Source organism: Acinetobacter sp. YH01007, assembly GCF_013420425.1.
GTDB classification, from domain to species: Bacteria; Pseudomonadota; Gammaproteobacteria; order Pseudomonadales; family Moraxellaceae; genus Acinetobacter; species Acinetobacter towneri.
Window position 1 is genome coordinate 57,672 of the sequence record NZ_VOYC01000006.1, and the last position, 57,671, is coordinate 115,342.

Below are 57,671 nucleotides of genomic sequence, written 5' to 3' on the forward strand. Positions count from 1 at the left end.
GGTGCGACAATATCGGGCTGATAGGAATAACGTCCCGTATGTAAAATCTGTAAAGCAATTTTGCCGCCTGCATCATGCACAGCCTGAGTCACCACTTTATGTTTTTCTGCTTCTTGACGAGTATCAAGTTTATTGCCGCCCGCAAAGGTTAAGCCTGCATCATTCGGTGAAATACCACCTGTTACAATCAGCCCAACGCCACCTTTGGCACGCTCTGCATAAAAAGCCGCCATACGTTCGTATCCACCCGGTGCTTCTTCTAGTCCAACGTGCATTGAACCCATTAAGACACGATTTTTTAAAGTGGTAAAGCCTAAATCTAAAGGCGCAAGTAAATGTGGATAGTCAGACATAGAATCTCCCTGCTGGCAAAAATGCTGGCTGTTTTATGCTTAATGCAACTTGTTGCATACTTTTATATTCTAGATTTAATTTTTATGCAACATGTTGCATAATTAAAGCTGAAAAAAATAAAGTTGCTCTGTTTATGTCGCTCGCTCACGTTTTATTGACCAGTTTAATTGAAAAACCCAGTAACGGTATTGAATTGGCACGCCGTTTTGACCGCTCTATGGGGTTTTTCTGGAATGCGACCCATCAACAAATTTATCGCGAACTAAATACCATGCTGAAAAAAGGTTGGATTTCAACCTTAGAAGATGAAGATTCTAGCAGTCGTAGCAAAACCTATCAGGTAGAAGCTTTGGGGCGGCATGAACTGGCAAACTGGATGGTCGAGCAAAGCCCGCCTGCACAATTACGCGAAGAACTTATGGTACGTTTACGTGCCGAAGCCCAACTTGGCGGCAACAGCGTCTTACCCGAACTAGAACGACATTTGCTGCTTCACAAAGCCAAGTTGCACACCTATCAACAGATTTTTGCCAAAGACTTTAGCCAAGCACCTGCGAACAACCGTACCCTGTATATTCATAAAATGATTTTGCAGCTAGGGATAGATCAGGAAATTGGCTGGATTGAATGGCTAGAAAATGTGATTCCTGAACTGAAAAAGTTTGATGCCGAAGCCTCATCTTAAAAGTATATTTTTAAGTAATAGCAACCACATCAATGTGAAATCAGGGTTGCTCACCATACAGAAATGATCAGGCTATGCTATAAAGAATAACGCATCTTTAATTACAACCATGCAAGGAAATGCTGATGCCTTTTTACCGCATGCCCGATGGCGAAGCTCTATTTGTACGTGAATTTGGTCAAGGTGAGCCTGTGGTTGTGCTTTCAGGTTTAGGCATGCACAGTTGGCAATGGTTGCCATTTCTGTATCAACATAAAAAGCAGTATCGTTTTATTATTCCAGACTGGCGTGGTTTTGGGGGTTCAAACCTGTGTGCCGTTCCAGAACTGGATGCTATTTCGAGCCATTGGCAAGATTTAAACAGTCTGCTTCAACAACAGAACCTGCAACAATTTAAACTGATTGGCTATTCCATGGGGGCAACCACTGCCATGCATGGCATGCAATATGGACAATTGGCTGCGCATTTAAGCAGTTATTTACAAATTGACCAAGCACCAAAAATTGGGGTAGATGAAAACTGGCCTTATGGCTTATTTGGCAATCAACATCAACAATTTAAACAGTTATTGATTCATCTGTCCGAGTTTTTACATGATCACGCGCAATATACTGATATTCAACAAATGGATGTGTTGCAGCGTAAAAACTTAGTCGAACTTTGGCTAGAATTTATAGAATTACAAGCCAGCAATAAAATCAGTCCGTTTTTATTTAAACTGGCCGTCAAACGTCCTGTTTTACAACGCTATATTTTACCTACACAGCGTTTAGATTATTTACGCTGGTATATCGACAATTATTTACACCATCAGGAAGATTATCGTGAGGCTTTAACTCAACTGGGTTGTCCGACAGTCTTTTTTACAGGCGCACAATCGACCTTGTATGCGGCAGAAGGACAACGTCAAGTGGTAGAAGCTATGCCGAATGCGAAACAAGTCATATTTCACCAATCTGGGCATACCCCTTTACTGACCGAACCGTTGAAATTTAATCAGGAAATTAGCCAATTTTTAAAACTAAACAGCTAAAGTAAAACGGTGGAAAATGTGGTTTGCAATATTTTCCACCGTAGCATCATTAGACCTAGATTTAGTTTAGATCTAGATTTAATTGGCAAAAGCCGCGATACCCGTTTGCGCACGACCTAAAATTAGCGCATGCACATCGTGCGTCCCTTCATAGGTATTCACGACTTCCAAATTGACCAAATGCCGCGCCACGCCATATTCATCACTGATACCATTCCCACCAAGCATATCGCGCGCCATACGAGCAATCTCTAAGGCCTTGCCACAGTTGTTGCGTTTAATCAGCGAAGTACCTTCGAGTGAAGCAATACCCTCATCTTTCATACGACCAAAACGTAAAGCAATTTGTAAACCCAGCGCGATTTCGGTTTGCATATCGGCAAGTTTCTTTTGAATGAGCTGATTGGCCGCCAAAGGACGTCCGAACTGAATCCGATCCATCGTATATTGATGCGCAGTATGCCAACAAAACTCAGCCGCACCCATAGCACCCCAAGCAATGCCATAACGTGCACTATTTAAACAAGTGAACGGCCCTTTTAAACCACGCACTTCAGGTAACATATTTTCTTCAGGCACAAAAACATTGTCCATGACAATTTCACCTGTGATTGAAGCGCGTAAACCAACCTTGCCTTGAATGATTGGTGCAGAAAGTCCATCCCAACCTTTTTCTAAAATAAAACCGCGAATATCACCCACTTGCCCATCTGCTGAAACTTCTTTTGCCCACACCACAAATACATCGGCAATTGGACTATTGGTAATCCACATTTTCGCACCGTGTAAACGATAACCGCCTGCAACTTTATGTGCTCTGCTGTTCATACTGCCAGGGTCGGAGCCAAAATCAGGTTCAGTCAGACCAAAACATCCGATCCATTCACCCGAAGCGAGTTTGGGTAAATATTTTTGTTTTTGTGCTTCACTGCCAAACTCATAAATTGGCACCATCACCAATGAACTTTGCACACTTGCCATTGAACGATAACCTGAATCGACCCGTTCAATTTCACGTGAAATTAGCCCATAACTCACATAATTTAAACCTGCACCGCCATATTGTTCAGGTATGGTTGAGCCTAACAAACCAAGCTCACCCATTTCACGGAAGATGCTGCGATCTACCGTTTCATGTCTAAACTGATCACGTACCCGCGGCAGTAATTTTTCCTGACAATAAGCATAGGCACTATCACGAATCATACGTTCGGTTTCAGTCAATTGCTGTTCAAGCAAAAAAGGATCTTTCCAATCAAATTTCACTTTTTCACTGTGAGTTGCAGGCGTGTGATTTGGCGATGGATTGTGTTGTGACATGGCATCCTCTGCACATTATTATAGGTTCTGGTTCATCAATATTTGATTTTGTAGCGTCATACTACTTTACTTTATGTTCTATCATTAAAATGAAATAACAAGCAATAAAAAGTGAACTTTGATTCAATTATTCAGCAAAGTTATAGACAGCACTAAACTTTCACATATTTAGATACTTAAAATTCTGAAAAAATGAGCTGTAGATTTGTGTTTCTATTTTCGGCACTTATACTCAAATCTAACCATCCATCAAGAGAATAAAACATGCGTAAATTAGTAGTTTTTTCGGGTGCAGGTATGAGCGCAGAAAGTGGAATCAACACCTTTAGAGATGGTGATGGCTTATGGGAAAAACATCGCGTGGAGGATGTCGCAAGTCCTGAAGCATGGGCAAGGAATCCTGAATTAGTCCAACGCTTTTATAATGAACGTCGTAAAAACATTCTTAATGCGCAGCCTAACTTGGCGCATCGCTTAATTGCTGAACTTGAAGATGATTTTGATGTACAAGTGATCACCCAAAATATTGATGATTTGCATGAACGTGCAGGCAGTTCAGAAGTTTTGCATTTACACGGCAATATTCGTTTAGCCAAAAGCTCAGGGCCTCATGCACAATACACGACAGAATTTTTTCCAATTGAAGGTGACTCGCTGAACTTGCAACAGGATCTTTGCCCACAAGGCTATCCTTTACGTCCGCATGTGGTCTGGTTTGGCGAAGCAGTTCCTGCCTATGAAGAAGCACTGGATTTGATTCAAGATGCCGATATTTTTATTGTGATTGGTACAAGTTTGGTGGTGTACCCTGTTGCTGGATTAGTACACGAAATTCCTGCAAATTGTCAGGCTTATTATATTGACCCAAAAGCCATGCAAGCCCAACTTCCTGCTCAATTTCAACGGATTTCCAAAACTGCCACTGAGGGCATGCAGCAATTGTTCGATCAATTACATCAAGTTTAAAGTAATTACAGTATCTAAATTTTTCCACTTGTAAGATGTCATCAACATGCTTAGGCTATTTTGACATCTTGCAGGATTGCATCATTTTCATAATAGTTTTAGGTATCTCTTTAAAACTTTGTTACCATCGCTCTTTCTCTGTGTTTGTGATGTTTACTGCATATGACCTCATCTTATCAGCAACAACTTGATGCAAAAGTTGCCCGTATTTCTGCCCAATTTGCCGAATATAACCCGCCTGCCTTGCAAGTATTTGCCTCACCAGAACACAACTACCGTATGCGGGCAGAGTTCCGAATTTGGCATATTGAAGATGATCTGTTTTATGCCATGTTTGAACGCAGTGAAGATAAGCAGAAAAAAGTTATTCGTGTAGATGAGTTTCCGATTGCAGACCGCAGCATTAACTTATTAATGCCAAAGCTGTTAGCCGCCCTGAAAGCCGATCCCGTATTATCGGCTCGTTTATTTGAAGTGCATTTTTTAGCGACTTTAAGTGGCGAAATGTTGGTTTCACTGCTTTATCACCGCAAACTTGAATCTGATTGGGAGCCTGCAGCCCAAGCTTTGAGCAAAGCATTAAACATTAAACTGATTGGACGCAGCCGTGGGCAAAAATTCGTGCTATCCGATGAGTATGTAGTTGAACAATTACAGGTTTTTGAGCGCACTTATACCTATAAGCAAATTGAAAGCAGCTTTACCCAGCCAAACGCGCAAGTTTGCCAAAAAATGCTGGAATGGGCATGTACGGTTGCCGAACATTCTGAGCAAGATTTATTAGAACTTTATTGTGGTAATGGTAACTTTACCCTGCCGCTATCGACTCGTTTCCGTCGTGTACTTGCCACAGAACTGGCTAAATCTTCGGTATATGCAGCGCAGTGGAATATTGAACAAAACCAGATTGAGAATATTCAGGTGGCACGTTTATCTGCAGAGGAATTTACCCAAGCCTATAACGGTGAGCGTGAATTCCGCCGCTTGCAAGAAGCGAACATTGATCTTGCAAGTTATGATTTTGATACGGTCTTTGTCGATCCGCCACGCGCAGGAATTGATGATGCAACCTTAAAACTCCTACAGCGTTTTAAGCGTATTATTTATATTTCGTGCAACCCAGACACATTGCATGACAATTTAAAAACCTTGTGTCAAAACCATAAAGTGACGCAATTTGCACTGTTTGATCAATTCCCATACACCCATCATGTTGAGTCGGGTGTTTTACTGGAAAAGATTTAAACAATTTGTTGCATTATTCTTCAATATTTACAAGTTCTCCTTTTTAGCACTTGTAAATATTATGATGTAAATGAATCAGTTAAAGCATTACAAGCCCTTTAACTGTCATAATTTCGTTAAAAAAATGCAATATCATCGAAAATTCTGCAACTCGATTGCTGCTTTTATCACTTAGGTCGACTTGATTTATTTTTTATATTGGCTATATTTCGATCTATGTTAGGTTGTGAATGAAGGCTCTATGAGTTTTTGGCAAAAGTTGTTCTCTGCAGAACAGCAAAACGAGCATAAAAATCAAATTGCTTGTGTTGAAAATGATTGCTCTTGCAAGACGAATGAACAACTTCTCGACGCTTTAACCAAAGCGACCGATGAAGATGTTATTATCGGAATTAAGAAGGTTCTCGCATCGCGAGGTTTTAGCCGCAAAGAGTTGAATGAACTCCAGCATCTACCATTCCAGTAATGGAATATGACAAAAAGGCATTTAGTTTAACTAAGTGCCTTTTTTAATACCAAAACCTCAATACTAAAAATCAATCTGCCTAATAGATTTTGTAGCGCAAGCGATGCGCTAGCTTGCATTAAAATTCCATTCAGCTTAATTCTAGCCAATCTTATTTCCACAATCCTGCGGTAGTATTTCTAAAAACAAACAACACACTGCCATTCATCAATAATTCTAATTCAGAGCATCACCATGAAAAAAACCAAACTTGCCTGTCTTGTACTCATATCGCTCAGTTTTAGCGCATGCAGTCCAATGCCTAAAGAATGTGCTGAGACTTGGGAAAAAATGGAAAATTTTGCTAAAAAAATGGGGATTTCAGATGAACAACTCAAACACCAGAAAAAGCAATTTGAAGATGAAGTCAAAAATATGAAGGCTGATGAGGCTGCCAAAATTTGTAGCATGCAGAACACTGCTTTAAGCTTCATTCCTCAATAGCATGAGAGCGTTAAAGCGCTCGTTCTAAACATCATGCCCCACAAGCGGTTGAATCGATATAGGCAAATATAGGCCCCAAGTCACGGTGTATAGCAACCTGACGCTGTAATTGTGGAATGTATGCTGTAGAAATAGAACCATCTAAATACAAAGCATTTGGAGTTTTCAGTTGGTCTTTAAAAAATCTAGCAAATTGATAAAAAGTCACAGGTGTATTGCTTATGACAAAATACAAACGCTGGTTTTTAAGACCTACCCCATTTCTAATTTTGTACGACTGACTGTCTGCAAGAAAAAGTGAATTTAACTGATTGTTGATAACCAACATAGGCCCCGATTGGGTAGCATAACTTGCTGCAAAGTTTTGATCTGCATATTGCTGGGTCGTACCCAAGAAAATTTGCTGCCGATTCCAAGCCAATACACCATTTGGCTGAATCAAAAAATTCCCCCAACCTTGCTGCTGCCTGTTTAATTTCTGAATTTGTTGCCCTTGCTCAATATACAGCCCCACAGGGCGATAATTATGATGAAACATACCTGCATTCATCGCAAATTGTAATTTCTCACAAGATGCTAAAGCCTGTTGCAGCTGTGAGATTTGCTTAAACGGTTTTACATTTAGATCATTCAGATATAAGCGCAAATGCTGCAAACGACTAATCTCAACGACATCTACATCAATATGCGCATCTTTTACAGTCCATGCACGTATCCCTGCTTGCACCACAGTACTAAGCAGCAGACTACTCAGTATCATGCAGTAAAATATATTTTTCATTCTACTAGCTCCTGCCATCGCTATGTTACAAATTGTGCATATATCTGAATGGGTTATCGCATATTTACCTCAGACCCAGTACACTATAAACCCTCTTCTTATTTCTTTACTCATGTTACTTTATTGGTCAAACGTACAATGCTCAAGCAGAAAACACGATTTCCTTTAGGGGCACATTTAATTGTGAAACACTTCGGCTATAGCCATCATGGTATCTATGCTGGACGTGGGCGCGTGATTCACTATTCGGGTTTTGCACATCTTTTCAAAAAGCACCCGATTGAAATGACCAGTATTGAAAAGTTTAGTCACGGCAAAGAAATTAAAGTACAAAGCTACCATGCAGCCAAATATAAAGGGCGTAAAGTGGTACGTCGTATGCGTTCCAGAATGCATGAAAATAACTATCATCTAATTATCAATAACTGCGAACACTTATGTACCTGGGCCATTACAGGTGTAGAAAGCAGCCCTCAAGTGTTTAAGATGATGGATCGTTTAACCACGATTGGTTATGTCAGTTCACTGATGAGCTACATGAACAGTATGATGCTGACCCTGACCACCACTTGCTTTGCTTTAGTGCTCTATATTAAGAAAAAACTGCGTGATAAAGCTAAAATGCAGTTACCACAAATACTGATGAAGCAGGAACAGCATAAAAACCGCTAAGTGCTTATCTTTCCAAATCGCTATTTTATGATGCTTAACACAAGTCCCAAATCTATTCGATTTCCTGCTATAAAAAAGCCCAACTTGGATTAACAAAGTTGGGCTTTTACAACATTTACTAAAATTAGAAATGTAGCTTATTTTCCAGGTTTAAAGCTGTCTTTTAAGTCTAAAATACGGTTAAACACTGGTTTTTCAGCACTGTGATCATACTGATCTGCAACGAAGTAACCTTCGCGTTCAAACTGGAAACGATCTTCAGGTTGTGCTGTTGCCAAAGCAGGTTCAACAATGGCTTGAACCACGGTTAATGATTCAGGGTTTAAATTCGCCAAGAAATCATCGCCCACTTCTGGGTCAGATTCGGTAAATAAGCGATCATATAAACGGACTTCTGCTGCTACACCTTTCGTTGCAGATACCCAGTGAATCACGCCTTTCACTTTACGCCCCTCTGGGTTTTTACCCAAAGTTTCTGGGTCAATTGAACATTTCAGTTCAATCACTTCACCGCTGGCATCTTTAATCACTTCATCACATTTAATCACATAGGCGTGACGTAAACGTACTTCACCTTCTGGCACTAAACGCTTAAAACCTTTAGGTGGCACTTCTTCAAAGTCTTTACGATCAATGTAAATTTCTGATGTTAAAGGAATCGTACGCTCGCCCATATCTACATTTGGATGACGAGCATGGACTAAATCCAGTGCTTCAGGCAAGTTGGTCAAAGTCACTTTAAGCGGATTTAGCACCACCATGCCACGTGCTGCGGTATTTTCCAAAGACTGACGGATACAGTATTCAAGCATTGCTACATCCACGATACCATCCGACTTAGATACACCCACACGCTTACAGAAATCACGCAAACCTTCTGGAGTAAAACCACGACGACGCATACCCACCACAGTTGGCATACGTGGGTCATCCCAACCATTTACAAAACCACCTTCAACCAATTTACGCAATTTACGCTTTGAGGTGATGGTGTAATCGATGTTCAAACGGCTAGATTCATACTGATGCGGTACAGCCTCAGATTTCACTTTTTCCACCACCCAATCATAGAATGGACGATGGTCTTGGAACTCTAAAGTACACAATGAATGGGTAATGCCTTCAATAGCATCGGATAATGGATGCGCATAGTCATACATTGGGTACATTTTCCATTTATCGCCCGTTTGGTGATGCGATGAATGTAAAACACGATACAAAATCGGGTCACGCATGTGTACGTTTGGAGAGGCCATATCAATTTTGGCACGGAGTACTGCCTGACCTTCACCCAATTCGCCATTGCGCATTTTTTCAAATAAAGCCAAGTTCTCTACCACAGAGGTATCACGGTATGGCGAGTTCTTGCCTGACTCTACAAAAGAACCACGGTTTAGCTTAATTTCATCTGGAGTTTGCAAATCGACATAGGCATCGCCTTGTTCAATCAACTGAACAGCCCAAGCATATAATTGATCAAAATAGCTTGAGGCGTAGCGTGGCTCGCCATTCCATTCAAAACCAAGCCATTTCACATCATTGGCAATACCATCTACATATTCTTGTTCTTCTGCATCTGGGTTGGTGTCGTCAAAACGTAAGTTACACACCCCTTGATATTCTTCTGCGATACCAAAGTTCAAGCAAATAGCTTTCACGTGACCAATATGCAAATAACCATTCGGCTCAGGCGGAAAACGTGTCACAACCTGTTGAGTGCGACCAGCCGCAATATCATCGGTAATGACTTGACGTATAAAGTCCAAGCCCGGCTGTTGTTCTTGCTGCACAGCATCGACAGAGGCATTTGAACTTGGTGTCGGGGTGTTTGGCAGAGATGCAACAACATCATTTGGCTTCATAGCAATAAAATCACTTCTAAAATAAAATTGAATTAACTGGGTTGCAAAAACTTCATCAGTGAAGCATTCATCACCCATTGGAACGCTTTTCCTTGTTTTTAACAAAGAAAATAACGTTTTTACTTGCCTTGTAGTTTACAGTTTGCTTATGCTTCTCTCAACCAAAAAACCCATGGCATTCGTGTCCATGTTTAGGAGATTACACAATGAGTTTTCCTCAAGTCGAATTAAACACCAATAAAGGTCGTATTGTTTTAGAATTGAACGCTGAAAAAGCACCAATTACAGTTGCTAACTTCTTAGAATACGTTCGTGATGGTTTTTATGACGGCGTAATTTTCCACCGTGTTATTGATGGTTTCATGATCCAAGGCGGTGGCATGGATGAAAACTTCAAAGAAAAAGCAACACGTGATGCGATTGAAAACGAAGCAGACAACGGCTTAAGCAACGATGTTGGTACAATTGCAATGGCACGTACCCAAGCACCTCACTCTGCTTCTGCACAGTTCTTCATTAACGTAAAAAATAACTCTTTCTTAAACCACACAGGCAAAACTGCACAAGGTTGGGGTTATGCCGTGTTTGGTAAAGTTGTTGAAGGTATGGACGTTGTAGATGCAATTAAAGGCGTGCGTACTGGCAACCGTGGTTATCACGCAGATGTTCCACTAGAAAATGTGGTGATTGAATCTGCAAAAATCATTGCTGAATAAGAATCTTACCCGACCTCGCTTACGCACATCATTTTAAAGTACTGCTTTAAAATTCGTTTAGGGAGGAGAAATCCCTCTTTTAAAAGAGGGATTTCGGGAGATTCCAAGGAATAATTCGTGACCTATCTGTTTATCGCAGATTTACACTTGTCACCAAATCACCCTCGACTTGTTCGGGGGTTTTTAGATTTGCTAGACGCTTATCAAAATAAAAACACCCAACTGTATATTTTAGGCGACTGGTTTAATGCATGGATTGGCGATGATTACACCGCAGCGTGGCTCGATGAAGTTGTTGCACGTTTAAAGCAATTTAGCCAAGCAGGTAATCAAATTTACTTTATTGTCGGCAATCGTGATTTCGCTTTGGGTCAGAAATTTTTAGATCAGTTTTCAGGACAACTCCTGCCCGATGTGTACACGCTGCATATTGGTTCTCAACAGGTACGTTTAGAACATGGCGATGCACTGTGTACCGATGATGTGTCCTATCAAAAATTCCGTAAAATCATTCGCAATCCCATCATTTTAGGGATTTTAAAGAAAACACCTTTGGCTTTTCGGCAAAAACTTGCACAAGGTTTCCGCAAAAAAAGTCAGCAAGCCAATCAAGTCAAAAGTTATGACGTCATGGACGTAAATGCAGATGCTGTGTCACAAGCCTTGCAGCATGCAGATGTGTTAATTCATGGGCATACGCATCGTCCAAATATTCACAATGAACACGGCAAACCTAGAATTGTATTAGGCGATTGGCGCACAGATGCTGCACAAATTTTAGTAGTTGAACCAAATCAAGCCTTAGCAACTTGGCAACTGAGTCATTGGAACTATTAAGCGCAACATCTTTACATAAAAATAATAGATACAACACTAAAGGTACTTCGTCAGGTACACCAAACTAAAATCTACTTAGTTAGCAGATTAATACCCACCTTCCGTTTTAATCACTTCGGCATCAGCTTTATATTTAGCCAACAACTCACGCAGCGAAGTCATCAACACACTGGTATCTACCCCAACTGCCACAAATTCTGTGCCTAAATCCAAATACTTTTGTGTCACTTCATGTTGGGTCGATAAAATCCCTGCTGCTTTGCCTGCTGCACGAATCCGTTGAATCGCATCGACCACAGCGGCTTGTACTTCTGGATGGTTCGGATTGCCTTCATAACCCATCGTGGCAGATAAATCCACCGCACCAATAAACACCCCATCAATCCCATCGACTTGTAAAATAGCATCCAGATTTTCTAAACCTGTGACCGATTCAATTTGAATGAGCAAACAAATATTTTCATGCGCTGTCGCGTAATAATTTGGAATACTGTTCCAGCGAGTTGCACGTGCTAAAGCTGCGCCTACGCCGCGAATACCTTCAGGTGGATAACGTACCGCTTTGACCATCAACTCAGCGTGTTCAACGCTTTCAACCATAGGAATCAGCAAAGTTTGTACGCCAATATCCAACAGTTGTTTAATGAGTTGCACACTGCCAATCGGCGGGCGCACCACCGCTTGAGAGGGATAAGCCGCAATACTTTGTAATTGTGACAAAGTGGTTCTTAAATCACTCGGTGCATGTTCCCCATCAATTAAAAGCCAGTCATAGCCTGCATTGGCAGCAATTTCAGTACCATACGCATCTGCTAAACCTACCCATAAGCCAATTTGCTGCTGAGTTTTTAATTTACGCTTAAAATAATTGATATATTCCATCCATACACCTTTGGGATGCACCATGCTCAAGTTTATATTTAACGCCTATTTGCTATAAACAACCAATAGTGAAAACGTCTTGCATGATTGAATTTAACACTAAGTTTAAAGATGTTTATGTCGTGCTCATCTCATCTTAACCGCATAAATAGCACATGGATTCATTCCGTTAGCATAGCGAGGCATGTTAAGCTTTTGGCGCACACCTGCCCCAAATATAGTCTTTAAATGGAGATGATTCATGGATTTGCTCAACGTTGCACAAACTCGTTATACGACCAAAGCCTATGATGCGAGTCGCACTATTCCTGCAGAACAATTTGAGCGTTTATTAGAAATTCTGCGTTTAGCACCATCTTCCATTAATATTCAGCCGTGGCATTTTTTTATTGCAGATCGCCCTGAAGCCAAACAACGTATTGCTAAAGCTTTAGTTGGAAAGTACGCCTATAACGCCCCTAAAGTTTTAGATGCTTCGCATACCATTTTATTTTGCACCAAAGCTGACATTAGCGAATTACATTTAGAAAACCTGCTTAATCAGGATGCTGCTAGTGGACGCTTTAAAGATGAAGCCGCTAAACAAGGTCAGAAAGACAGCCGCACAGGTTATGTCGATTACTACCGCAATGAAAAAGGCGATATTCAGCGTTGGGCAGAAAATCAAACCTTTATTGCACTCGGACAAATGCTTTTGGCTGCAGGCATTGAAGGAATTGACGCAACGCCAATTGGTGGTTTTGATGAAGCAATTTTAACTCAAGAACTGCAACTAACTGAGCAAGGACTGATTCCTTCGGTTTTATTGTGTTTAGGCTATCGTAGTGAACAAGATTTTAATGCCAAACTGCCAAAATCACGCCTTGATAAACGTGAGATTTTCACGCAACTGTAAAACAAACATGCGATAACACTAGGGACAAAATTTGTCCCTATTTTTTGGTCTGAATTTTGCTTTATCTATATTTGCAATCTGTACTCAATCTCTATCAAAAATAAAAATGAGGTGTATGATGCTCAATTTAATGCCGCTAAAACTAGAATGCCGACGTTGTAAAAAACTGTATTTATATCAAGCCAAACCAAGCTATCCAACCCTGCGCTGCCCGATCTGCGATAGAACCACAATGCTGCATGGTCTTGCAGAAACTGCAGATTTATTGCGACATCCTTTTCGCTTTATGTTGAGTTATCTTAAACCGTCATGGCATAAGCGAGGCAAAGCACACTAAGCAATGCCAAGCCTAGCCCAATAGTGGTCGTGCTTTTCAGCTTTTCTTTAAAGAACAATACACCACTGATCACGCCAAATAGCACCACTAAAATATTCATCCCTGCAAATACCACTGCAGGGCTGTCTTTGAGCAGCATGTGAGCTTTGACATACAAGGCAATATTGGCAAAATTCAGTGCACCCAAAATTAAACCTGCACTGATATTTTGCATACTGCCCATGCTTTTATCGCGGATTAAGATATAAGCCATCGCCAAAACAAAAGCACATACAAACATCAAATTCAGTGCAACTGCAAATTGCAGTCCTAAACCTGTGGTGTATTTAAGCAAAACATCAATCAGTGCATAACCCAACCAAACACAGCTCAAATATAAGATGCCTTGTTGCGCTTTAGCAGACTGCACTGCAGCACGATGCGAATACAAAATGCATAAGACCGCGATAATCCCAAGCGCGATTCCCACAATTTTCAGTTGGCTAAAATTTTCCTGAAAAATAAAATAAGCGGCTGCTAAAGACAAAACCACTGACAAACGCTGTGCAATTTCAGTTTTTAAAATACCTGCGCTGTCCAACGATTTTGCTAATGCTAAAAAGACACTGGGCAACAACACACCCAAACTAATAATGAGCCACCACGGCGTATGTTGGATTGAGATCGTGCCCAAGTTGGGTTTAAACCAGTAAAAACACAACACACTGGCACTGACATAATTCCATGTAATCATCTGCATAGGGTTAAAACCCTGCATTTTGCAGACTTTTAATAAAATAGAGACCAGTACACTACAAAAGGCTGCGGCTACAATCAGTTCCATGACACGCTCGAGGATTGTTTTTGTTCTTGATTGGAAGTTGTGGATTCATCAGTAAAAAGCCCACAAGGACTGTGGGCTTTCGAGTTCTTAATTAAATTAAGAATTATTTGTAACGTTCAACCATTTTCTCTAAAGAAATTGGGCGAATTTTGTCTGCATTACCTGCAGTACCAAATGCTTCATAACGGTCTATACAAATTTGTTTCATTGCATCTACAGTTTTTGCGAAGAATTTACGTGGGTCAAATTCGCTTGGTTGTTCTGCCATCATACGGCGCATTGCACCAGTAGAAGCTAAACGTAAATCTGTATCGATGTTGATTTTACGCACACCATGCTTAATTGCTTCAACCAATTGCTCAACAGGTACACCATAAGTTTCTTTGATGTCACCGCCGTATTGGTTAATCACCGCCAACCATTCTTGTGGTACAGAGCTAGAGCCGTGCATTACAAGGTGTGTATTTGGCAACGCAGCATGAATTTCTTTAATACGGTCAATTGCAAGAATATCGCCTGTAGGTGGACGAGTAAACTTGTATGCACCGTGCGAAGTACCAACAGCAATCGCTAAAGCATCCACATTAGTATCTGCAACGAAGCTACGTGCTTCTTCAACAGATGTTAACAATTGAGAGTGGTCAAGTACGCCTTCTGCGCCCACGCCATCTTCTTCACCTGCCATACCTGTTTCAAGACTACCTAAACAGCCAATCTCACCTTCAACCGATACACCACACGCATGCGCCATTTGCACAGTACGACGCGTCACTTCGACGTTGTATTCATACGACGTTGGTGTTTTACCATCTTCACCCAAAGAACCATCCATCATTACTGATGAAAAGCCTAGTTGGATCGAACGCTGACATACATCAGGGCTTGTACCATGGTCTTGGTGCATAACCACTGGAATATGTGGCCACTCTTCAATTGCAGCCAAAATCAGGTGACGCAAGAATGGCGCACCTGCATATTTACGCGCACCTGCCGAAGCTTGAACAATTACAGGTGAATTGGTTGCATCTGCGGCTAACATAATTGCGCGCATTTGTTCTAAGTTGTTGACGTTAAACGCTGGAACGCCGTAAGCATGTTCACCGGCATGATCCAAGAGCTGGCGCAATGAAATAAGAGCCATAATATCCTCCCAAATAATGTTGGTTATTCTACCCTGTGATTTGTTTCAATTCAGCAACAAATCGCCTTTTTCAAAAAAAAGTCCCTGCAAAAGCAGGGACTTTTAAACAAATTACTACAATTTGTCGTTTTTCAGCACTTATTGCGCTTCAGAAGCAGCAACTTCTGTGTCTGCAGTCGCAACGTCAGCAGGTGCATTTGCAACGTCTTCAGGAATATCGGTGTTGCCTTCATCCAAGATTGGTTGGTCAATTGCGTCGATTGCAGCTTGTTGTTCTGGTGTAACTTGAGCGTTATCTACAACTGCAGAAGATGCATCAGTTTCAGTCGCAGGTGCGCTTTCTTTTTTTGCACAAGCAGTCAAGGCTAAAGATGCAGCAATTAAAGCAGCAAGTGTTAGTTTTTGAATCATCGTCATTTCCTACAGTTAGGTCATTCATTTACTACAGTTTATTGCATATTTATGACATTTTGATGACTACGGCATGACATAAATATAAAAAAGTTGACCGAAGTCAACCTTTTTAAAAATTATTGATAAATTTTCTAGATTTAAGCGCGTTCTAATAATACCGCAACTGCAGGTAAGGTTTTACCTTCTACAAATTCAAGGAATGCACCTCCACCTGTAGAGATATAGCCGATTTTGTCTGCAACTTCATACTTGTCAATTGCAGCTAAAGTGTCACCACCGCCTGCAATAGAGAAACCTGCAGATTCTGCAATCGCCAATGAAAGTGCTTTCGTACCTTCACCAAATTGATCAACTTCAAATACACCCACTGGGCCATTCCAAAGAATTGTTTTTGAAGTTTTTAAAATTTCAGCAAATGCTTTTGCAGTTTCTGGGCCTACGTCTAAAATCATATCGTTGTCTGCAACATCTTCAACTTTTTTCACAGTTGCTTTCGCTGCTGCCAATGAACCCAAGAAATCTTCAAAATTAATTTCAGCGGCATCTGCAACTACAACATCGGTTGGCAGTGGTACAGAAACTTTTGCGGCAATTGCTTTGGCAGTGTCAATCAAATCATTTTCACATAATGATTTGCCCACGTTATAGCCTGCTGCAGCAAGGAAAGTATTGGCAATACCACCGCCTACAATTAATTGATCGCAAATATCAGACAATGAAGTCAATACATCTAACTTAGTCGATACTTTAGAACCTGCAACAATCGCCACCATTGGTTTTTCAGGTGTTTTTAAGGCACGACCCAAAGCATCTAATTCCGCAGCCAATAATGGGCCTGCTGCTGCCACTGGTGCTAAACGTGCAACGCCTTCAGTAGAGGCTTCTGCACGGTGCGCGGTACCAAATGCATCCATCACAAATACATCACACAATGCTGCATATTTAGCGGCAAGTTCTGGGTTGTTTTTCTTTTCACCGTGGTTAAAACGGCAGTTTTCCAATAAAACGACTTGACCAGGAGCAACGTCTACACCATCTAAATAGTCAGTGATCAGTTGAACATCTTGACCTAATGCTTGGGTTAAATACGCAGCTACAGGTGCTAAAGATTGTTCAGCTTTTGGCTCACCTTCAACAGGACGACCTAAGTGAGAATACACCATCACTGCTGCACCTTTGGCAACAGCAGCTTGAATCGTTGGCAATGCCGCACGTAAACGTGCATCGCTGGTGATCACACCATTTTTAACAGGTACGTTTAAATCTTCACGAATAAGGACACGCTTACCTGCTAAATCGAGGTCAGTCATACGCTGAAAGTTCATGTATAGCTCACTTTATTGATATCAAAACGCCACGATTTTAAATGATTATGCAGAAAAAGGTTAGCAACTTTTGTAGAATTGCTGATTAAAGCAAAAGTTTTGATTATGATAGAGAAAAGTTACCATCTTTCTAGAAACTATGTCTATTCATCCCGATCCAAATATCAATCGTTTAAATGTTTTGGGCGAACCTCTCGCTAGTTGTTGCTTTGATCCTATTACTGGATATTTTCGTAACGGTTTTTGTCATACCGCCCCAACCGATTTAGGTCAGCACACCGTTTGTGCACAAATGACCTCTGATTTTTTAAATTTCTCGCAAAAAATTGGCAATGATTTAATCACGCCAGTACCTGAAGTTGGATTTAACGGCTTACAACCAGGTGATTTCTGGTGTATTTGCGTCACCCGTTGGGTTGAGGCCTATCAAGCAGGTCATGCGCCACCGATTAAAATTCAAGCCTGTCATCAATCCGTATTGTCTTATGTGCCTTTAGATATATTGATGGATTATGCAGTGTGATGATCTGATGCAACTTCCAGAAATTATTTTAGCGTCAAGCAGCCAAACCCGTCAGCAATTAATGAATCGTCTACATTTGGCGTATAAGTCAATTTCACCTGATATTGATGAGTCTGCACAGGGTGAATTGCATGCGGATGATTTGGCACGACGCTTGGCTTTTGAAAAAGCACGCTGTATCGCGCAGCAATATCCTGATGCGATTGTGATTGGTTCAGATCAAGTGGCATGGCGTGAACAGCAGCCAGATATTTTTATAGGTAAACCGCTCACTTCAGAAAAAGCCATACAACAATTACAAGCCAATTCAGGTCAAACGGTTTATTTCAGCACTGCGCTGAGTGTGCAGCAGCAATCTACAGGCTTTGAACAAACGGTTGTAGAACACTACACAGTTCAATTCCGCAGCTTAACTGACAATGAAATTGCACGCTATGTTGCAAAGGAACAACCTCTTCATTGTGCAGGCAGTTTTATGTGCGAAGGTTTGGGCATTAGCTTGTTTGAAGCCATGCAAGGCAATGACCAAACCACCTTAATGGGTCTGCCGATGATTCAGTTATGCCGCATATTAAGAATGCTAAATATTCAAGTTCCCTAAGTTTTAAGCTGCATCATTAAACAGTCGTGAATATTTATGAAATGCTCTAAATCACCTTGCCCTTTACAGCGACAAATTGGACAATATTGAGATTATTGATAAAACTTGCTTAGGCTATTTTATGTCGCAACCTTTAGATGTATTAGGCGGAATGACCGCAGAACAATTCCTAAGTGAATATTGGCAAAAAAAACCACTTTTGGTACGCAATGCACTCCCAGAAATTGCCCACCTACTCGAACCTAATGATGTGATGGAACTCGCTCTTGAAGAAGATGTGACTGCTCGTTTAATTAAACAAAAAGATCGTGATCCAAATCAATGGACTGTGAAATCATCACCACTGATTAAGGCAGATTTTCAAAAAATGCCAAAGTTATGGACGCTATTGGTACAAGCCGTAGATCATTACTCTTTTGATCTCGCCGAACTTTGGAAAAAATTTCCTTTTATTCCGCAATGGCGACGTGATGACATTATGGTGTCTTATGCGCCTAAAGGCGGCTCTGTAGGTCAGCATTTTGATTTTTACGATGTTTTTTTAATACAAGGCTATGGACATCGCCGTTGGCAACTTGGACAAATGTGTGATGCCGAAACTGAATTTGTCGCAGGGCAACCTTTAAAATTATTGCCTGAAATGCAGGTCAATTTTGATGAAGTTCTTGCCCCTGGTGATTTACTTTATGTGCCACCAGGATTGGCACATTATGGCGTGGCAGAAGATGACTGTCTGACATTCTCGTTCGGTTTCCGTATGCCGAATATTAGTGAAATGATGGATCGCGTAAGCGATAAATTCTCTGCCGATGAGATGTTACGCACGCCACTACAAGACATTGTTCGTGAAAAAAGTACGCAAATTGGCGAAATGACTGCGACAGAACTGGATTATCTAAAAGCAGAATTGTGGGCGCGTTTACAAAACTCATCGGTGTTGGATGATGCGATTTTAAGCTTAATGTCCGAACCGAAATATCCTGAAAATATCCCTGAAGTAGATGAAATAGGTGTAGGTGATTTAGAGGATGCGCTAGATCAGGGTTATCAAATCATGTTGGAACCCGCCTCTCGCCTACTTTATGCAAATCAGCAAGATGAAGTTTTATTTTGGGCGAATGGTGAAGCGATTTGTGTCGCAGAAGCATCTATCCCTACGCTGCAAAAAATCGCCAATGGTGAACGCGTGCTGCTCGATGAAAACCTTTACGACGCAGATATTCTGGAAGATTTGGTACAACTGCTCAATGAATCCATTTTAATGTTGTTACCTGCTGAAGACGCTTAAAATATTCGTTTCAGCCCCCTCAAGATGATCAATTCATCTTGGGGAATTTAGATAAGCGGGATCTAAAGTTAAAACTGCCTGAATTAACGTATAGCCAGGTGTCGAATTTAATTTTAATTGCCCTCCAACCCGTTCTAAACGCATTTTCATACTGCGCATCCCAATACTCATGCCATGTTCAAGCACGCTATTGGCTTCAAAACCTACACCATCATCCTGAATTTTAAGTACCAATTGCTTAGGCGGTACAAATTGCATACTGACGGATACATGCTTGGCTTGGCTGTGTTTAATCACATTGGTTAAACTTTCTTCTAATACCCGCATCAAAGTTAAGCACTGTAACGAATTCGGCTCAATCACCCATTCATTTGGAAAATCCCACTTGGAATGAATATCCATTTCATCCATCAATTGACTAAAACGATGACGTACTGGCGCAACCCAAATTTTAGGATTTTCAGGCACTTTAGAACCAATGGAAGAACCACTATCAATAATTTGACGTAAATCATCACGCAGTAATTTCAGCATAGATAAGAACTGCTGATTACTCATGTTCTGTTCGCTTTGGTCGACCATAATCATGGAACGTACCAAAGATGCACCCAAACCATCATGCAAATCATGCGATAGATGAATCCGTTCTTGCAAACGCACATTTTCCAGTTCCAAATAATGCTTTTCCGACATACTGCGTTTTAAATCATCACTGACTTCAAAAACTTTAAGCTCTAAATTTTGATTAAATTTCTCAATTTTTTGAATATTTCTTTTTAGACGCATGCCTAAAATAATCGCAATAAATATAGTAATCACTGGCGAGGTATACGGTGATAATGGCTGATATAAACTTGCTGTTGCCGCGTTACTTAAACGAAATACATCTACACCCGCGAAAAGGCCAATCAAGGTTAAACAAAATAACAGCAGATATACTTCTGTTTTTGGGGATTTATACGCTAAATACGCCAAATAAAAATAAACCACGACTAGTAAACTGGCATAACTTAAAAAGACAATCCAAAATACCAGTTTGACATAATCTAAGGGTGTTAAAAATACACAAACAATTACCGCTAAACTCAGAATAAAAATACTTTCTTCCAATATTGGCAAGCGTTGATTGACAAACCTAATTAAATACAGACTAAAAGCTAAAACATACAGGATAAAAAAGCTTAAATTGGCTTGAGATGCCACCAATACACTTGGGTATGGAAAGGTTTCTGTGGTTAAAAAATGAGAAATAAATAATAACCAGAACATGCAACTCAGCGCAAACCAGCCAAAACTCTGATCACGGCGTAAAAACAGCCAAATAACCAAACATAAAATGCCTAAAGTGGCAGATAAAATCGCATTAATTTCAAATAAAGTACGTTTATTCCATATATTTTTCTGATGCTGCTTAATATTGTTATGCACATTATTAAAACTTATTTTGCCTATACCTGCATTTTGAAATGCATATCCATTCACATAGACCAATATTTGATTTTTACCTTGTTTTAAACCAGCAATAGGTAAAATCCAGTAACGTGGCATATTCCAGCTTTTTGATAATGGTTCTTCTAAGTGCTGACTTGCCCAAAGTAAATCTTGATTCAGATAAACTGCCCCTGCACTATTTAAAAAATCCAGCGCAAAAACGATGGGTTGATTTAAATAATGATTACGCTCACAAAACCACTCCCACTCTATTTTGTACCACGCCCCACCATTATAATTTTTCCAGCGATCATCCCAAACGTCGGGCAGTTGAACATTTTCCCAACCCGTTTCAGGTTTTTTATTATGTGATGCTGTTTTGGCAGAGCTGATTGAAAGTACATGCACATTGCAGTACTGATTAATTGGGTACACCACTTGCTGCGCATAGCTTTGCCACGCACAGAACAATAACAACACGCCCAAACCACACTGCCAAAGCCTTTGAATCATAAAAGACCTAAAGTTCTAGCGGTACTGACAGCCTTAGTGCGTTTAGTGACCGACAACTTCCGATAGATATGTTTAATATGACTTTCAACGGTATAACGCGACACAAATAATTGCTCAGCAATTTCACGGTTACTTAAGCCCTGCGCCACCAGATTTAAAATTTCTAATTCACGATTGGTGAGCTGTTCATAATGTGAGTTGAATGCTTGAGCATCGGCGCGATCTGATAAATCTTCGGTCAGCACGGGTACTTTTTGATGTGAAATTTGCGATAAAATTTCACGGGCGATAAATGGGTCTATCGGTGCACCACCTCTTAAAATACTGCGTATTGCGATAATAATTTCAGCATCATCACGTTCTTTAAGCACATAGCCTGTTGCACCTGCTTGAATTGCAGAAAATAAGCTGTCTTGGGTGCTCCATGCAGAAATCACCAAAATTAATGCGCTTGGATCTCTAAAATGTAATTGTTCGATTAGTTCTTTACCATTGCCATCGGGCAAGCCTAAATCGACTAAAGCTAAAGCAATCGGATGATCTTCTATACACGTCATTGCAGCTTTAAGATGACTCACGAAAAATAGCATGTCATCTTGATAGCCAATATCATGCAAAATTTTTCTAAGACGTGACTGAATAATAGGCTCATCTTCAACAATTAAAACCGGTACGGGTAATATCGCTTCCATTTCTGCCATCATTCATCCCCTTGATTATGTTTGTAAATATATCAATCGTTTTGATGTAAACACTATCCCTAGAATTAAGGAGTTTTTCAAATTTAGCTTATTTTATAAACATGAGCATAGCACTGAAACATGAAACTCGAGCATGAAATAAAAAATAAATGTGAAGTACTATTTTATTTTAGAAATCGCTTCACATTTTAATGAGCAGCGCAGCATAAATATGCTTTGATGCCGAGAACAGCATCAAAGCAAATGTAGAGCCGTATTTAAAAGATGGTTGATAAATTAATAATAAGTCTTAGAGCTATGTGCATGTAAAAATGCAGGAATCAGCCCTGTTAAAGCCGCACGAATATCCGCACGTTCATTGATTAATTGATGCGAGCCTTCTTCTAACATGAGTAAGGTTTGCAGGCGGAATTTACGCCGAATAAACTCAATGTTGTAGCGCCAATCTACGGTTTGATCTTGCGCCCCTTGTGCCAACCAAACAGGAATACGGCAAGCTGGACGTTCTTCCATCTCCAACATCCATTTAGACATGGCTAAAATCCAATCCATGCCCATCATTCTAGGTTGCAGCGGGTCTTTTAAACGCACAAAGCGTAAAAATTCAGGATTATGATTATTGCGTCGGAAATGTCGCGGCACTTCACGCTTAATCCGACGGATAATGCCCAAACCAACAGAGTTATGCCACCATGCCGATTTTGCAGGACGAATCAAAGGCGATAACAACAACACACGCTCTACAAATGGATTTTCACGGCGCTGAGCAAATTCCAACAAGTGATGCATCCAAATTGCACCACCTGTACTTTGCCCAATGCCCAACCACGGTTTTGGCAATTGATCGGCATTTTTTACATATTGATAAACCGCATGTAATACTTGCTGATAATGATCAAAATTTTTGATGTTGGCAGGATAACCATCACTCAATCCATGTCCAGGCAAATCATAAGTCAAAACACTAAAGCCCTGCTCTAATAATTCTTTGACGATAGGTTGATAAATCCCGCTATGTTCCAAATAGCCATGCAGTAGAAATACCGTGCCCTGCACCTGATCAAATTTGGTTTTGCTTAAATCGGGTTGAAAAATTTGCACATGCAATTTAAACAACGGCATTTGCACATAGCCTTGCCAATGTTCACAGTCCAACAAATGAAAACCATATAGCTGTCGATAGGCTTGTAACTCAACACTCGGTTCAAAACCACGATTCAAATTTAAAGGTTGTAGAATTTGTGGTGTGGTTTCCCTACTCGGCACTGGCAAATCTAATTGCTTCAACACGCTTGGGTTTAAAAATGGAATATCAGGCATTATGGCACCTCGCGACATGCGCTAGAACCAATCAAGACATCCCGAATGGCGGCAAGCATTTCATAATTGGCACGGCGGCTGTGATCATAGTTTTGTTCACTTGGACGCCATGCGGTCAGTTGAGTCGGCATTGGAGCTTCGACAGGAATCGTTTCAATTCCATTTAAAGCAAATAAACGGCGGGTGCGTGGCATGTGATAACGGTCTGTAATCAAAATCACTGTCGGCGCCCCCCCTTTTTTTTGTAATAATAAAGAACTAAAACGTGAATTTTCACAAGTATTCATGCTGCGATCTTCTAATAATTTTGCTTCGACATCATATTTTTTTAACCAACGCTGCATATAAGGTGCTTCTACACCACTCAGTACAATCGGCAATTGATATTGTTTTACCACCGCTAGGGTCGTTTCTAAACGTAAACGTGTGTAGTCATTGACCACAATATCTTTGCCATTATCATCTAAAGTTAAGCCACCACCTAAAACCACAATCGCATAAGGTTTAGAGTTTGCAGGTATTTTTGGAATATTTTGTTGCTGAATTAAAGCAATATCTTTAAAGATTTCTTCATCTACAGGCTCACTTTCGGTTTCGGCAATTTTATGAGTGCTTAAAAACTCCAAGTATTGTTCCATGAGTACCTGATTTTCATGACTATCCAAATTGAGCAAGGCTTTTACATTTTCGGATGGGTCTTCTACAACTGCTTCAGAAGCTGCATTAGACACCAACAATGGGACTTGCGGCAACTCTTGCTCAGATGCTAATTTTTTTTGCGTTTGTTCTTCTAAAATAAGCGCTTGTAAGGCTTTATAACGAGCCTGAATTAAAGTTAAATTTTTCGAATTTTCAGATTGAATCTCTTGCTCCATCAGCTTCAAATAAGCTTGTCGGGCAATCCATAAATCTGAACCGGGTTCCAAGCTGTCTTGATCACTAAAAGCCGCCATTTGCTGACTTTTTGCTGCCACTTGATTCACTTCTACAGGTACCAAAGTGTTCAGCGTTTTGACCACCAAAGTAGAATAAAAAGGTGAATAGATAAAAATCATGAACGCTGCAAACAATACAAATAGCACGGCAGCAATTTGTACCAATCTGAGCATCCAATGATTCTGTTTCATCTTCACTTAACCTACCGGTTGATGTGCACGAATCAAACCTGTTTCATCAAATAACACAGGTTCAGGTTCTAGTGAAATACCAAAACGACTCAAAACATCTTGCTGCACAGCACGATAGGTGTGTTGCACATCTGCCAAAGTGGCATCGGCATAATTGACTAAAACCAACGCTTGTTTATGAAACATACCCACCACACCCAGTTGTTTTCCCTTCCAGCCAGCTTGATCAATCAACCAGCCTGCTGCAATTTTAACTTGCGCATTCGGCTGTGGGTAATGGGGTAAATTTGGAAATTGTGCTGCAATTTGGTCAAATTGCTGAGTCGAAATCACAGGATTTTTAAAGAAACTACCTACATTTGGATATTCTGCAGGATTAGGCAGCTTACTTTGGCGAATTTGAATGACTTGTTGCTGCAGATTTTCAGCAGTTTGCTCATCGCCTACAGCAGCTTTTAAGTCGCCATAATTTAATTTTAACGCAGCCTGTTTTAACAGTTTAAAAGTCACATGGGTAATGATGTAACGGTTGGGATGATCTTTAAAAATACTGTGTCGATAGGCAAACTGACAATCTGCAGCAACAATTGAGCTGAATTGTTGGCATTCACGATCATAGACCTGCACAGATTCAATAAACTCACCGACTTCAACGCCATAAGCACCAATATTTTGCACAGGTGAAGCGCCGACCAAACCTGGAATTAAAGCCAGATTTTGCAGACCATATAACTTTTGTTCCGTACTCCACAACACAAACTCATGCCAGACTTGTCCTGCCCCAACTTTTAGGGTGACACTTGCATCATCTTCAGCGCATTTTTCGATGCCCTGAATATCCATGTGCATGACCAAGGCATGAATATGTTCAGGCAATAACATATTGCTACCACCCGATAAAATCAGCACATTTAATTGTTCTTTCTGGGCAAATGCCAAAGCATCCTGTACATCTTGAATATTTTCAATTTTGACATAATGCGACGCAGTTGCATCTAAATTTAACGTATTGAACGGTTTGAGTTGCATGTTGTAGTGAATGTGCATGACTTAAACCTTCAATTCAAATTGTTGTTGTAAAACTTTCACCCATGCGCGACTACTCGACTCGCATTGATCGAGCACCCGCTCAAAACCATCGGCTTCGCCATAATATGGATCGGGTAATTCTTGCTGCGTATAATGCGGATCGTGTTCGCTCATTAAGGCTATTTCAGCGCGCAAACTGCCCAGTTCAGCTTCAGCACGGCGCATTAAAGATTGAATATTGCTTAAGTTTTCAAAATCCATCGCCAAAATCAAATCAAACTCGACAAAGTCTTGTATACGTAACTGACGCGCGCGCAATGTAGATAAGTCATAACCACGTTTGAACGCATGTTTTTGGCTGCGTAAATCTGGGGCTTTGCCTGGATGATAATTACTGGTTCCAGCAGAATCTACCAACACATTGAGTTGTTGTTCATCACAAAAATGTCGAAGTACAATTTCTGCCGTTGGAGAGCGGCAAATATTTCCCAAACAAACACATAACACCTTATATGGCGTTTTGGATGACATAAACAACCTCAAAGCTACTTTATTTTTAAGAGTCTTATGTTAAGTTATTTATGATATGAATCCTATATCGTGACCCTACAATAATGTTGAATTAAGTATAAAAATTAGGAATAAAGACGATGCAGCATTTTCAATTTCAAACAGTTGGCAACATTATTTCTGGATTGGGTTCAATTTCTGAACTAAAAACGGTTTTAACCGAAAAAAATTATAAGCGTTTGTTATTGGTCACCGATGCTGGCATTTTACAACAACAATTACATCAACCTATTTTAGAAATTTTAAAGCAACTGCAACTGGACTATGCCATTTACTCGAATGTGCAAGCCGACCCCGCAGAACAGATTGTGTTAGAAGCAGTTGATTTTGCCAAACAGCAAAATATTGATGTTGTATTAGGTTTTGGTGGGGGTAGTGCGATGGATGTCGCCAAAATTATTGCCGTGCTGAGTCATTCCGAACAAACTCAACAACTGTCGGACTTGTACGGTGTTGGCAATGCGAAAGCACCACGTTTACCACTCATTTTAGTTCCCACAACGGCAGGTACAGGTTCAGAAGTCACACCTATTTCCATTGTCACCACAGGTGCAACCAGTAAAACAGGCATTGTTTCTCCTATTTTATATGCCGATGTTGCCATTTTAGATGCCAATTTTACCCGTCATCTACCTGCACAGATTACCGCAGCCACAGGTATAGATGCGATGGTACATGCCATTGAAGCCTATACTTCTAAAATCAAAAAAAATGCGTATTCAGATTTTCTGGCAAAACATGCGCTGCGTTTACTTGATCAAAACTTAAAATTAGTGCTTGAAGATGGCAGCAATATGCAAGCACGGCAAAATATGCTGTTTGGTTCAATGCTGGCAGGACAAGCCTTTGCCAATGCTCCTGTGGCTGCGGTGCATGCACTTGCCTATCCTTTAGGCGGGCATTTCCATATTTCACATGGTCATAGCAATGCATTGGTACTGACTGAAGTTTTAAAGTTTAATGCGCCTGCTGCAAAACAATACTATGCAGAACTAATGTGTTGGTTAGACCCTCGTAGCAAAGGCTGCACAGATGGATTATGTGATTTATTTATTGATCATTTACAAAATCATTTAGATCAAAGTGGTTTGTTGTTAAAACTCAATGCATTAGGCATTGCAGAAAACATACTGCCACAATTGGCAGAAGATGCGATGCAGCAAAGTCGTTTATTACAAAACAACCCGAGAGCAATGCAAATGCAGGATGCTTTACAAATTTACCAAGCCATTTATGCCTAACATTTACGCTTAACGTTCTGTATTTAACTTTATAGATTTATTTGGGATGATTTCCACCCATTAAAGCATGACACCACATTGATAAAAATATAGGTAAACTTGTGAAACCTGACACCAAAACCCGTGAGCAATACGCTTTTTTCTTTCCCATCCAAACTCGCTGGGCAGACAACGATATGTATGGACATGTCAATAATGTCACTTATTACAGCTATTTTGACAGCGCAGCCAATGCCCTACTGATGCAAAAAGCAGGCTTTGAACCCAAACGATCACCCTGTATTGGTTTAGTGGTCAATTCCACCTGTCATTTTTTGCAGGAATTGTCCTATCCTGAAATGATTGAAGTAGGTGTTGCTATTCAAAAAATTGGAAACTCATCCTTAATTTATGATTTGGCAATTTTTAAAAACAATCAAAATCTTGCCGCTGCACAAGGACAAGTGGTGCATGTATTTGTAGATCGAATTACACGCCAAAACTGCCCGATTCCTGACTCCATCCGCGAAGCATTACAGCCATATAAAAGCACAGATTCAGCTTGCGCTTAGCAAAAAATAAGGCTGGTTTGACCCAGCCTTAAAATTCTGCAAACAAAAGCTAACAACAGGTTATTTCAACTGAATGTTATGTAATTCGCCATCAAAGTTTTGCAAAATATCTTTCACAATCGGTTCTTGATGCAATAAATTTTCAGCCCGTTGATAAGCGCGTTGTTTGCGCTGTTGCTGCAAAATGTACGGTGTCGTGTCATCCACATTTTCATATTGCACTTTAAACAGAGTTTTACTCCACTGTTCTTTTAAAGCACTTTCTAAAGCATGTTGCAGTTGAGTCAATAACTGCTGATATTGCTCAGGAATATGAAAAACCGATTCAGCATTAATCTGCCCCGTCATTACGCCATGCTGCGCCAATTCTTGCACGGCAGGTGACAACTCGCTGTGTCTAAACCAATATTCCCACTTGTCTAAAGTCCACTCACCTTCTAAAACTTGCGGCTGTAAACGCAGAATATCCTGCGGCATTAATTGATCATCGGCATTAGATGCTATGGTTTGCTGCGGTTGTGCTGTCGCACTGGCAACATTCGGTTCGACTTCAGTCGCTGCTAAATCAAATAAAGCGGTTTCTGCATTACTTACATTTTGTGTAATTGACGGTGAAGCATTATTCGATTGTAGTGTAGATGAAACTAGCGATGTTTCGGCTGATGCAGCAAGATCACCTAACGGTGCAACGGCATCAAAACTTTCCAGTAAAAAATCATCATGACTTTGCACATCAGATGTAGTGCTTACCGATGAGGCATCTTCATCTAAACCAAACAATTGTGCATCTGCATTTGGATCAAACACGATAGATTCAGATTGCTTATCCTCAGCCTGTATTGCAGTTTCTTCATTCACTGCAGGTTCTGACATAGATTCTGGTGAAATCGCAGCTGTTGAGTGTAGCGCTTGCGGAGTCGGTTGTTGCGCTTGAATCGACTGTTGATCTTGATGTGTTAAAGCTTCAGGCTCATCCTCATCTAAAAAATCATCTGAAGAAGGTTCTGCAACACTGGTTTGTGTCGTGGTGTGATCTGAATAATCGTCATCCTCATAGTCAAATCCATCAAGATCAGGTGTTGCAACCGCATCTAATTCAGTTACATGCTGTTCCGCTTGTGCTGTATTTTGAGTTGCCACAGCTTGTGGAGTTTGCTCCATTTGAGCAACTGGCTGGGAAGCCGCTGTTTGTGCAGTATTTTGTGGCGCAGCAACCAACACTTCATTGGCTTGCAAAGGTCGAAATGCCAGTAAACGCAGTACACACATTTCAAAGCCTTGTTCTTGGGTTACGGCAATTTGTAAATCGGCGCGTCCTTTACAAGCAATTTGATAATACAACTGTAAATCTTGTGCAGAGATCAGACCCGCAAGCTGCTGAATTTTTTGATTAATTTCAGCACTGTATTTTAGGTTTAAATCTGGCAGATATTGCATGATTGCCAATTCATGCAGTGTCGAAATTAACTGATCCAACACCAAAGACACATCTAAAGCTTGCTGTCTAAATTGTAATAACAACTGACTCACACGCTGCTGTTGGTTTTGATGAATCGCTAAAATCAAATCATAGATAATGGTGCGATCAATCAAGCCCAGCATGTCTTTGACATCTTGATGATGAATTTCACCCTGACCATAAGCAATGGCTTGGTCTGTCAAAGACATCGCATCACGCAAAGAACCTTGCGCAGATTCAGCAATCTGCCAAATTGCATCTTGCTCTGCAACAATCTGTTCTTTGGCTAAAATATCCTTTAAATGACTGGTAATTTCATCGACCTGCAATGGACGCAAAGTAAATTGCAAACAGCGCGAAATCACAGTAATAGGGAGTTTTTGTGGGTCTGTGGTCGCAAACAGAAACTTCACATGCTCAGGCGGTTCTTCCAAAGTTTTTAGCAAAGCATTGAACGAATGCGTAGACAGCATGTGCACTTCGTCAATCAGATAAACCTTAAAACGTCCCTGAGTCGGTGCATAAGGTACGTTATCGAGCAACTCACGTGTGTCTTCAACCTTAGTACGTGACGCCGCATCAATTTCGATTAAATCAATAAAACGACCTTCATTGACCGCAGTACAGGTCGGACACACTTCACATGGGGTAGATGTCACGCCTGTTTCACAGTTCAGGCATTTGGCCAAAATACGCGCAATGGTAGTTTTACCTACACCACGTGTTCCCGTAAAAAGATAAGCATGGTGCAAACGCCCACGTTCCAAAGCACTGGTCAATGCCCGTGATACATGGTTTTGTCCCACCAATTCATTAAAATTACGAGGACGATATTTACGCGCAAGTACCTGATACATGAATGCTCCTTTTTACAGGTCTAAGCATACTGTTTTTTTGGCAAAGAGTGAACGTACAATCACGCCTAAAACCAGCCTTTACGCCCTTGCAATTGCCGATCTGCACAGCGAATGGCTTCCTGACTCAGTCCCCAAAGTCGATAATCACCAATTAAAGAACCTGCAGCAAAATTATGGGTATAGGCAAAACTGAGTTGACGGTCAGGATCACACCACGCGCCTGAACCATTAAAACCCATGTGTCCAAAACCGTGAGAGCGCTTACCCAAACTTAATACGCGGTGATAGCCCAATCGCCAATGCATCGGGATAGGCATAACCCGATCACGCTGCACATATTGCACTTGGCTCAATTTCTGAAAAACTTCAGGCTGAATCAATTGCTGACCTTGCCATGATCCACCCTGCGCCAACATGGCATAAATACGTGCCAAACTTTGTGCAGTAAATACACCATTGGCAGCAGGAATCACGGCTTGTAAGCCTGTATCACTAAAAAAACTAAAATTTTTCATGCCTTTGGGAATCATGCCATCCTGAAAGTCTTGCGGATTTTGCCCACTCCATGCAATGACTTTATCGAATATTGATACAGGACGTTTGCTCGATTTAGCTTGGTTTTTAACTTTAGCTGTCTGTTTATTTGTAGATGATGCATCTGTTTGCGCTGATGTCACAGCAGTTTTAAATGGTCGTGCGACACGGGAAAGCTCAGACGCAGGCACACCAAAATACGCCCCATCCAAAGCCAAAGATTCAACCAAGTATTGCTGCATCAATTCAGCCAATTTTTGACCTGTAGCTTTTTCTAAAATCCCACCGACCAGCCAGCCAAAAGTTAAAGGTTGATACGCTGCCTCACTTGCTACATCAAAACGTGGCTTGGCTTGAGCCAACACATCCAGCATGTGCGACCAATCTGCCATTTCAGTCGCATCGGCAATGATATTACGGATGTCATATAAACCACTTTGATGACTCAGCACATGCCTTAAGGTCATCAATGCTTTGCCATTTTGGGCGAATTCAGGCCAGTATATATAAATGGGAGTATCGTAATCGACCAGTCCTTGACTGACCAAAATATGTGCCAGTGTCGCTAATACACCTTTGCCTGTGGAATAACATACAGATAAGGTATCGGCTTGCCAGTCTTCATCTGGCGACTTTTTGCCTGTGTAAATATCGACGACTTTCTGACCTTGAAAGTACACCGCTAAAGCAGCCCCGCCCTGTTGGCTACGTGCATTTTGCAAACGGCTAAATTGCATCGCTAAATCATGAAACTCAGGTGCAACCCATCCACGATAATTTTCAGTTTCAGCAAAAATATAATCCTTTAAATGTTGCATCGTCCTGTTTATCTCGTTTTTCTTGTTAATAAAAGTTTAGCGCAAATAAAAAGCCCAAATTTAAATAATCTGGGCTTTCGATCACTGAATTAAAGCGCGGTGACAACACCTGTCACATGCGGTTTTTGGTTTTTACTGTTACGAATTAAAAAATCTGTATTTTTAGCGTCCGTTGCAGTTAAAAACTCAACTTTAGATGGCAAATACATAGGTAACTTAAACCAGACATCGGCTTCATAGGCATCTGGCAAAGTCAAACTCGATAAGGCTTTGGCTTTGCTCCACATGCCGTGCGCAATCGCTTGTTTAAAGCCAAATGCTTTTGCAGTAATCGCGTGGATATGAATTAAGTTAAAATCGCCAGACGTTAAGGCATAACGGCGACCCGTATTTTCAGAAATATCCCATTCAGCTTGAACGGCATAGTTTGGCGCTTTGCTTTCTGCAGATTTTGCAGCTGCTTTAGTGGTGGTTTTTTGACGTGCTAAATACGTGGTTAAACCTTCAATCACCACCTCATTGCCTACTTTAACAGTGGTAATAAAATCAAACTGTACGCCTTTATCATGTGGTTGCAATTCACCAAATTTACACGACAAGGTCAGTTGTTCATTCAATCCAACTTTACGGCTTTGTTTGACTTGGTTGCGAATATGCACCAAGCCCAAAATTGCAAATGGAAATGCTTCTTGGGTCATCATGTGCATTTGCAGACTTTGTGACAATACAGCCAAATAAATTGCAGGAATATAGCCGTTATTTTTAAAACCTGTCACTGCATTATAGGCTTTTAAGTGCTTTTGATCGACCTTGAATGAATCCACCACATATTCAACTTGCGGCAGAACTTTTTCACCTTTTGGCTTTTTAAAAATTAAGCCCTGAATCACTTTTGGATAGGCTAAATAGGGTTTTGGAAGTTGACTAAAATGGCGAGTATTCATACTGAACCTTTGAGAAGTTTTTCTAATTTATTTAATGGAGTTCTTTCTCCCGCTGGGAGAAAGCTAGAGAGAAGGGTTAATAATCTATCCCCTTATCTCCCTCTCCTAAATCCCCTCACCAAGGGAGAGAACTTTGAAGGTGTTAAGCCCCTAACAAGCTTTGACCACAAACACGTACCACGTTACCATTAATACCTGTCGATGCCGATGAAGCAAAGTAAGCAATGGTTTCTGCAACGTCTACAGGTAAACCACCTTGACTCATAGAGTTCATACGACGACCTGCTTCACGAATGGCAAAAGGAATTGCAGCAGTCATTTGCGTTTCAATAAAGCCAGGTGCAACGGCATTAATCGTGATCCCGTTGTTTAAAACAGGTGCGGTAAATTTCACGACACCAATCACGCCAGCTTTAGATGCTGCATAGTTGGTTTGACCCAAGTTGCCTGCAATACCTGAAATTGAAGATACGCAAACGATACGACCATTGGCATTTAAACCATCATTTGCCAATAAGTAATCGTTCACACGCTCAATTGCAGACAAGTTGATGTTAATGACTAAATCCCAAAGCTCTGGTTTCATATTTGCCAAAGTTTTGTCACGGGTAATCCCCGCATTATGCACAATAATATCCAAACCACCTTGTGCAGCGGCAGCTGTTTTAATTTGCTCGCCTGCATCTGCAGCAGTAATGTCAATTGCTAGCGTTGAACCACCAATTTCAGCAGCAACACGGTCTAAATCTGCTTGTTGTTGTGGAACGTCTAGGCAAATAACGTGTGCACCATCACGTGCCAACACATGCGCAATCGCTTCACCAATACCACGGCTTGCACCTGTCACCACTGCAGTTTTACCTGCCAATGGTTTTGCCCAATCTACATCTACAGTTGCAGCACTCGACACACGAATCACCTGACCTGACACATAAGCAGAACGTGGTGAAATTGCAAAACGTAACGTAGATTCTAAGTTTGCTGCAGCACCTTGATCGACATAAATTAAGTTAGCCGCAATGCCTTTTTTAAATTCTTTGCCTACCGATTTTACAAAACCTTCCAAAGCGCGTTGTGCAATGGCTTTTTTCACACTGCCTGCAGTTTCTGGTGTAGTACCAATCACCACCACGCGACCAGAAGCCTGAATTTGGCGTGAGATTGGGTTAAAGAACTCATAAAGCGCTTTTAATTGTTCAGAGTTTTCAATACCTGAAGCATCAAACACCACCACTTTAAATTTAGATTCTTTATCGCCTGGATTGAATGCACCTAAATTTAAGCCCACTTTTGCCGCAGCTTGTTGCAATTCTGCATTGTTACCTGCATAACTGTTGGCATGTACATTAGCTAAAACTTGTGCAATTGATGCAGACAAATCACTTGCAGGGGCTGCACCTAAAAGTACTGCACCTTTTACCACTGGTGTTGCAGACTCAAAACGATCTAAAAAAGTTGGGGATGGTAAACCCAAATTTTTAATGACAAATTTACCAATAGGAGATTTTGCAAATGTTTGATATTGATCAGTCATGATTATTATCTCTCATAAATTCATTTTTTGATGGATTACACGATATCTTTTAACATCAATATGATGCCAAATGCCCACATTTCAATAGCGTTACCCGTTTGTGCTAAATCATACTTGAGTTAATTATGAGATGTCTTGACCTGAATGCATTCTGCAATGTCATTGTAGTCAATTCAGCTGTCATACTATTGTGCTAATGTACGCATCAAGTAGACCCTTAACATGCTTGGAAAAGCCTTATGAGCAAAACAACTCAAGAAAATCCAGCAGTGGAAAATTCTGCAACGGATTCTGTGTCAAATACATCAACTGCTAAACGTACAAGCAAAAGTAGCAACACTGCAACCCGTTCCAACACGAGTACGACAAAAACTACACGTACCCGCACGACTAGCCGTGCTAAAACAACTGCTTCAACGCAAACAAAAGCACCATCTAATACCAATACCTCTGTTCAACAGGATAAAATTATGAGCCAAAACACTGTTCGCCGCGTTGCTATTATCGGTGGTAACCGTATTCCATTCGCACGTTCTAATGGCGCTTACTTTACTGCATCTAATACAGATATGTTTACAGCAGCATTAAATGGTCTTGTTGAACGATTCAACTTACAAGGTCAGCGTTTGGGTGAAGTTGTTGCAGGTGCAGTGCTCAAACACAGCCGTGACTTTAACATGACTCGTGAGTGCGTACTCAATACTGCCCTTGCTCCTGAAACACCTGCTTACGATATACAACAAGCATGTGGTACTGGCTTGCAGGCTGCTTTTTTAGTTGCGAATAAAATTGCACTGGGTCAAATCGAGGTTGGTGTTGCAGGCGGTGTAGATACGACTTCTGACGCGCCAATCGCATTTGGCGATGGTTTGCGTAAAGCATTGCTTGAATTGAACATTGCAAAAACAGGTAAAGACCGCTTAAAAGCATTAACCAAAATCAACATTAAAGATTTAATGGATGCGCCACGTAACGGTGAACCACGCACAGGTTTATCAATGGGCGACCACCAAGCCATTACTACGTTGGAATGGGGCATCTCTCGTGAAGCGCAGGATGAGTTAGCAGCTTCATCTCACCAAAAAATGGCAGCTGCCTATGACGAAGGTTTCTTTGATGATCTCATCACGCCATTTTTAGGTTTAGAACGTGACAATAACTTACGTGCAGATTCTACTGTAGAAAAACTAGCGAAGTTAAAACCTGCTTTTGGTAAAGGCGACGCGCGCACTATGACTGCAGGTAACTCTACCCCACTGACTGATGGTGCATCTTGCGTATTACTTGCCTCTGAAGAATGGGCAAAAGCCAATGGTCATGAAGTCTTGGCATATTTGACTTTCCAAGAAACTGCCGCAGTTGATTTTGTAGGTAAAAAAGAAGGTTTGTTGATGGCGCCTGCATACGCTGTCCCACGTATGCTTGAACGTGCTGGCTTAACCTTACAAGACTTCGACTATTACGAAATTCACGAAGCATTTGCTTCACAAGTCTTGTCGACCTTAAAAGCATGGGAAGATCCGAACTTCTGTAAAGAGCGTTTAGGTTTAGATGCACCTTTAGGATCAATTGATCGCAGCAAACTGAACGTTAAAGGTTCATCTTTAGCGGCAGGTCACCCATTTGCAGCAACAGGTGGTCGTATTATTGCAACTGCAGCCAAACTTCTGAATCAAAAAGGTTCTGGTCGTGTATTGGTGTCAATTTGTGCTGCAGGCGGTCAAGGTGTAACAGCAATTATTGAAAAATAATTCTGCCTAGTTCTAATTTAGATAGAGATAAAAGCCACTTGATTCATTCAGGTGGCTTTTTTATAACCCTAAATTTATAGCAGCCAACTTTTAATTAGCTACTAGCGCTTTATCTGACTGAATGTTGCGGGGCATAACCCAGTTTCGCTTCAATATGGTCATAACAATATTGAAAAATAAAGGTATAGAGCAAAATGCTGAGCGTCATCAGCAAATCAATCAAAATTGCCTGCAGCAGGGATATTTCTAAGGCATACGCCACCATGGGAATAGTGGCGAGCATTAAGCCACCTTCAAAACCAATTGCGTGTAAAACGCGTATTTTAAAAGTTCTGTGTAGCTGGTGTTGCGCTTCAAACTTTTCAAAATAGTGATTGAAAAACATATTCCACAGCACCGATGTCACCGCCATCGCAATGCCTAGACCACCTGTCACTTGCATTGGCATTTCAAACACATAACTTAATGCCAAAGCAATGATGACCAATAAAATCACTTCATAACTCAGGGCATGTACCCATCTTCTTTTGGAAATCAACATCTGCTTACTCAAATACTTATCCTTCCCCGCTTATTTTATTTTCATTTAATTGACCAATCGAGTTAGAATCCATCAATAATATTGAAAGATAAAAGCCAACCTCTGTCATGAATATCAATCAAGATCAGCTGATTATTTTTATCACCGTCATGGAAACGGGTTCTTTTTCTGCAGCTGCACGCCAATTGGGCAAGGTGCCTTCGGCAATTAGTATGTCCATTGCTAATTTAGAAATTGATTTAGACCTAAAACTGTTTGAACGGATTGGGCGTGAACCTTTGCCTACCCCACAAGCGCAGAGTCTTTACGAAAAAAGCAAACAACTGCTCATAGAAATGAAGCAATGGAAACAACATGCTTTTGCGCTCAGTTCTGGGCTGGAAGCACACTTAAATATTGTGGTGGTGTCTGAATTACTACACACTCGCTGGACAGATTATATTGTGTTACTAGAACAGCAATTTCCTGAATTGCAGATCAATATTTTCTCTGCGCCACAAGAAGATGCACTGCATTTACTCATGACTCAAGCAGCGGACTTGGCCTTTATGTTTGAACGCGAACAATTACAAAGCAGTGAACAATTTGTGGAATTAAAACGTGAAATTTTAGTGCCTGTCGCTGCCCGACATTCACCGCTGGCTGAATCTGATCAAGTCAGTTTTGAACAGATTTTACAAAATCGGCAAATTGTAGTGGCGAGCCGTGATCGGCAGATTAAACCCGAGTTGTTATTTTCTAAGCACTATTGGCGTACCGATAATCATCATTCTGCCTGCAGTATGATTAAGCAGGGTTTAGGCTGGGGTGTCTTGCCCTTGGAAATGCTGAATGAACATCCTGAACTACAACACGAATTAAAAATTTTACAGCTGCTAGATTTCACCCCAAAATTTGAATATTTTGTCGATTTGGTCTGGAGCCGAGAACGTCAGTTGGGCGCTGCTGCTCATTTTTTGATTAATCACGTCCGAAATCTGAGAAAAACTGGTAAATTATCCACAAACCCTCTTACTTGGTACTTGGGTTAAAAGCTGGTTGTGATATAACTGAATGTATAAGCAATAACCTAAGAACTAGATCTCGAATGACACAGACAGCTTTAAATCAACTAAAAAACTTAACCACTATTGTTGCAGATAGTAGTGACTTGGCTGCGATTGAAAAGTTTCGTCCTTTGGATGCGACCACCAACCCATCACTCATTACGGCGGCTGCAAATCAACCTGAAAATAAAGCGTTGATTGAAGCTGCATTTGAGCAAGCCAAAGCTGAAGGTTATACAAATGATCTATTGGTTGAGCGCAGCATTGATATTTTAACGGTCAAATTTGGTGTAGAAATTTTAAAGCTGATTGAAGGTCGTGTTTCGACTGAGGTGGATGCTTCTTTGTCTTATGACACTGATGCGACCATTGCCAAAGCCAAAGAACTTTTAGCACTGTACCAAGCTTATGGTGTTCATTCAGACCGCATTTTGATTAAGATTGCATCGACATGGGAAGGCATTCAAGCGGCGAAAGTGTTGGAAGCTGAAGGCATTCACACCAATTTAACCTTGTTGTTTGGTTTACATCAGGCACATGCTTGTGCAGATGCCAAAGTGACGTTGATTTCGCCATTTGTGGGTCGAATTTTAGATTGGTATAAAAAAGCTGAAAATGTCATGTACTACCCTATTGAAAAAGATCCAGGTGTACTTTCGGTGAAGAAAATTTATCAATTCTATAAACAGCACCAAGTACAAACTGAAATTATGGGCGCGAGTTTCCGTAGTATTGATCAGGTTTTGGCTTTAGCTGGTTGTGATTTATTGACCGTTGCACCAAATTTATTGGCAGAACTTGAAGCTGATGAACGAGAAGTCGCTGCAGCGTTATCGACCAATGGCATTCAAGTTCAAGCTGAACCACTGGCAGCAATTGAAAAGGAACAATTCAAAGCGCAACTTGAAGCAGATTTGATGGCGTTCCAATTGTTACAAGGCGGCATTGATGGCTTTATTAAAGCGCGTGAGCAACTTGCCACCCTATTACGCCAGTCTTTCGGCTTAGATGCAGAGATTAAAGCTTAAGCTTTAACCTATCCCAGTAAAATTCCAAAATTTTTACTAAGCCACAAAACCGATGTTGTTATACTGCAACATCGGTTTTTATTTAGGTGAGTTTGCGTGTTTGGTATTAGTGACCTCAGCACTTTTATAATTGGCACAACCTTAATTGTGCTCTTGCCTGGCCCAAACTCACTCTATGTCATGTCAGTGGCTTCACGCTTTGGGATACGCACAGGCTATGCAGGTGCTTTCGGTGTATTTACGGGTGATCTGATTTTAATTGTGTGCACCATTTTAGGGGCAGCCTCATTACTGCATGCTTTTCCATGGCTATTCACCTTATTAAAAGTAGTTGGTGCGCTCTACTTAGGCTATTTAGGTATTAAACTACTGATTGCAGCCTATAAAACATGGTTTCCACAAACCAGAACTTCGCACGCCAATCTTTCTACAACAGCAACGAGCAATACAACTGAACGGGTTCATCCCTACCGAACTGCTTTAATGATTAGCGTTATTAACCCAAAAGCAATTTTGTTTTATTTGTCTTTTTTTGTGCAATTCGTCAATCCTGATTACACCTACCCGATGCTGAGCTTTGCTGTTTTAGCCATCGTCCTACAAATCATTAGCATGGGTTATTTATCTATCTTGATTTTTTCAGGAGTCAAATTAGCCAGTTATTTCAATCAACGCTATAAAATTGCAGCCATTTGCGTTGCAAGCATTGGTATTTTGTTCTGCGGTTTTGGCTTTAGACTGGCAAGCTCAACGCTATAAAAAAAGTATAAAAAACACTTTTGACTATTTGTTCAAATGTGTATGATCTGTTCATAAATTATAGAAAATATGTCTAAGAAAGCATGCAAAAACTTTTAAATGACTTCTCTGTGCCTGCAGTATTTGCAGGTTTTATTACCTTCTTGGTCGGTATTAGTGTTTCCGCGGTTTTAGTCATTCAGGCAGCACAAATTTTAGGCGCAAGTGCTGAGCAAATCAGCTCTTGGTTTTGCGCGTTGGGTTTAGGTATTGGTCTAAGCGGGCTGATTTTATCTTGGAAATTTAAATATCCTGTGGCGACCTCATGGTCTACCGCAGGCTTGGCACTGATTATCGCCACGGGCAGCGGTTATAGCTTACACGAAGCAATTGGCGCATTTTTATTTTGTGGCGTACTCACAGCAGTGCTTGGCTTTTTAGGTATTTTTGAAAAGGTACTGACTTATATTCCACAAAGTTTAACCAGCGCCATGTTGGCAGGTGTTCTGCTTAAATTTGGAATTGCCTTATTTACCAGCCTGCAAGAAGCATGGGCATTTATTTTGTCTTTATTGGCAGCCTATGTATTGGCAAAACGATTTAGCCCACGTTATAGCATTGTTTTAACTGTATTGATTGGGGTCGCGTTATGCCCAATCTTCTTACAATTTCAAATGCCGAGTGTGCAATGGAGTATTGCGCAACCTGTTTGGATGCAACCCGAATTAAGTTGGTCTGCCATTTTAGGTTTAGCCCTGCCTTTGTTTGTCATTAATATGGCATCGCAATATTTGCCCGGTCTTGCCATGATCAAAAGCTATGGCTTTAACCCAAATGTACGTCACTTAATTGGTTGGACAGGCACAGCACAAGTTATTTTCGCGCCATTTGGATGTTTTAGTGTCAATATCGCATCCATCAGTGCTGCTATTAGCTTAGATGATCAATCGCATCCCGATGCAAGTAAACGCTATATTGCGGGGATTAGCTGCGGTTTGTTTTATATCTTGATGGGGATATTTGCGGCAACGCTTACCAGTTTACTGATGTTATTCCCTGCTGTTTTTATTACAGCTTTGGCAGGAATTGCACTGCTCGGTACTATTGGACACAACATTGCCCTCGCCTTTCAGCACGTTTCAGAACGTGAAGCCGCTTTATTGACCTTTTTATTTAGTGCTTCTGGGGTGCAGTTTTTTGGTATTGGTTCTGCATTCTGGGGACTGATTTTTGGTTGTGTGGTTTTGGCAGTTTCAAAGTTTAAACAAAGCAAAAGCTAAATAACTAAGCGATTAAAACACTTTTTCAGAAGCATCGTATTGATTTATTGTATGCGCGATACATTAAGGGCCGCTGTGCTTCGGATAAATTCCACTGTTTTAGCAAAAGTTTGTTGGCTTTCTTTTTGGTGCATAAAAAATTGATATTCGTGAATTAACCATGCTTTTGTATCTGGATAAAATGCTGTCGTCACAGGAATCTGCTGTTGCTGTAATGCATGCAGCATCGGCATAGATTGAGTTTCTGTTAAAAAGTCTTTGTTACCACCACTGATAAATACCGCAGGATAGTTTGCCGTTAAATGTTGAATAGGCGAAATATTCTTCAGAAATTCACTGTCCTGTTTCCGATCTCCCGTGTAAGCCTGCACCAAATTATAAACACCCCACTCTACGATATTCATTTCATCTGGCGCAGTTTCAACAAACGCTTTTAGATCATAAATCCCGCAGTGCAAAATCAGCCCTTTAAGTTGTTTGTGCTGAATAGTCGGCTGTAAATTAGACTGCTGTGCAAATGCAGGATTACTCAATAATGCGGCATAATGGCTAGCTAAATTCGCCCCTGCAGAATCGCCTGCTAAATATAATTGTTGTGGATTAAGCTGATATTTTTCTGCATGTTGCGTGATGTAATTTAAAACCTGATCAATTTGTTGCAACTGAGTAGGATAAGTTGCATGCGGGGCAAATTGATATTGTACGGCAATTACATTAAAGCCCTGCGCGGCTAATAATTTAAAATAGCCACGTGCGTGGGCTTTTGAACCTGCAATCCAGCCACCACCATGAATCCAGACAATTGTCGGGCGTGCAGCTAAATCTTGCAATTGACTGTCTTGATACAAGTCAAAACTCAAATTGGGCTGCGTGGCATACACAATATCATGTTGCACTTGTATGTTTTTGGGTGCATAGCGATCCATGATTTTTTGCTGCAAGCCTGTGGTGAGATTAAATGCACCAGCAATGATTCGACTGTTCTGCTGCGTGGTTTGACAAGCACTTAACAACATAAAACACAGCAACATCCAAATTATTTTCAAACCACATTTCCCTCAAGATTCATACACCCAATTCAAACCCAAGTAATTTAAAATTAAATTATGAAGGTCTATTTATTTTTGCAAATTTAGCATCTTATTTTATCGTATAGCTTTGCCGTTGAGTTGAGTAAATTCATCATCTTCAGCTTATCTTTTCTTTCAGCAAATTTGGCGGGTAATTAAATGAATTATCAATCTTTTTTCAGATTTTAAATTGAACCTATATAGACTATATGCTATCAATAAAGTGTAAGGCGAATAATCATAATTTCTGGAGTTACCCGCATGTCGTACCAAAATATTTTAGTCCCTGTAGATGGTTCACAAATTTCTTTTTCAGCGGTCAAACATGCAGCTGAAATTGCCAAAGTATTTAACAGTAAACTCACCTTAATTAGCCTTGTTGCGGAAGACCCATTTACTGATTCTGACTTTTACTATAATTATTCATCTGCCATTATGAAAGAATACTTTGTGCAAGCGACAGCCAATGCACAAAAGGCATTAAAAGAAGCAGATGAAATTGCGAAAGCAGTGGGTGTAAATGCAGAAACTCGCGTGGTTGAGGGTTTGGTATCTGCTGAAGGTGTAATCAAAACTGCGAAAGACTTAAATGCCGATGTGATTGTGATGGGTTCACATGGTCGTAAAGGTTTCCAAAAATTATTATTGGGTAGCTTTGCCACAGACGTATTACGTCATACAGAATTACCTGTGCTTGTAGTTAAAGCTTAATCACTATTTTAAGCCATATTTTCATCATAAATTTTTAATAAGGATTTGCCATGACAACTTATAAACACTTACTTGTTCCAGTAGATGAGTCACCTATGTCTTATGCTGCAGCCGAACAAGCACTTTCATTGGCAAAAGATCTAAATTGCCCTGTTACTATTATGAGTGTAATTGCAGTTGATCCTTTTGTAGGCGTGGACTTCTACAAAGTTGCACCAGCAATTACCGATTATTTCATGCAGGCTGAACAAAATGCACAAAATCGTTTGGCTGAAATTCAGCAATCCTTTAGCCGTGAAGGTATTTCGGTAGATACCAAAATTATCCGCGGTGTTGCAGCCTCTGAAGGGATTGTACAAATTGCCAATGAAATTGGTGCTGACCTGATTATTATGGGTTCGCATGGCCGTACTGGAGTGAAAAAGATGATGCTCGGTAGCGTTGCCCAAAACGTACTGACTCAGTCTCCTGTTCCTGTTTTGATTGTTAAGGTTTAATTCAATACTGGCTGTGCTTTGCCACAGTAAAAATACAAAATAAAAAAATCCCGTTCGCCAATGAACGGGATTTTTCTGGATAAAACTTTTAAAATTTTTCTAAATTACATATTTTATGCAATCCAGTTGAGTTGAATATTCATCAGACTAAAACTTAATTAACCCGATGTGGTAAACGGAACATTTCATGCGTATCGGTATAAAAACTGCGACCATCTAAATTCAGTTCAATTTCCTGACCACATTCCAACAACACATGTTTTCCGACTTCGACCCATTTAAAACCATCACGGGTATTTTGCTTTTTCTTTGATGCCACCAAAGACACCATAATTTCACGACCATTCACTGCTTTCGCAAGCATTGTTTGCATTTTTTTCAATATTTACACCAATTCATTTATAACTTACACATCAAGCTCAAATTAAAATTTTGAGCATAGTTTTTTAATACAACAACATTCATCACACTTAATTTGCAGTGCATAAAATAAATGCAGCACAGCATGATGATGAATAACTACGAGAGAATAGAGATATTTTTATTGTACAAGTTACATTATAACATAGATTTAAAGTCTTTGCAGCATCGGCTACAAATTTGTAAAGATAAACTTAATAAAACAAAAATTTCTTAATCAAACCTTAATCATTTTCGTGAGATAATCTACCCCAGACACAATGGATGGTGTTTGATCGCACAAGCCCACTTCGGTGGGTTTCTTATTAGGCTAACTAAATAACGATAACAAACTTTATCTTTCTGACGTTTATCTTCTGATTTTTTATCTACAAATTTCAAAAATAAAAAAGAGTATGGATTTTTTTAACCCATACTCTTTGTGTGCGACTACGCTACTCCATTAGCGCATAGTCACAAATTCTTCTGCAGCAGTTGGATGAATTGCGACAGTATTGTCAAAATCTTGCTTGGTCGCGCCCATTTTGACCGCGACTGCAAAACCTTGCAAAATTTCATCCATGCCATAGCCAATACCATGCACGCCCACGACTTTCTGTTCATCACCAACGCAGACCAATTTCATTTTAGACACTTGACGATGCTGAGTTACAGCCGTGTACATTGAGGTAAAAGAAGATTGATAGACTTTGACCTGATCTTGCCCAAACTGTTCAATGGCTTGCGCTTCACTTAAACCCACCGTACCAATAGGCGGATGACTAAAGACCACCGTGGCAACATTTTGATAATCTAAATATTCATTTGGTTTGTGATTGAATAAACGTTCAGACAATTTACGTCCTGCGGCAACAGCAACGGGTGTCAGCTCAATTTTTCCAATAATATCGCCCACCGCATAAATACCTGCTTGGCTGGTATTTTGGAATTGATCTACTGCGATATATCCTTTTTCATCAATCTGCACATTTGCAGCAGCCAAGTTCAATGCTTGTGTATTTGGTTTACGTCCAACTGCCCAAATCAGACAATCGACCTCATGCTGTGAACCATCTTCAAGATGTAATAACAAAGACTGATCCGCTTGGCGAGTGACTTTCTTTGGAATGGCTTGCGTATGCACTTGGATATGTTCATCACGCATACATTCAAGTAATGTTTCACCTAAAAATTGATCTAAACTACGCAGCGGCAATTGTTTACGAATAAACAATCCAACTTCTGAACCCAACCCATTTAAAACACCTGCTAACTCTACGGCAATATAACCCGAACCGACAATTGCCGTGCGTTTTGGTAATTGTTGCAATTCAAAGAAACCGTTTGAATCAATTCCTAGCTCTGCCCCTTCAATATCTGGACGTGTTGGCTCAGTTCCTGTGGCTATTAAAATGTGATCTGCAGTGTATTGCTGCTGATTTACTTCAACTGTTTTTTCATTTACAAAACGAGCAAAGCCCTGAATCACATCAACATTGTTTTTAGCTAAACCTGATTGATACGATGCATGGATACGCTGAATATAAGCTTGACGATTTTGAATTAACGTATTCCAATCATGCGATTTTAATTCAGTATTAAAACCATAATCTGGGCCGTATTTTTGAATAGCATCGGCGATTTGCGCAGAATACCACATCACTTTTTTAGGCACACACCCCACATTGACACAAGTCCCGCCCAAATCTGCAACTTCAATTAATGCACATTTTTTACCATATTGCGCCGCGCGATTGGCCGAAGCAATACCACCACTTCCTGCCCCAATTACCAAATAGTCATAATGTTTAGCCATTTCATGCCTCAATTTTTCGTGATTTTTTAGATACTCATCTGCAGAAATTCAGCGCAGAAAAACATTCATTTTCATCAAAACTAACACATAAAACTGCATTTCCCAAGTCAGCCATATTGTCTAAATACACAAAATCGACACACTGTCATTCAATTGATTTCACTGCCAATAAAACTGACTATTCACTTAAATTTTACGCTTTTAAGGCTATAATATAAATTTGATTTTTTATCATTGGGGTCAATGTGAAGCAGTGGGTTTACGTTCTGATATGTAGCTTTATCACTTTCGGCTGTTCCCCATCCCAACCGTCAGATCAAGCCCCAAGCATGTTTGATGAACTCGATCTCATCAATACCAAAATGAATGAAATCTTGCTTCGCGATTTAGATAACTATTCTGCAGATGAGCGCAAACATATTATTTGTGAAGAATATACGCAGATTTACAAACATGAATATATGCCAATTGTACTTAAAATTCTAAACCTGAAGATCGGCAATATAACGAGAAAAAATTACTTGCTGAATTAAATGAAACTTACACCAACTATAAAAATGAATATCAAATTCGCTGTGACTAAGCTAGATTATTTTTAATGTATTCCAGCCACAAAAAAGCCATTTCAACGAATTGATGAAATGGCTTTTAGTTTTTTAACTTAAACCTCTAACATACTATTTAGGGTTTCAACCACGTTTTTAGATTTCACCACAGACTGCAAATTTAGCAACGCTGCTTGCACTTGGTTACGTTGTGGCTCTGCCAAAGTGTACCAACGCGACAACACCTGCAATAAACGCGAACCTACAATTGGGTTTTTCTCATCTAAATACTTGGCTAAGTCAATAAAATGCTGAACACCAAAACTCCATGTATTCACAGGGTTGCTATTTAAACCACCACTGACTGAACGAATACGGTTAGGTGTACCCAAATCATAATCAGGATGTGCAGTTAAAGCCTGAATGGTTTCAGCTGTCGCTTTTGGATGTGAAGCTTGAACCATAAACCATTGATCAAGTGCTAAAGCTTCATCTTTAAAACGTGTATAAAAATCTTCCAAAGCAGCTTTGGCTTGCGGTGCATCATTCCACACCAAGACACGCAATGCCCCTAAACGCTCAGACATATTTCGAGTGGTATGGTATTGCTGCTGTGCCAGCTCAAACGCTTTGGCATCGCCCTGACGTGCCATTAACGCCAACATGATATTCTTTAAAGCACGTACACCCATTGCCTGAGAGAAATCTTGCTGCATGTCTGGATCAAGGCTTAAATAGGTTTCTTTGCAGAATGCACCAAGTTCGCGCGCCAATGTATCTAACAGCGCATTGCGTTGTTGCTGAATTTTTTCAGGTTGATAATTTTGATCAATACGGCTGCCCAAATAGCCTTCAGAAGGTACATCAAAAATACGTGATGCCAACAAAGGATCTTTTTCAATTAAAGCAGGTACTGTATTTTTCATGGCTTGCAAATAAGTATCTGCTGCATGTTCTTCCAATAAAATACGTTCCAATAGAGTCTGAGTCGCCTGCCACTGGTTAAAGCCATTGGTTTCGTGCTGCATTAAAAATGCCAATTCATCATTAGAATAGTTAAATTCTAAATTCACAGGTGCAGAAAAATTACGCAATAAAGAAACAACGGGATGCGCAGTTATACCGCTAAATTCAATACTTGCTTGTGCCTGATCAAACAAATACACACCATCTTTTACTGAGTTTTCAACCAAAGCTTCAGACTGCAAAATATATTGCTCGCCTGTTTCTGCATTGAACAATGCCAATGCAACAGGAATAGGCAATGCTTTTAAGTTTGGATATTTGGCATTGCTTTTCAGACTTTGTTTTAAATTTAAACGATAAACCTGCGCAGCCGCATCGTATTCGCCCTGCACTTCAAGCTTTGGTGTGCCTGGTTGATTGTACCAAGTCAGGAAATTAGATAAATCAACACCTGAACCTGCGCTTAAAGCATTGACCCAATCTTCAACCGTGACTGCTTGTCCATCATGACGACGGAAATATTCATCACTACCTTTACGGAATTTTTCTTTACCGAGTAAAGTCGACATCATGCGGTTAATTTCCGCACCTTTTTCATAGACTGTTGCAGTATAGAAGTTATTAATTTCTACAAAATGATCTGGACGTGGCGGGTGCGATAACGGGCCAGAATCTTCGGGGAATTGATGTGCTTTGAGCACCGCCACATCATCAATACGCTGTACTGCGGCAGACTGTAAATCTTCAGAGAAAGATTGGTCACGGAACACCGTTAAACCTTCTTTTAAACACAACTGGAACCAATCGCGGCAAGTAATACGGTTACCTGTCCAGTTATGAAAATATTCATGCGCAATCACGGACTGTACGCGCATAATTGCGGCATCTGTGGTGTATTCTTCATCGGCCAATACACATGACGTATTGAAAATATTCAGACCTTTATTTTCCATTGCGCCCATATTGAAGGCACTGGTCGCCACAATCATATAATTATCTAAATCATACGGCAGACCATAGTGTTCTTCATCCCAACGCATCGAATGTTTTAACGCTTGCATAGCAATTTTGCATTTTGGAATGTCTTTTTCTTCTGCATAAATTTCCAGTGCAACATTACGCCCTTCAGATGTCACATAATGGTCTTTCATGACTGCCAAATCGCCAATCACACAAGCAAATAAATAGCTTGGCTTTTTGGTCGGGTCTTGCCAAATCGCATAATGACGACCTTCGCCTGCTTCACCTGTTTCTAACAAGTTGCCGTTTGCCAATAACACAGGATATTTTTTATCGGCTTCAACACGTGTGGTAAATACCGACAATACGTCTGGGCGGTCAGGATAGAAGGTAATTTTACGGAAACCTTCAGGCTCGTTTTGGGTAACAAATAAATCAGAACTTGCCTGATATAAGCCTTCAAGTTGCGTATTGCTTTCAGGATGAATGATCACGATGGTTTCTAACGTGACTTGATCAGGTGCATTTGCAATGCGAAGCTGCTCACTATCTAATTGATAGTCACTTTCCGATAATTCCGTGCCATTCAAAATAATAGATTTCAATTCTAAATCACGGCCCAATAACACCAAATCGCCTGCAGTCTGACGCTGCATTTTCAATGTTGCACCCACTTGGGTGTAATCTGCATAGACTTGAATATCTAGCTCTACAGCATCTACCAAGAATGAAGGTTTTTGATAGTCTTTTAAATAGATAGTTTGGCTGGCTTCAACCATAGGATTTGCTGCAATATTCATCTTGTCCTCATTCTTTGTGGCGATGCGCTTGTTTTTGTAAAGTTGCAATGATCATACGACAACTTTCAACATCTGTCTGCGCACAATCTATTTCAGTCTTATTCAACAATGCTGATTTATATGGGCGCTCAACCCAAGCTTTTCAATCCTATCTGGATTAATCCTATACAAGTAACATAAAAGCAGACTGTTTAAATCAATACCTGTATTGCTATTACGCGTAAATTTAATATTTTGATATGCAACTTCACTTCAAATACGACCAACACAGGCTAATTTTGATGATGATCAAAAGCACAGAAGCTTCCACTTTTCAGTACACAAGCCATGTATAATGACATATCACGATTTACTTGAGCTTCTATTTCACAATGCTACAAATTCTGCAAAAACAATTAGATGAAAGCACATTATGCCCTTTGTGTCAGGCATCTATGTATTGGGTAGAAGCAGAACAATATGAGCAGGAATTAAATTTTCACCAATGTAGTCATTGTGAACATCGCATCTTTCAAAATAGCCAACAACAAAACTGTCATTGCGCAAGCTGTACCCAACAACGCAAAAAAATCATGGCGGAAACCCGCTTGCAAGAACAACAAAAATTCAAAAAACAGGATGCACCTGAACGCGAATTAAATCAGCTGCGTTTTATAGATAAATTATTTTTATTGAGTATTTTAGATCAGCATGCACAGGAACATATTCCACATGAAGAATTTATAGATTGGGAAAAAATCAAGTATTTAAATATTACCCCCAACTATTTTTTCCAGCACGGCATGATCAAACATTTGCTAAAAGAGCAAATATTAATTGCCAAAGATTTTGCGGAAAATGCGCAGCAATATTATATCAATGTCCGTTTAGATGGTTATTCTGAACCAAGCTTATTCAGCATTGCACAACAATTACGTTATTGGTTTTATGAAAATCTGAGTATGGGCACACCGTTCAAAACAGCAGATGAAGTCAAAGATGCGCTGTATTTATTGCTGTATCAAGAGATTGTGCAGTTTATGCAATTTTATTGTCGGACTTGGGGAATACAAATTGCGGGCAACCATAGTTTTCAGAGCTTTTGCTACCGACTTTTAGATGTCTTGGCGGTTGGGCAAATTTATTACTTGGTGCAAACTGCTTTGGAATTTTTATACCAACAAAAAGCACTCAAACCGCGTAATGAAAACTTTATTAATACCAATTTACTGAAAAAGACTGTGCAGCAATACCGAGAACGGTCAGTGGCTGAAAAATGGGAGACCTCTACCCTGCCACGCCCGCCTAATTTGCCTTTCAGCTATATGAGCGAAATTTTATTCTTCCGCTTTTTGGGTTATGACGAAAGGATTTTCTTTCAACCTGTGTGGCGTTCTTGGCGAAAAATTGAAGCACGACTTAAATTTTATTCACTTAAACGCTGTATGCACTGCGGATCGGATGAACTGACTGTCGATTATGACGCAGAAAATTATGTGTCCTTATTTTGTCGCAACTGCAAACATCAAGATCATTATTTCACTCAATAAAACTTTGGTGAAGATGATGGTTACACCCCATCACTGCCCAAATTCATCATCTACTGCAGTATAGAGTCAACAGGATACGTACAGAGGATTACAGTTTTTCGATGTGATAAGCACCTAATCCACTTTTCTGTTTAGTGCTAAATTGAGTGCCGTTTCAGATAAAGTTTTACCGTCTAATTTACAAATACACATAATGCCCCAACCATCAAAATAATCAGGCGCGTGCTGCAAAAAGAAATTGGAATGTACATCTTGCGGAATTCTCAAATGCATCAGTTGCTCAAAACTTCGTGCTGGAGAATGAGTTTCATGCACATATACGCCTTCACCGCGCTTTTGAATTTCAGGATACCGTGCCGCCATAAGCTGCAAAACTTCATGATATTCCTTAGGCATAGTTTTCCCGACTCTTGGGAAAAAACTTTTAGAACACGAAGCAAACAAAGAATAAATCTTCGGTTGATTAATGCTAATCACAAACCACAATGGAATAAATGGATTTTTTAAGCGTCGATTCAACATGGCTTTGACTGCACTTGGAATCGTCAAATTTTGTTTTTGATATTCAGACAAAAAACCCGCTCGTGAATTGACCACATGCATAGGCTGTTCATTATAATGAATCAAAATAAAAGGAATAACATTTTGCCCAACCACTTGATCTCGATCATGATATTGAATAACCGTGACTGCGATTGCATCGGGGTCATAAACAAAGGCTTTAAATTCTTCTAAACTCGAATTTGGAAAGATTTTTTGATCGAATTGATAAATTTTTTCAAAAAAATACGATTGCTGCTGCATTGAAAGCGCTTTAAAGTCAAAAACTGTTTCTATTAAATTCATAAAAACAACCCAGTTTCATATTTAAAGAGAGACGCAAAATTTTTTTAATTGGTCAATGCATTAATAATATGACACATTTTAATTACATAATCTTACAATCATTATAGTAAGTTATTAAAAAATATCCAATTTCATTAAAATTAAAACTAAGTAGTTCATTTCAATAAAGTTTTTACCAAAAATTATAATTAAAATTGAATACCAGCATTAATCCATTATATTTTGTGACGCAGTTTACATTATTTTATGACGAACGGTATTGATAGGCAAATTTATATTGTTTTAATAAGTTAAATCCTAATTTATTTCATAGCTTACGCCCCTATTTTTAAAATCAGCTAGGCAAGCTGAAATATCACAATCTATGCTGTTTTAAATGTCATTCATTATTAGATTGAAATTTTACACATAAAAATAAGGGCTGAATAATCAGCCCTTATTTGATCTTGCTTATCGCTCAACACTCGAACAAATCATAGATTTGCTCTTGCGTTTGCTTTTCCTAACTTAGGTCAACTGAGCAGCAGCAATTTTCTTGGTGTCTACATTCGCAGCAGCGTCTGTGTAGCTTTCCATCTGGTCAAAGTTCAAGTACTTGTAGATGTCAGCAGACATGCTGTCGATTTGAGAAGCGTACTGTTGGTATTCTTCTGGTGTTGGTAACTTACCAAGTACCGCTGCAACAGATGCAAGCTCAGCAGAAGCTAAGTAAACGTTTGCACCTTGACCTAAACGGTTCGGGAAGTTACGTGTAGAAGTAGATACTACAGTTGTGTTCGGTGCTACACGTGCTTGGTTACCCATACATAATGAACAACCTGGCATTTCTGTACGCGCACCCGCTTTACCATAAGTGTTGTAGAAGCCTTCTTCCATAAGTTGACGCTCGTCCATACGAGTTGGAGGCGCTAACCATAGACGAGTAGATAAAGAACCACCAGGAACTTTGTCTAATAACTTACCAGCAGCACGGAAGTGGCCGATGTTTGTCATACAAGAACCGATGAACACTTCATCAATTTTGTCACCTTGAACGTCAGAAAGAAGTTTTGCATCATCTGGATCGTTCGGGCAGCAAAGGATTGGTTCTTTGATGTCTGCAAGGTCAATTTCATACACTTTAGTGTATTCAGCGTCAGCATCAGCTTTAAGAAGTGATGGGTTCGCTAACCATTTTTCCATGTTCTCAACACGACGAGCCATAGTACGCGCATCGCCATAACCTTCAGAAATCATCCACTTAAGCATGGTGATGTTTGAACGAAGGTATTCAGCAACTTTCTCTTCAGAAAGTGTGATAGAACAACCTGCAGCTGAACGCTCAGCAGAAGCATCAGACAATTCAAATGCTTGTTCAACTGTTAAGTCAGTTTCCATTTCTGTTAAGTCGATTTCTAAGATACGACCAGAGAAGATGTTTTTCTTACCTTTCTTCTCTACAGTTAAGTCACCTTCTTTAATTGCGTAGTAAGGAATCGCATGTACAAGGTCACGTAAAGTGATGCCAGGCTGCATTTTACCTTTGAACTTCACAAGTACAGACTCAGGCATGTCAAGTGGCATAACACCAGTTGCTGCAGCGAACGCTACAAGACCAGAACCCGCTGGGAAAGAAATACCAATTGGGAAACGAGTATGCGAGTCACCACCAGTACCTACTGTATCTGGAAGAAGCATACGGTTTAACCAAGAGTGGATAATACCGTCACCTGGACGTAAAGAAACACCACCACGGTTCATGATGAAGTCAGGAAGCGTGTGTTGCATTTGAACGTCAACTGGTTTTGGATACGCAGCTGTGTGACAGAAAGATTGCATTACTAAGTCTGCAGAGAAACCTAAACAAGCTAAATCTTTTAATTCGTCACGTGTCATTGGACCTGTTGTATCTTGAGAACCAACAGTAGTCATCTTAGGTTCGCAGTAAGTACCTGGACGAACACCTTGACCTTCTGGAAGACCACAAGCGCGACCTACCATTTTTTGAGCTTGAGTGAAGCCTTTGCCTGTGTTTTCAGGTTGTACTGGAGTACGGAACAAAGTAGATGGTGCAAGACCTAAAGCTTCACGCGCTTTAGCTGTCAAACCACGACCAACGATCAAGTTAATACGACCGCCTGCACGTACTTCGTCTAGAAGCACTGGAGTTTTAAGTTCAGATTCAGCGATTTGTGCGCCGTCTTTGAACGCTGTTACTTTAGCAGCAGCATGGTCGATTTTAAGAGTGATTTCATCACCCATGTTCATATTAGAAACGTCGATTTCTACTGGTAAAGCACCCGCATCTTCCATTGTGTTAAAGAAGATTGGCGCAATTTTACCACCTAAGCAGTAGCCGCCATCTTTTTTGTTTGGAATGTGCGCGATTTCGTCACCGAAGAACCAAAGTACAGAGTTAGTTGCAGACTTACGAGAAGAACCTGTACCAACAACGTCACCCACGTAAGCAACTTGGTTGCCTTTCGCGATAAGGTCTTTGATTTGGTTTAATGGACCAACTTCACCAGGAACTTCTGGGTTGATGCCATCACGTACGTTTTTCAACATTGCATTTGCGTGCAATGGAATGTCTGGACGGCTCCAAGCGTCTTGTGCAGGTGACAAGTCGTCAGTGTTGGTTTCGCCAGTAACTTTAAACACTGTAAGTTTGATTTCTTCAGGTACATCTTTACGGCTAGTGAACCATTCAGCATCAGCCCAAGATTGTAAAACTGCTTTCGCGTTTTCGTTACCTGCTTTTGCTTTGTCTGCTACGTCATGGAACGCATCAAATACAAGCAAAGTATTTTTCAATGCTTCAGCTGCTAAGCCAGCCAATTCAGCATTGTCTAAAAGCTCTACTAAAGGTGCTACGTTATAACCACCAAGCATTGTGCCTAGTAAGTAAACTGCACGTTCTTTAGAAACGAGTGGAGAGGTTGCTTCACCTTTTGCTACAGCAGCTAAGAAAGCAGCTTTAACGTATGCCGCTTGGTCAACACCTGCAGGTACACGGTTTTCAATCAAATCAACCAAGTAAGCTTCTTCGCCTGCTGGTGGATTTTTTAATAATTCAACTAATGCAGCTGTTTGCACATCATCAAGTGGCTTCGGTGGGACTCCGAGTGCGGCACGTTCTTCAACGTGTTGGCGGTAAGCTTCTAGCACGGTGTTATTCCTCTTTTTTAAAAAATTATTTGTGAATTCCTGCTTTTAAAGCATCACAAACAATATGGACTGCAAAATTTTACTAAACTTCAGGTTAAAAGTTAATGCAACTAGAGTGTTTCTTTGTGATGCCCATTATTTTATAACTAAATGATGCGCATATTGTTCAATTTACAGGCAAAACACGACTTAATTTTAACTTTGTCTGTATGTACACTAACTTTTCGCCTAAAGTTTAACTCGTAAAAAAGGCAACGCTCATGTTGCCTGTTCTAATGAATGAATGATATTCCACCTTAGTGTACTGTCGTAGCTTGAAGATAGTGCTGTAATTGTTCACGACTACCTTCAAACTTGAGTTGAATTTCATCTTCATGCAGCATGCAATGTTCTGCACTGGTAAACGAAATTTGAACTTGATATATCTTTGCAGGTGCATCAATTTGCTGACGTAAATACACCCGATCACCTAAACTTAAAACATAATGACTGCCGCCAATCACTGCGACACCTTGTTCATCTTCTAAGAGCAAATCTGCATTATGCAGGTAAGCAACCACTTCCATTATGCGCTCCTACTGTTTTTGTTATCTTTTTAATTATTCATGAAAAAGATAAGCTTTGCCAGTTTTAAGATTTAGAACTTGTCACAATTTATTTGTTATTTATTTTAGTTTTAGACGTTTTATTTACTTAGGCTATTTTTGATAAAAGATATAGAGGTACAAAACATATTTCAATTTTAATTCATAAAAAAACCGTTCTTTTAGAACGGTTTGTAATCAGGCATTTTATCATGCGGGGTCGCGATACATTTTTCAGTAAATTGCGTACGGACTTTTTCACGTGCCGCATCAACATCACCATTAATTTCTTCAAGTGGCAATGCATATACTTGCTCAATAATCTCTGAGATAAAATTACGGGTAATGTCATCTTCAATTTTATTGGCATGCTCAATGGCACGTTCTTTTTCAATCGCATTTTGACGATCTAGCATGATGGTACGCGCAGCATTGCCAACACTTCGGCAATAGCCTTGCCATTGTTCTTCAGGGGTTAAGGGTTTCTTTTCTGCACAACCCATTAATGCAAGCACTGCAGTCACCACCAAAATCTTTTTCATTGAAGCTCTCCTGTTGTGCTTATGATAATCAAAAGTTGACATAAATACGAAACTATCCATGCACAAGCTTAAAAAATGCGCTCTGATAGAACGCATTTTTAAGTGAGGTTGCCGTTAGAAGCGCCAGTTATAGAAAATATCCACTGCGCGTTCTAAAGCTTGGCTGGCTTCTAAGTACAGTCGCTTATTCATTTGATAACGCAAAGTCAATTTATTGACAGGTGTGAAAACCCCCACACCATAACGAATAAACAAGTCTGGGGTGATATAACCCGTCAAACTGACTTGGGTATCATCGCCTGTACCTTGGGCATCAAGTGCCAAACCACTTAAACCGAAGGTACGTCCAATTTGATTGGTCAAGGCACGTGTACCACCCAATCCCATACTAATACCTGCCGCTGCAATAGTATTGTTGACGTCTGACTTAAAGCTTTCGGTCTGACTTAAACCACTGGTACCTTCATTGATACGACCTGTGATCAAAGCATTTAATGCTTCTTGTTCAGATAAGCCTGCATCGTTATAGACCTGAATGTTCGGACTGCTGGCTGTGCCTGTAACTCTAAAGCCGACCATGCTGCCCTGTACATTTTTATTGGCATCCATATCTAAAGTTGGGTTAGAAATTGGGCCATTAAAACGCGCAATGGCACGGTTCAAATCCAGACTTTGTCCATAGGCTTCAATTTTCACACGCTGGCTGACCCCAATCGCACCATTGGCACGCATCGCAGTTTCTAAACCACGTTGAGATAAATACAAACGTCCAATCAGTGGAATACGGCTATTAAAACCTTGGAAAATGACCCGATCACCCAAATTCAATTCAAGATCGGCACGAATATCCCATGGACGAGCTGAACGTAATAATGCCAGTTGATCTTGTCCTTCATGTACCACACGCACATCCGAAGACACGTTAACCACAGGTGCAGACACTTCAGGCATAGAAATTAAAGCCCGAGGTACATCTACACGTCCTTTTAAACTCAGTTTTTTCTGGAAAGGTAAAACATCTAAGGATACATCTGGCGTAATCATTGCAGTAATTAGCGGTGCTTGACGAATTAATAAGTCTTTACCGTTTAAATTTAACTGAATACGCGGATCATTTTTCCAATCCACACTGCCCGTTAAACGCCCTACACCACCACCGCTGTTAAATGCGCCATTAATGCTGGCTTGATCTTGGCGGATAGAGGAATAGACCTGCACATTGGTCAGATTTACAGGTAACGAAATCATGCTGATCGCACCATCTTTCAGGCGCATTTCACCTGTGAGCAATGGTGAAGTTAAAGTCCCATTGATCTTGCCAGCAAAGGACAAAATGCCTGCCATTGAGCGCACATCGGCAATAAACGGTTTAAAAACTTTAAGTTGTACCTGATCAAAGGCAATTTCACCGCGCATTGGCATGTTTTTAGTGTAAGGATCAATCAGCACATTGGCATAACCTGTACCAATTTCAGGTGTTTTCACATCTATGCGTAATTTCAAGCCTTCGGCAATGCTTTTTGCGACCACAGCCACTTGTTCATAGCGCAAGGTTGAGCCTATATCTTGTGGATCGTCCGCAGCAAGTCCAATGACGCCATCACGCGTGACCAAATGTGCATCAATTTTTGGCTTCTGTCCTTTTGCCCACGCCGCTTTGGCATACCCATTAACCTTGCCTGTAATCGCCAAACCTTCAGGCATAAATGCAGAAAAGTCATTTAAGTCTAAGTTTTGAGTCACAAATGATGCATTGGCTTTGGTTTTACTCACACGAATAGGTTGATCAAAACACAATTGGCTTTGCTGACTCATCCAACAATGCGCACCAACATACAACTCACTGGTTCTATGTTGATAAATCACGGCTGCGTTTTGGCGCTGTGCCAAGTGGGTTCTTAAGGAGTCAAAATCTCCTTTCTGAATTTGTCCCATCCAATCATTTTGTGCATTTAAACCACCCGCCAATTGTACATAAAACTTACTCAGCTTATTTTCGGCTTCTAGTTTTAAAATATGTGCCTGACGTGTACCTGCTAAAGAAATCTGCCCTTGCTCGATGCCACGGTTGCCACTGCGTAAATTTTCCATGGATGCCATCATCAGTGTTGGCGTATTTTCAGAGGTTGGCAATTCACCTTGTAGGCGCAATTTACGCACGCTGAAAATATTATTTACACTGAACTGATCAACAGCGAAATTGGCAGTGGCTTGTAAGCGTGGCTGCGACTGCACATTGATATAGCCATACGCACGTCCACGTAAACCTGAATAGATTTCGTATAAAGCAGGCGCATTGACTTTAATACGCAGATTTTGTGCATTCCCCGTTGCTTGTAACTGATTTTTGGCATAAGACAAAAATAGATTATTGGCCTCAAACTGTTGTGGTAAAAAGCCTTTTTGATTAGCATCAATCAACATGGCTAAATTCCCCGTACCACGTACAGGTTTATTATTGAGCATGCCTGCCAAATTCAGACGTTCAATGTTGATCCGTTTTTGAGTGTCTGACCAAATACCTTGAGTGCGAATATTGCCCGATAATTCACCACGTACACTGGACACAAAATAGTGCGGCTTAAAGCGAATTAAA

At 40.4% G+C, this 57,671-nt stretch carries 54 protein-coding genes (2 of these 54 cut by a window edge); 25 read left to right on the forward strand and 29 right to left on the reverse strand.

The annotated features are described in order from the left end of the window. Window positions 1-353 carry the 5' end (the start) of an NADPH-dependent 2,4-dienoyl-CoA reductase gene (locus FTT74_RS04585; protein WP_004973335.1) on the reverse strand. 1,672 nt of this gene lie to the left of the window's left edge, so 353 of the gene's 2,025 nt are visible here — the first part of the coding sequence; its start codon is at window positions 351-353; its stop codon lies off the left edge, out of view. A 134-nt stretch (window positions 354-487) separates the two neighbouring features. Here FTT74_RS04585 and FTT74_RS04590 point away from each other — a divergent pair, with 134 nt between their 5' ends. Continuing rightward, window positions 488-1,039, forward strand: a complete 552-nt coding sequence (locus tag FTT74_RS04590; protein WP_004973333.1) for a PadR family transcriptional regulator — start codon at window positions 488-490, stop codon at window positions 1,037-1,039. Between the two features lie 125 nt (window positions 1,040-1,164). Further along, window positions 1,165-2,073 (forward strand): alpha/beta fold hydrolase, encoded by a 909-nt coding sequence (locus FTT74_RS04595; protein ID WP_096900864.1) that lies wholly within the window; start codon window positions 1,165-1,167, stop codon window positions 2,071-2,073. A 78-nt stretch (window positions 2,074-2,151) separates the two neighbouring features. Here FTT74_RS04595 and FTT74_RS04600 read toward each other — a convergent pair whose 3' ends face one another. Further along, window positions 2,152-3,393 (reverse strand): acyl-CoA dehydrogenase, encoded by a 1,242-nt coding sequence (locus FTT74_RS04600; RefSeq protein ID WP_136143882.1) that lies wholly within the window; start codon window positions 3,391-3,393, stop codon window positions 2,152-2,154. A 264-nt stretch (window positions 3,394-3,657) separates the two neighbouring features. Here FTT74_RS04600 and FTT74_RS04605 point away from each other — a divergent pair, with 264 nt between their 5' ends. From FTT74_RS04605 to FTT74_RS04620, 4 genes are all read left to right on the forward strand, one after another. Next, a complete protein-coding gene (locus tag FTT74_RS04605) occupies window positions 3,658-4,359 on the forward strand; it encodes an NAD-dependent deacylase (RefSeq protein ID WP_004973326.1) in 702 nt (233 codons plus the stop codon). Window positions 4,360-4,521: 162 nt separating this feature from the next. After that, the gene (gene trmA / locus FTT74_RS04610) at window positions 4,522-5,604 is read left to right on the forward strand and encodes a tRNA (uridine(54)-C5)-methyltransferase TrmA (protein ID WP_131260897.1); all 1,083 of its coding nucleotides are present in this window, start codon (window positions 4,522-4,524) and stop codon (window positions 5,602-5,604) included. Between the two features lie 241 nt (window positions 5,605-5,845). After that, window positions 5,846-6,070 (forward strand): hypothetical protein, encoded by a 225-nt coding sequence (locus tag FTT74_RS04615; RefSeq protein ID WP_168417406.1) that lies wholly within the window; start codon window positions 5,846-5,848, stop codon window positions 6,068-6,070. Between the two features lie 234 nt (window positions 6,071-6,304). Beyond that, window positions 6,305-6,553 carry a hypothetical protein gene (locus tag FTT74_RS04620; protein WP_179988625.1) on the forward strand — a complete coding sequence of 83 codons (249 nt, stop codon included), beginning with the start codon at window positions 6,305-6,307 and terminating at the stop codon, window positions 6,551-6,553. A 31-nt stretch (window positions 6,554-6,584) separates the two neighbouring features. On the opposite strand, the gene FTT74_RS04625 is transcribed toward FTT74_RS04620, so the two are convergent. Then, a complete protein-coding gene (locus FTT74_RS04625) occupies window positions 6,585-7,334 on the reverse strand; it encodes a phosphodiester glycosidase family protein (protein ID WP_179988626.1) in 750 nt (249 codons plus the stop codon). Window positions 7,335-7,472: 138 nt separating this feature from the next. Between FTT74_RS04625 and FTT74_RS04630 the strand changes: the two genes are divergently transcribed. Continuing rightward, window positions 7,473-8,006, forward strand: a complete 534-nt coding sequence (locus FTT74_RS04630) for a lecithin retinol acyltransferase family protein (RefSeq protein ID WP_179988656.1) — start codon at window positions 7,473-7,475, stop codon at window positions 8,004-8,006. 137 nt (window positions 8,007-8,143) lie between these two features. On the opposite strand, the gene FTT74_RS04635 is transcribed toward FTT74_RS04630, so the two are convergent. Beyond that, entirely contained in the window at window positions 8,144-9,868 is a 1,725-nt protein-coding gene (locus tag FTT74_RS04635) for a glutamine--tRNA ligase/YqeY domain fusion protein (RefSeq protein WP_179988657.1), read from the reverse strand. 206 nt (window positions 9,869-10,074) lie between these two features. On the opposite strand from FTT74_RS04635, the gene FTT74_RS04640 reads away from it, so the two are divergent. Continuing rightward, on the forward strand, window positions 10,075-10,584 hold the full coding sequence (locus FTT74_RS04640; protein ID WP_004973310.1) for a peptidylprolyl isomerase: 510 nt from the start codon (window positions 10,075-10,077) through the stop codon (window positions 10,582-10,584). A 117-nt stretch (window positions 10,585-10,701) separates the two neighbouring features. Next, window positions 10,702-11,421 (forward strand): UDP-2,3-diacylglucosamine diphosphatase, encoded by a 720-nt coding sequence (locus FTT74_RS04645; RefSeq protein ID WP_154320706.1) that lies wholly within the window; start codon window positions 10,702-10,704, stop codon window positions 11,419-11,421. A gap of 87 nt (window positions 11,422-11,508) precedes the next feature. On the opposite strand, the gene hpaI is transcribed toward FTT74_RS04645, so the two are convergent. After that, window positions 11,509-12,303 carry a 4-hydroxy-2-oxoheptanedioate aldolase gene (gene hpaI / locus FTT74_RS04650; protein ID WP_096900940.1) on the reverse strand — a complete coding sequence of 265 codons (795 nt, stop codon included), beginning with the start codon at window positions 12,301-12,303 and terminating at the stop codon, window positions 11,509-11,511. A 241-nt stretch (window positions 12,304-12,544) separates the two neighbouring features. On the opposite strand from hpaI, the gene nfsB reads away from it, so the two are divergent. Both nfsB and FTT74_RS04660 read left to right on the forward strand, forming a co-directional pair. Beyond that, window positions 12,545-13,198, forward strand: coding sequence for an oxygen-insensitive NAD(P)H nitroreductase (nfsB, locus tag FTT74_RS04655; protein WP_004973304.1), 654 nt, complete (start codon window positions 12,545-12,547; stop codon window positions 13,196-13,198). Between the two features lie 118 nt (window positions 13,199-13,316). Then, window positions 13,317-13,535: a hypothetical protein gene (locus FTT74_RS04660; protein WP_004973302.1), complete on the forward strand. Its 219-nt coding sequence runs from the start codon at window positions 13,317-13,319 to the stop codon at window positions 13,533-13,535. Here FTT74_RS04660 and FTT74_RS04665 read toward each other — a convergent pair. The 4 genes from FTT74_RS04665 to FTT74_RS04680 all read right to left on the reverse strand — a co-directional run bounded on the left by FTT74_RS04665 (window position 13,498) and on the right by FTT74_RS04680 (window position 17,238). Then, the gene (locus tag FTT74_RS04665) at window positions 13,498-14,358 is read right to left on the reverse strand and encodes a DMT family transporter (RefSeq protein WP_179988627.1); all 861 of its coding nucleotides are present in this window, start codon (window positions 14,356-14,358) and stop codon (window positions 13,498-13,500) included. The genes FTT74_RS04660 and FTT74_RS04665 overlap by 38 nt on opposite strands. Before the next feature lie 103 nt (window positions 14,359-14,461). After that, window positions 14,462-15,499 carry a class II fructose-bisphosphate aldolase gene (gene fba, locus FTT74_RS04670; RefSeq protein WP_004973298.1) on the reverse strand — a complete coding sequence of 346 codons (1,038 nt, stop codon included), beginning with the start codon at window positions 15,497-15,499 and terminating at the stop codon, window positions 14,462-14,464. Window positions 15,500-15,637: 138 nt separating this feature from the next. After that, the gene (locus tag FTT74_RS04675) at window positions 15,638-15,910 is read right to left on the reverse strand and encodes a hypothetical protein (protein WP_131260911.1); all 273 of its coding nucleotides are present in this window, start codon (window positions 15,908-15,910) and stop codon (window positions 15,638-15,640) included. Between the two features lie 140 nt (window positions 15,911-16,050). Beyond that, complete coding sequence (locus FTT74_RS04680) at window positions 16,051-17,238, reverse strand: phosphoglycerate kinase (protein ID WP_004973295.1); 1,188 nt, start codon at window positions 17,236-17,238, stop codon at window positions 16,051-16,053. A gap of 139 nt (window positions 17,239-17,377) precedes the next feature. On the opposite strand from FTT74_RS04680, the gene FTT74_RS04685 reads away from it, so the two are divergent. The 3 genes from FTT74_RS04685 to FTT74_RS04695 all read left to right on the forward strand — a co-directional run bounded on the left by FTT74_RS04685 (window position 17,378) and on the right by FTT74_RS04695 (window position 19,650). Next, complete coding sequence (locus FTT74_RS04685; protein ID WP_179988628.1) at window positions 17,378-17,761, forward strand: DUF2237 family protein; 384 nt, start codon at window positions 17,378-17,380, stop codon at window positions 17,759-17,761. A 7-nt stretch (window positions 17,762-17,768) separates the two neighbouring features. Continuing rightward, window positions 17,769-18,362: a nucleoside triphosphate pyrophosphatase gene (locus FTT74_RS04690; protein WP_179988658.1), complete on the forward strand. Its 594-nt coding sequence runs from the start codon at window positions 17,769-17,771 to the stop codon at window positions 18,360-18,362. Between the two features lie 121 nt (window positions 18,363-18,483). Beyond that, window positions 18,484-19,650, forward strand: a complete 1,167-nt coding sequence (locus FTT74_RS04695) for a cupin domain-containing protein (protein WP_179988629.1) — start codon at window positions 18,484-18,486, stop codon at window positions 19,648-19,650. A 33-nt stretch (window positions 19,651-19,683) separates the two neighbouring features. On the opposite strand, the gene FTT74_RS04700 is transcribed toward FTT74_RS04695, so the two are convergent. The 6 genes from FTT74_RS04700 to FTT74_RS04725 all read right to left on the reverse strand — a co-directional run bounded on the left by FTT74_RS04700 (window position 19,684) and on the right by FTT74_RS04725 (window position 26,302). Then, window positions 19,684-21,594 (reverse strand): ATP-binding protein, encoded by a 1,911-nt coding sequence (locus FTT74_RS04700; RefSeq protein ID WP_179988630.1) that lies wholly within the window; start codon window positions 21,592-21,594, stop codon window positions 19,684-19,686. Beyond that, window positions 21,591-22,295: a response regulator transcription factor gene (locus tag FTT74_RS04705; protein WP_004973283.1), complete on the reverse strand. Its 705-nt coding sequence runs from the start codon at window positions 22,293-22,295 to the stop codon at window positions 21,591-21,593. The genes FTT74_RS04700 and FTT74_RS04705 overlap by 4 nt, the downstream gene beginning before the upstream one ends. A gap of 276 nt (window positions 22,296-22,571) precedes the next feature. Next, complete coding sequence (locus FTT74_RS04710; RefSeq protein WP_096900878.1) at window positions 22,572-23,615, reverse strand: alpha/beta hydrolase; 1,044 nt, start codon at window positions 23,613-23,615, stop codon at window positions 22,572-22,574. Further along, a complete protein-coding gene (locus FTT74_RS04715; RefSeq protein ID WP_154320702.1) occupies window positions 23,615-24,742 on the reverse strand; it encodes a YdcF family protein in 1,128 nt (375 codons plus the stop codon). The genes FTT74_RS04710 and FTT74_RS04715 overlap by 1 nt, the downstream gene beginning before the upstream one ends. A 6-nt stretch (window positions 24,743-24,748) precedes the next feature. Then, a complete protein-coding gene (murB, locus tag FTT74_RS04720; protein ID WP_004973280.1) occupies window positions 24,749-25,789 on the reverse strand; it encodes a UDP-N-acetylmuramate dehydrogenase in 1,041 nt (346 codons plus the stop codon). A gap of 3 nt (window positions 25,790-25,792) precedes the next feature. Next, entirely contained in the window at window positions 25,793-26,302 is a 510-nt protein-coding gene (locus tag FTT74_RS04725) for a low molecular weight protein-tyrosine-phosphatase (RefSeq protein WP_004973278.1), read from the reverse strand. Between the two features lie 119 nt (window positions 26,303-26,421). Here FTT74_RS04725 and FTT74_RS04730 point away from each other — a divergent pair, with 119 nt between their 5' ends. Continuing rightward, window positions 26,422-27,582: an iron-containing alcohol dehydrogenase gene (locus tag FTT74_RS04730; protein WP_179988631.1), complete on the forward strand. Its 1,161-nt coding sequence runs from the start codon at window positions 26,422-26,424 to the stop codon at window positions 27,580-27,582. Window positions 27,583-27,683: 101 nt separating this feature from the next. Then, window positions 27,684-28,133 carry a thioesterase family protein gene (locus FTT74_RS04735; protein WP_004973275.1) on the forward strand — a complete coding sequence of 150 codons (450 nt, stop codon included), beginning with the start codon at window positions 27,684-27,686 and terminating at the stop codon, window positions 28,131-28,133. A gap of 60 nt (window positions 28,134-28,193) precedes the next feature. Here the strand turns inward: FTT74_RS04735 and dnaX are convergent, their stop codons facing one another. The 4 genes from dnaX to FTT74_RS04755 form a co-directional block, all read right to left on the reverse strand. Continuing rightward, the gene (dnaX, locus tag FTT74_RS04740; protein WP_179988632.1) at window positions 28,194-30,449 is read right to left on the reverse strand and encodes a DNA polymerase III subunit gamma/tau; all 2,256 of its coding nucleotides are present in this window, start codon (window positions 30,447-30,449) and stop codon (window positions 28,194-28,196) included. 65 nt (window positions 30,450-30,514) lie between these two features. Next, the gene (locus FTT74_RS04745) at window positions 30,515-31,801 is read right to left on the reverse strand and encodes a serine hydrolase (RefSeq protein WP_179988633.1); all 1,287 of its coding nucleotides are present in this window, start codon (window positions 31,799-31,801) and stop codon (window positions 30,515-30,517) included. Window positions 31,802-31,890: 89 nt separating this feature from the next. Then, complete coding sequence (locus FTT74_RS04750) at window positions 31,891-32,745, reverse strand: MaoC/PaaZ C-terminal domain-containing protein (protein ID WP_179988634.1); 855 nt, start codon at window positions 32,743-32,745, stop codon at window positions 31,891-31,893. 142 nt (window positions 32,746-32,887) lie between these two features. Further along, the gene (locus FTT74_RS04755) at window positions 32,888-34,279 is read right to left on the reverse strand and encodes a 3-oxoacyl-ACP reductase (protein ID WP_096900884.1); all 1,392 of its coding nucleotides are present in this window, start codon (window positions 34,277-34,279) and stop codon (window positions 32,888-32,890) included. A 239-nt stretch (window positions 34,280-34,518) separates the two neighbouring features. Between FTT74_RS04755 and FTT74_RS04760 the strand changes: the two genes are divergently transcribed. Beyond that, window positions 34,519-36,030: an acetyl-CoA C-acetyltransferase gene (locus FTT74_RS04760; RefSeq protein ID WP_104852102.1), complete on the forward strand. Its 1,512-nt coding sequence runs from the start codon at window positions 34,519-34,521 to the stop codon at window positions 36,028-36,030. A 109-nt stretch (window positions 36,031-36,139) separates the two neighbouring features. On the opposite strand, the gene aceI is transcribed toward FTT74_RS04760, so the two are convergent. Beyond that, window positions 36,140-36,571, reverse strand: coding sequence for a chlorhexidine efflux PACE transporter AceI (gene aceI / locus FTT74_RS04765; protein WP_179988635.1), 432 nt, complete (start codon window positions 36,569-36,571; stop codon window positions 36,140-36,142). Between the two features lie 107 nt (window positions 36,572-36,678). On the opposite strand from aceI, the gene FTT74_RS04770 reads away from it, so the two are divergent. The 4 genes from FTT74_RS04770 (at window position 36,679) to FTT74_RS04785 (ending at window position 40,663) form a co-directional block, all read left to right on the forward strand. Next, on the forward strand, window positions 36,679-37,602 hold the full coding sequence (locus tag FTT74_RS04770; RefSeq protein WP_179988636.1) for a LysR family transcriptional regulator: 924 nt from the start codon (window positions 36,679-36,681) through the stop codon (window positions 37,600-37,602). A gap of 56 nt (window positions 37,603-37,658) precedes the next feature. Next, window positions 37,659-38,645: a transaldolase gene (tal, locus tag FTT74_RS04775; protein WP_136144603.1), complete on the forward strand. Its 987-nt coding sequence runs from the start codon at window positions 37,659-37,661 to the stop codon at window positions 38,643-38,645. 96 nt (window positions 38,646-38,741) lie between these two features. Further along, complete coding sequence (gene leuE / locus FTT74_RS04780) at window positions 38,742-39,404, forward strand: leucine efflux protein LeuE (protein WP_179988637.1); 663 nt, start codon at window positions 38,742-38,744, stop codon at window positions 39,402-39,404. An 83-nt stretch (window positions 39,405-39,487) separates the two neighbouring features. After that, window positions 39,488-40,663, forward strand: coding sequence for a benzoate/H(+) symporter BenE family transporter (locus FTT74_RS04785; RefSeq protein ID WP_179988638.1), 1,176 nt, complete (start codon window positions 39,488-39,490; stop codon window positions 40,661-40,663). 44 nt (window positions 40,664-40,707) lie between these two features. Here the strand turns inward: FTT74_RS04785 and FTT74_RS04790 are convergent, their stop codons facing one another. Further along, window positions 40,708-41,679, reverse strand: a complete 972-nt coding sequence (locus FTT74_RS04790; protein WP_179988659.1) for an alpha/beta hydrolase — start codon at window positions 41,677-41,679, stop codon at window positions 40,708-40,710. A gap of 315 nt (window positions 41,680-41,994) precedes the next feature. Between FTT74_RS04790 and FTT74_RS04795 the strand changes: the two genes are divergently transcribed. Both FTT74_RS04795 and FTT74_RS04800 read left to right on the forward strand, forming a co-directional pair. Next, window positions 41,995-42,444, forward strand: coding sequence for a universal stress protein (locus FTT74_RS04795; RefSeq protein WP_004973248.1), 450 nt, complete (start codon window positions 41,995-41,997; stop codon window positions 42,442-42,444). Window positions 42,445-42,494: 50 nt separating this feature from the next. Beyond that, window positions 42,495-42,941, forward strand: a complete 447-nt coding sequence (locus tag FTT74_RS04800; RefSeq protein WP_004973247.1) for a universal stress protein — start codon at window positions 42,495-42,497, stop codon at window positions 42,939-42,941. 154 nt (window positions 42,942-43,095) lie between these two features. On the opposite strand, the gene FTT74_RS04805 is transcribed toward FTT74_RS04800, so the two are convergent. Continuing rightward, window positions 43,096-43,314 carry a hypothetical protein gene (locus tag FTT74_RS04805; RefSeq protein ID WP_004973244.1) on the reverse strand — a complete coding sequence of 73 codons (219 nt, stop codon included), beginning with the start codon at window positions 43,312-43,314 and terminating at the stop codon, window positions 43,096-43,098. A 489-nt stretch (window positions 43,315-43,803) separates the two neighbouring features. Further along, window positions 43,804-45,156, reverse strand: coding sequence for a glutathione-disulfide reductase (gene gorA / locus FTT74_RS04810; protein ID WP_096900890.1), 1,353 nt, complete (start codon window positions 45,154-45,156; stop codon window positions 43,804-43,806). 245 nt (window positions 45,157-45,401) lie between these two features. On the opposite strand from gorA, the gene FTT74_RS04815 reads away from it, so the two are divergent. Further along, window positions 45,402-45,689: a hypothetical protein gene (locus FTT74_RS04815; protein WP_179991086.1), complete on the forward strand. Its 288-nt coding sequence runs from the start codon at window positions 45,402-45,404 to the stop codon at window positions 45,687-45,689. 128 nt (window positions 45,690-45,817) lie between these two features. Here FTT74_RS04815 and pepN read toward each other — a convergent pair whose 3' ends face one another. Then, complete coding sequence (gene pepN, locus FTT74_RS04820) at window positions 45,818-48,427, reverse strand: aminopeptidase N (RefSeq protein ID WP_179988639.1); 2,610 nt, start codon at window positions 48,425-48,427, stop codon at window positions 45,818-45,820. Between the two features lie 371 nt (window positions 48,428-48,798). On the opposite strand from pepN, the gene FTT74_RS04825 reads away from it, so the two are divergent. Next, window positions 48,799-49,956, forward strand: a complete 1,158-nt coding sequence (locus tag FTT74_RS04825) for a hypothetical protein (RefSeq protein WP_004973232.1) — start codon at window positions 48,799-48,801, stop codon at window positions 49,954-49,956. A gap of 114 nt (window positions 49,957-50,070) precedes the next feature. Here FTT74_RS04825 and FTT74_RS04830 read toward each other — a convergent pair whose 3' ends face one another. The 5 genes from FTT74_RS04830 to FTT74_RS04850 form a co-directional block, all read right to left on the reverse strand. Beyond that, window positions 50,071-50,802, reverse strand: a complete 732-nt coding sequence (locus FTT74_RS04830; protein ID WP_179988640.1) for a hypothetical protein — start codon at window positions 50,800-50,802, stop codon at window positions 50,071-50,073. Window positions 50,803-51,309: 507 nt separating this feature from the next. After that, window positions 51,310-53,949: a bifunctional aconitate hydratase 2/2-methylisocitrate dehydratase gene (locus FTT74_RS04835; protein WP_096900892.1), complete on the reverse strand. Its 2,640-nt coding sequence runs from the start codon at window positions 53,947-53,949 to the stop codon at window positions 51,310-51,312. A 296-nt stretch (window positions 53,950-54,245) separates the two neighbouring features. Beyond that, window positions 54,246-54,515, reverse strand: a complete 270-nt coding sequence (locus tag FTT74_RS04840) for a hypothetical protein (protein ID WP_004973220.1) — start codon at window positions 54,513-54,515, stop codon at window positions 54,246-54,248. 200 nt (window positions 54,516-54,715) lie between these two features. Then, entirely contained in the window at window positions 54,716-55,075 is a 360-nt protein-coding gene (locus FTT74_RS04845) for a hypothetical protein (RefSeq protein WP_104852111.1), read from the reverse strand. A gap of 114 nt (window positions 55,076-55,189) precedes the next feature. Then, on the reverse strand, window positions 55,190-57,671 hold the 3' portion of the coding sequence (locus tag FTT74_RS04850) for a translocation/assembly module TamB domain-containing protein (RefSeq protein ID WP_179988641.1). It continues 2,030 nt past the right edge of the window; 2,482 of the gene's 4,512 nt are visible here — the last part of the coding sequence; its start codon lies beyond the right edge, outside the window; the stop codon is at window positions 55,190-55,192.

Excerpts from the sequence above, each read along its gene's own strand:
- tal (WP_136144603.1), top strand. The coding sequence starts at position 37,659 with ATGACACAGACAGCTTTAAATCAACTAAAAAACTTAACCACTATTGTT.
- FTT74_RS04750 (WP_179988634.1), bottom strand. The coding sequence starts at position 32,745 with ATGAATACTCGCCATTTTAGTCAACTTCCAAAACCCTATTTAGCCTAT.
- FTT74_RS04680 (WP_004973295.1), bottom strand. The coding sequence starts at position 17,238 with ATGAACTTTCAGCGTATGACTGACCTCGATTTAGCAGGTAAGCGTGTC.
- FTT74_RS04630 (WP_179988656.1), top strand. The coding sequence starts at position 7,473 with ATGCTCAAGCAGAAAACACGATTTCCTTTAGGGGCACATTTAATTGTG.
- FTT74_RS04770 (WP_179988636.1), top strand. The coding sequence starts at position 36,679 with ATGAATATCAATCAAGATCAGCTGATTATTTTTATCACCGTCATGGAA.
- FTT74_RS04600 (WP_136143882.1), bottom strand. The coding sequence starts at position 3,393 with ATGTCACAACACAATCCATCGCCAAATCACACGCCTGCAACTCACAGT.
- FTT74_RS04635 (WP_179988657.1), bottom strand. The coding sequence starts at position 9,868 with ATGAAGCCAAATGATGTTGTTGCATCTCTGCCAAACACCCCGACACCA.
- aceI (WP_179988635.1), bottom strand. The coding sequence starts at position 36,571 with ATGTTGATTTCCAAAAGAAGATGGGTACATGCCCTGAGTTATGAAGTG.
- FTT74_RS04715 (WP_154320702.1), bottom strand. The coding sequence starts at position 24,742 with ATGAAACAGAATCATTGGATGCTCAGATTGGTACAAATTGCTGCCGTG.
- FTT74_RS04625 (WP_179988626.1), bottom strand. The coding sequence starts at position 7,334 with ATGAAAAATATATTTTACTGCATGATACTGAGTAGTCTGCTGCTTAGT.
- FTT74_RS04685 (WP_179988628.1), top strand. The coding sequence starts at position 17,378 with ATGTCTATTCATCCCGATCCAAATATCAATCGTTTAAATGTTTTGGGC.
- FTT74_RS04825 (WP_004973232.1), top strand. The coding sequence starts at position 48,799 with ATGCTACAAATTCTGCAAAAACAATTAGATGAAAGCACATTATGCCCT.
- FTT74_RS04840 (WP_004973220.1), bottom strand. The coding sequence starts at position 54,515 with ATGGAAGTGGTTGCTTACCTGCATAATGCAGATTTGCTCTTAGAAGAT.
- FTT74_RS04845 (WP_104852111.1), bottom strand. The coding sequence starts at position 55,075 with ATGAAAAAGATTTTGGTGGTGACTGCAGTGCTTGCATTAATGGGTTGT.
- FTT74_RS04690 (WP_179988658.1), top strand. The coding sequence starts at position 17,769 with ATGCAACTTCCAGAAATTATTTTAGCGTCAAGCAGCCAAACCCGTCAG.
- FTT74_RS04710 (WP_096900878.1), bottom strand. The coding sequence starts at position 23,615 with ATGCCTGATATTCCATTTTTAAACCCAAGCGTGTTGAAGCAATTAGAT.
- FTT74_RS04615 (WP_168417406.1), top strand. The coding sequence starts at position 5,846 with ATGAGTTTTTGGCAAAAGTTGTTCTCTGCAGAACAGCAAAACGAGCAT.
- FTT74_RS04725 (WP_004973278.1), bottom strand. The coding sequence starts at position 26,302 with ATGTCATCCAAAACGCCATATAAGGTGTTATGTGTTTGTTTGGGAAAT.
- FTT74_RS04695 (WP_179988629.1), top strand. The coding sequence starts at position 18,484 with ATGTCGCAACCTTTAGATGTATTAGGCGGAATGACCGCAGAACAATTC.
- FTT74_RS04730 (WP_179988631.1), top strand. The coding sequence starts at position 26,422 with ATGCAGCATTTTCAATTTCAAACAGTTGGCAACATTATTTCTGGATTG.
- FTT74_RS04700 (WP_179988630.1), bottom strand. The coding sequence starts at position 21,594 with ATGATTCAAAGGCTTTGGCAGTGTGGTTTGGGCGTGTTGTTATTGTTC.
- FTT74_RS04755 (WP_096900884.1), bottom strand. The coding sequence starts at position 34,279 with ATGACTGATCAATATCAAACATTTGCAAAATCTCCTATTGGTAAATTT.
- FTT74_RS04640 (WP_004973310.1), top strand. The coding sequence starts at position 10,075 with ATGAGTTTTCCTCAAGTCGAATTAAACACCAATAAAGGTCGTATTGTT.
- FTT74_RS04705 (WP_004973283.1), bottom strand. The coding sequence starts at position 22,295 with ATGGCAGAAATGGAAGCGATATTACCCGTACCGGTTTTAATTGTTGAA.
- FTT74_RS04660 (WP_004973302.1), top strand. The coding sequence starts at position 13,317 with ATGCTCAATTTAATGCCGCTAAAACTAGAATGCCGACGTTGTAAAAAA.
- FTT74_RS04620 (WP_179988625.1), top strand. The coding sequence starts at position 6,305 with ATGAAAAAAACCAAACTTGCCTGTCTTGTACTCATATCGCTCAGTTTT.
- FTT74_RS04785 (WP_179988638.1), top strand. The coding sequence starts at position 39,488 with ATGCAAAAACTTTTAAATGACTTCTCTGTGCCTGCAGTATTTGCAGGT.
- FTT74_RS04675 (WP_131260911.1), bottom strand. The coding sequence starts at position 15,910 with ATGATTCAAAAACTAACACTTGCTGCTTTAATTGCTGCATCTTTAGCC.
- FTT74_RS04830 (WP_179988640.1), bottom strand. The coding sequence starts at position 50,802 with ATGAATTTAATAGAAACAGTTTTTGACTTTAAAGCGCTTTCAATGCAG.
- FTT74_RS04605 (WP_004973326.1), top strand. The coding sequence starts at position 3,658 with ATGCGTAAATTAGTAGTTTTTTCGGGTGCAGGTATGAGCGCAGAAAGT.
- pepN (WP_179988639.1), bottom strand. The coding sequence starts at position 48,427 with ATGAATATTGCAGCAAATCCTATGGTTGAAGCCAGCCAAACTATCTAT.
- trmA (WP_131260897.1), top strand. The coding sequence starts at position 4,522 with ATGACCTCATCTTATCAGCAACAACTTGATGCAAAAGTTGCCCGTATT.
- FTT74_RS04665 (WP_179988627.1), bottom strand. The coding sequence starts at position 14,358 with ATGGAACTGATTGTAGCCGCAGCCTTTTGTAGTGTACTGGTCTCTATT.
- FTT74_RS04805 (WP_004973244.1), bottom strand. The coding sequence starts at position 43,314 with ATGCAAACAATGCTTGCGAAAGCAGTGAATGGTCGTGAAATTATGGTG.
- hpaI (WP_096900940.1), bottom strand. The coding sequence starts at position 12,303 with ATGGAATATATCAATTATTTTAAGCGTAAATTAAAAACTCAGCAGCAA.
- FTT74_RS04590 (WP_004973333.1), top strand. The coding sequence starts at position 488 with ATGTCGCTCGCTCACGTTTTATTGACCAGTTTAATTGAAAAACCCAGT.
- nfsB (WP_004973304.1), top strand. The coding sequence starts at position 12,545 with ATGGATTTGCTCAACGTTGCACAAACTCGTTATACGACCAAAGCCTAT.
- FTT74_RS04790 (WP_179988659.1), bottom strand. The coding sequence starts at position 41,679 with ATGTTGTTAAGTGCTTGTCAAACCACGCAGCAGAACAGTCGAATCATT.
- gorA (WP_096900890.1), bottom strand. The coding sequence starts at position 45,156 with ATGGCTAAACATTATGACTATTTGGTAATTGGGGCAGGAAGTGGTGGT.
- FTT74_RS04760 (WP_104852102.1), top strand. The coding sequence starts at position 34,519 with ATGAGCAAAACAACTCAAGAAAATCCAGCAGTGGAAAATTCTGCAACG.
- fba (WP_004973298.1), bottom strand. The coding sequence starts at position 15,499 with ATGGCTCTTATTTCATTGCGCCAGCTCTTGGATCATGCCGGTGAACAT.
- FTT74_RS04800 (WP_004973247.1), top strand. The coding sequence starts at position 42,495 with ATGACAACTTATAAACACTTACTTGTTCCAGTAGATGAGTCACCTATG.
- murB (WP_004973280.1), bottom strand. The coding sequence starts at position 25,789 with ATGCACATTCACTACAACATGCAACTCAAACCGTTCAATACGTTAAAT.
- FTT74_RS04745 (WP_179988633.1), bottom strand. The coding sequence starts at position 31,801 with ATGCAACATTTAAAGGATTATATTTTTGCTGAAACTGAAAATTATCGT.
- FTT74_RS04795 (WP_004973248.1), top strand. The coding sequence starts at position 41,995 with ATGTCGTACCAAAATATTTTAGTCCCTGTAGATGGTTCACAAATTTCT.
- FTT74_RS04595 (WP_096900864.1), top strand. The coding sequence starts at position 1,165 with ATGCCTTTTTACCGCATGCCCGATGGCGAAGCTCTATTTGTACGTGAA.
- dnaX (WP_179988632.1), bottom strand. The coding sequence starts at position 30,449 with ATGTATCAGGTACTTGCGCGTAAATATCGTCCTCGTAATTTTAATGAA.